Genomic DNA, 57,671 nt, shown 5'->3' on the forward strand with positions numbered 1-57,671 from the left:
ATCGCCGGCTGCGTATACTCCGTGATATTCAGATGGTCCGTCTGCGCCGGATCAAAGCAAAGATCGGTCATTGAAAACCCAAGGATCTCGCTTGCTTTCTCAAACATCCCGCGTCCCGTTTCCGTTTCCTGATAAAAATCCTGTCCCATGCCAGTGGTCTGTGCGCCCTGACCCGGAAAAATAAATGCAATTTTGCTCATAGCGTTACACTCACTCTCTACTTTCTGCCCAAAAGCGCCTCCGCCTGGGCCATCATTTCTTCAATCATTTCCTTACAGGTCTGCTCTTTCTTCACCATACCTGCAATCTGTCCAGCCATCACGGTTCCGTTGTCCACGTCACCTTCCATGACTGCCTTCCGAAGCGTTCCAAGTGTTAAATACTCCAGTTCCTCGAACGGGCGTCCCTCTTTTTCCAGCTTCAGATACTCTCTCGTCATCTTATTTCTAAGACAGCGGATCGGATGTCCGTGACTCATACCGGTTACGGTCGAATCAATGTCTTTCGCCTTGATGACTCTGTCCTTGTAAGCCTGGCTTACGATAGATTCCTTCGATACGACGAAGCGGGTTCCCATCTGGACTGCCTCTGCGCCCAGCATAAATGCCGCCGCAATGCCGCGTCCATCTGCGATACCTCCGGCTGCAATCACCGGAATCGAAACCGCATCGACTACCTGCGGAACGAGTGTCATCGTCGTCGCCTCGCCGATGTGTCCACCGGACTCCATGCCTTCTGCAACGACTGCATCTGCGCCGCTTTTCTCCATCAGACGTGCCTGTGCAACCGAAGCAACAACCGGAATCACCTTAATGCCGGCTTCCTTCCACATGCCCATGTATTTGCCTGGAATACCGGCACCGGTCGTTACGACCTTGATGCCTTCTTCCACAACTACCTTTGCCACGTCATCCGCATACGGGCTCATCAGCATGACATTGACACCAAACGGCTTCTTTGTCAGCTCTCTCGCCTTGCGGATCTCCTCGCGGACAACCTCACCTGGTGCATTGGCGCCGCCAATTAAGCCCAGACCGCCAGCTTCAGAAACGGCTGCTGCCAGATGATGTTCTGCCACCCATGCCATGCCGCCCTGAATAATCGGGTATTCAATCCCCAACATTTCTGTGATCTTTGTTTTCATTATGCCTCTACACCTTTTTCTTTTAAGTAGTTCATAACATCGCCTACAGTTGCCAGGTTCTGCAGATCCTCAGCCGGGATCTCTACGGAGTACTCGTCCTCCAGAGCCATAACCAGCTCAAACAGATCCAGGGAATCAGCGCCCAGATCATCCTTGAAAGAGGAAGCCTCGGTAATGGAATCTGCGTCTACGCTCAGCTGCTCTGCAATAATTTCTTTCATTTTCTCTAACATCGTTTCAATCTCCTTTTTAAATGAATTTTCTTTTTGTGACCGCAAAAATGCAATCACTGTTCTTATATTTTATCAAAAAATGGAATAATGTACATTAGTTTTGCTATATATTTTTTGCTTCTCCAGGCACCTACCAGGTCATCAATGCCGCGCCCCAGGTAAGACCCGCGCCAAAACCTGCCATCACCAGCGTATCGCCGCGTTTTAAGCGTCCGTCCCGGTGCATTTCATCCAGGAGAATCGGAATCGAAGCCGCCGACGTATTGCCGTAGCGCTCGATATTGACCGGAATCTTGTCCATCGGAACCTTCAGACGGCGCGACGCCGCTTCCAGAATCCGGATATTCGCCTGATGCAGCAGATAATGCTGTACCGCCTCGCGGTCCGTTCCGGTCTCCTCCAGAATCGCATTCACAATCTCCGGTACCTTCTTCACCGCAAACTTGAAGACTTCCTGACCGTCCATCTGCATAAAACCAAGCTCGGGTCTGCCGCCCGTCAGGCAGTTTTCAAGACTTCTCGCCTGGCAGTACAGAACGTCGTTCTTCGTTCCGTCGCTGCCGACCAGCGTCTTCACCACACCCGTCTCGTCCGCCCGGACAACCGCCGCGCCCGCTCCATCGCCAAACAGGATGCAGGAACTGCGGTCCGTCCAGTCTAACACCTTGCTCAGTGTCTCCGCACCGATGATCAGCGCCGTCTTATAGATGCCCGCCTGAATAAATCCCTGCACAATATGTAAGGCGTAAATAAATCCGGAACATGCCGCCGTGATGTCAAACGCCACCGCGTGTTTCGCCCCGATGGCTCCCTGTACATCCGCCGCCGCACTCGGGAACGCCCGATCCGGGGAAGACGTCGCCACGATCACGATCTCAATCTCCTCCGGAGAAATGCCCGCGTCCGCGATCGCGCGCTTCGCCGCCTCTGTCGCCAACGCCGAGGTTCCCTCGCTCGTCGAGATATGTCTGGCTCCAATACCCGTCCGTTCCCGGATCCAGGCATCATTTGTATCAAGAAATTTCGTCAAATCCTGATTCGTCACAACCTGCTCCGGCGCATACGCGCCGATTCCAATGATTCTAGCTGTCATTTTCTCGTTTAACTCCGCTTCTTCTATAAAAGATAGTTTTAATTTCAAATGGTTTGATATTCAAATTAATTTAGAGTGTAGCGGAGAATGTGGGGTTTGTCAAGGGTAACTTGTAAATGAACGGCAGGATTCTGGTGAGAAGACGCAACCCGGACAGAGAAGAGCCGCCCCCAATCTTCCGGAAAACGCTCTCGCTCTTGCACTCGCTGCAGCGGACACTAAGCTCGAAAAAACCTCGCTAAGTGCCGGCGCGAGTGATGTTTCCTACAGATTGGGGGCGGCTCTTCTCCTGAAATACGCATCACTTGAAATACATAAAAATTAGGATACCGCGGTCTTCTTTTTCGTTGTATAATTATAAGACATAGGTATCTTTATTGTATCTATACAGAAATTTGTATACTATATTATCTATATATTACCCTATTAAAAGGAGGAGTTGCTATGCAGAGTATTCTTGTATGTGACGATGACAAACAGATCGTGGAAGCGATTGACATATACTTAACCGGTGAGGGATTTGAGGTTATCAAAGCATATGACGGCGCGGAGGCACTGGAGCTTTTAAAAACGCACACCGTGAATTTGATGATTCTGGACGTTATGATGCCGGGGTTAGATGGAATCCGGACGACGCTGAAGGTGCGTGAGACCAGCAGCATCCCGATCATTATTCTTTCCGCGAAGTCTGAGGATGCGGACAAGATTCTGGGCTTAAATATCGGGGCAGATGATTATATCACGAAGCCGTTTAACCCACTGGAACTGGTCGCCCGCGTGAAATCTCAGCTCCGCCGCTACACGCAGCTGGGAAATATGAACAATCAGATGGGCAACCACGTATTCAAATGCGGCGGCCTGCAGATCAACGATGAAAATAAGGAAGTAACCGTGGACGGCGAACTCATCAAGCTGACACCGATCGAGTACAACATCCTGCTTCTGCTCGTTAAAAACGCCGGAAAAGTCTTCTCCATCGACCAGATCTACGAGGCGATCTGGAATGAGGAGGCGATCGGCGCGGACAATACAGTTGCGGTTCATATCCGCCATATCCGCGAAAAGATCGAAATTAACCCGAGGGAGCCGCGCTATCTGAAGGTTGTCTGGGGTGTTGGATATAAAATTGAGAAGCAGTAAAAATGTGAATCATCCATCTAACAGAAGTTAGGAGTTGCAAAATTTATGACAAAACTCTCACATATTCCGATGCAGATCCAGAAATGGATCGCCAGCCTCGCGCATCTGTTTTTCCTGATTCTGGGACTCATCGGTATCAGCCTCATGTATATCAATGGAAATTTCGGGCTGGGGCTGACCGGCATTGGCTCGGTTCCTTATGAGGACACCGCGGAATTTAACACACAATTTAATAACGATCTGAACGATATCTTCCTATATATGGAATATCAGGACGTCTTCGGTGCCGACAGCTCGATCGACCTCTCGCGCCGGATGCTCAAAATGACCTTTGGACCAAGCGAGACCGAAAATTTCTCCCTGTCCTCCCTGATTTCCTATCTGGAATCCATGGGGTACCAGCTCGACGACGACTTTAACTGCCAGAAGGTTTCTGAACCGGCAGACGGCGTCAAGAGCCGCGAAGGCTACGTCGAATGGTCGGTTCAAGAGCCGCAGCGGATCTACAGCTACCGTTCTGCCAGCCAAAAGCGCAGCACATTGGAGGACGCGGCGGTCGAGATCATGGACACACTGCATCGTTATTACACAGTGTATAACCGTTTCGTCGCCAATCCATCCAACCTGCATTTTAAAATCCAGTACACGGAGCCAGATTCGGATCAGAGCGAAACAACCCAGTTTACAAACACCGATTCCCTGACACCGGAAAATGTCAAGGAATACGGGCGCTACGCGTATCTGCCGGGCAATTCCGTTTTCTACGACACCAATATGAAAGCGATCCCGCTCAGCAGCATTTCCGCACTGGCATCCAATAATCCGTACACCGGCAGCGACTATTATCTGCTGATCGGAATCGATACAAATTATCCAGTCACTGACCTTTACGCGCGCGCGCATACCGCATACCTGCACCGGCAGCACCTGTATCTGACCGGATTTGCACTGACAATCTTTGCAACGATTGGACTGCTTTTAAGCTTCCTGTTTCTGTTCCGGGTGTCCGGCTACCAGAGTTACCGCAGCTTCGACGTGACGCTGCACGGCTTCGACAAGAGCGGCACCGAAACCGGCATCGTCTTTTTTGCCGCCATGACCGCCATTGCCCTGGTTGTGAGCGACCTGATTCTCGTCCGCATCCTGCATCTGGTCATTCCATCGCAGTATTGGTACTTCTCTGATCACAGCCTGCTGGCGCTGATCCTGTATCTGGGCGGACTGCTGCTCTTTTTCAGCCTCCTGCGCCGCTACCGCGCCGGTACCCTGTGGACCTCCAGCCTGATCTGCCGGATTCAGAAGAAAATGTTGATCCTCAAAACACGGCAGAACTTCCGCAGCCGCCTCGGCATCGGATTTGTTCTCTATCTTGCAATCAACACAGCGCTTATCAGCCTTGCCTGGTATTTCTGGGACCGCGTGTATGCAAATTTATACGTTGTTTACCTGCTGACAGGTCTGACTGTGCTGGTATTTCTGCTGTTTAACCTGTGGATCTTTTACATACTGTTCCGGCAGGCAAGCGAACAGGAATCCATCCGCGATGCCGTCCGCCAGCTCTCCGCCGGAGAGACCAGCTATCAGCTTGATCTCGATGAATTTGACGGTCCGGAACTTACGCTGGCAGAGGGACTCAACAACATCAGTTCCGGTCTTGAGACCGCCCTTCAGGAGAAAATGAAGAGCGAACGCCTCAAAACCAACCTGATTACCAACGTCTCACACGACATCAAGACGCCATTAACCTCGATTATAAATTATGTAAACCTCATGAAACGGGAACACATCGAGGATGCGCGGATCAATGCCTATCTGGACGTGCTCGATCAAAAATCTCAGCGTCTGAAAACACTGATAGAAGATCTGGTCGAGGCATCGAAAGCCAGCTCCGGCAATGTAAAGCTTGAATTTACCGACATCGACCTCGTTCAGATGGCATTCCAGACAAACGGCGAATTTGAAGAAAAACTGGACGCCAGACATCTGCAGCTTATCATCAATGCCCCGCGGGAACCGCTGATGATCCGGGCCGACGGTCGCCGCCTGTGGCGCGTGCTTGAAAACCTGTACAACAATGTCTGCAAATATGCGATGGAAGGCAGCCGCGTCTACGTTGACCTCACCCGCGTTCCCGGGAATGCAGAAACCGGTACTGCCGATCAGGCTATTTTCACCATCAAAAATATCTCCGCCAACCCGCTCAACATCCGTGCCGACGAGCTGACCGAGCGCTTCGTGCGCGGCGACGTCGCCCGCACCACCGAGGGAAGCGGACTGGGACTATCGATCGCCAAAGATCTGACGGAACTGCAGAAAGGGCAGTTTAGTTTGTATATCGATGGGGATCTGTTTAAGGCGCAGGTGGCGTTTGATTTGGTGGAGATGAAAAAAGAAAATGAAGAGAATCTGAACGAAGCTGGCAAAGAGCCGAGCGATGAAGCGACTGAAACGCTGACAAATGAGCCGGGCGATGAAGCGACCGAAACACCGACAAATGAGTCGGGCGATGAAGCAACTGAAACGCTGACAAATGAGTCGGGCGATGAAGTGACAAATGGGCTGATACACAAATCAACCGATGATTCCATTACCTGATATTTAACCATTTTATAAACGAGGTTTTACCACTTATGAAACGAACCCATCTCATGATCGGCGCCTTTTTCTTCTGTATCCTGGCGCCCAACCTGCTCTTTCCGCTTCTAAAAACAGAGGCGGACGAGGGCACCGGAGAAAACCGGAGCCTGGCTTCCTTTCCGGCCTTTTCGTTGGAGACCATCGATACCTGGCCATCCGATGTCGAAGACTGGATCGATGACCACGCGGCGTTCCGGAACCGATTCTTAAGCCTGAATGCCCGCCTGAATCTCTCCCTGTTCCAGTTCGGAGATTCCCAGGATGTTATCACCGGCAAAGATGGCTGGTATTTTTACACCCTCGGAAGCTCCGTTGAAGACTTCCTCGGCACCAACCGTTTCTCCGCCGAAGAACTTCGCATGCTGGCCGAAAAACTCCAGACCGTTCACGATGCCTGGGAAAAACAGGGAACCGAATTTATCTTCCTGTGTGCGCCCAACAAAGAAGGCATCTACAGCGAATATCTTCCAGACGATTTCAAAGCCCCCGGCGGACCAACAAGACGCAATGAACTGATCGACTACCTGAATGCGCATACAAGCGTTCCCATCATCGATCCATATCCGGAACTCAAAAAACGCCGGGATTACCAGTGGTATTTCAAAACCGATACCCACTGGAACGATGCCGCCGGTTTTCTCGTCTCCGGGCAGCTCATTGACGCCGCAGGCGGTACCTCCACGCCGATCGAGGACGTCACTGTCGCCTATGAGCCACGCGATCCGGGCGATCTGGCAAACCTGTTCCACATGCCAGAATCCATGTGCGACGATACCAAAGCGGATGTATCCGGTTACCGAAACAATGTAACCATCCACTACGACAGTGCCACCGACGATGGCAACATCGCCCACATCTCAGCAGACCAGGCGCCCGACCCGCGACGCATCACGATCTACCGCGACTCCTTCGGCACTGCCCTACTGGCAGGACTGCCGAAATACTTCGCGCATACCGATTTCTATCACTGGCAGGCATTCGAGCCGGAATTTTTGAACGAAAATAAGCCGGATGTGCTGGTGTATGAAGTGGTGGAACGGGATTTGGGGAGAATGATGGAGGATTTGGAGAAATTGATGCCCACGCAAAAATAATATGTGCATTTTTTTATTTAAACAGTGCAAAAAAACTTTCGAATTTAAAAGAAATGTGATACAATCAATCTATGGATGTCACCATAACACGGTAGGCGGCTTGGTCCTCTTTCAGAGGGCTGCGTACCCTCTGATTACATAGATACCTGCAAGGGAATCTACCTGAGAGGAGGGATGCCATATGGAAATCATTGGAATTGTACTAGCGATTTTGAGTTTCGGCGCAACTTGTTTCAAAGCCGGATATTCACTTGGCAAAGATGTAGAAAAAAGCGCAAAAAAATAGCCGCCCATCCTGACACGATTGCGGCTATTTTCTTGTCTTAATCACTAGGGAACCAAACCGTCTATCGGTGGCATCCTTTATATATAATATAACATTATAATCCGTAAGATTCAAGCGAAATTACAATTTTTTAGCAATTTAAAAATTTGCAATTTTCATTTCACCATTTTATCTGAATCAGCAAATAGCTTCCCATCCATTTCATGATTCCGAAACCATCCGCCGATCCAGATAAAAATCAAAAATTCTCCTACAGCTCCTTCTTCACCAGCTCCAACGCCGAAGCAATCACCGCATCCATATCATAATACTTATACTCGCCCAGACGGCCGCCAAAGATTACCTTCTCTTCCTTCTTGGCCAGCTCTTTGTACTTCTCATACAGCGCACCATTCTTCGCATCATTGACCGGATAGTACGGCTCATCGCCTAACTTCCACTCCGAACTGTACTCACGGCTGATGACCGTCTTCGGCAGATCATTGCCATCGGCATCCTTACCAAACTCAAACCATTTATGCTCGATAATACGCGTCCACGGAGTCTCCGCATCTGTATAGTTCACTGCCGCATTGCCCTGGAAATTCGGGATATCCAGCACTTCGGTATCAAAGCGCACGGAACGATACTCCAGAACGCCCAACGAATACTCAAAATACGCATCGATCGCGCCGGTGTAAACTACTTTCTTTGCCATCGCATCCCAATCAACCTTATTCTCAAAATAATCCTCTTCCAGGCGAACCTCGATGCCGTCCAGCATATTGGCAACCATCTTCGTATAGCCGCCAACCGGGATTCCCTGATACAGGGCGTTGAAATAGTTGTTGTCAAAGGTCAGACGAACCGGAAGACGCTTGATGATAAAGGACGGAAGATCCTTGCACTCTCTTCCCCACTGCTTCTGTGTATAGCCCTTGATCAGCTTCTCATAAATATCCGTGCCAACCAGGCTGATCGCCTGCTCTTCCAGGTTCTTCGGCTCCGTGATGCCTGCTGCCTTGCGCTGTTCCTCGATCTTCGCCGCTGCCTCCTGCGGAGTCACGACACCCCACATCTTGTTAAACGTATACATATTGAACGGCAGGGAATACAGCTCGCCGTGGTAATTCGCCACCGGTGAATTCGTAAAGCGGTTGAACTCCGCAAACTGGTTGACATACTCCCACACTTCCTTATTATTCGTGTGGAAAATATGTGCGCCATACTTGTGGACCTGGATGCCCTCCACCGGCTCCGTATATACATTACCTGCGATATTCGGGCGGCGGTCAATCACCAGCACCTTCTTGCCCGCTTTCTTTGCCTCATGGGCGAATACGGCACCGTAGAGGCCGGCGCCTACTATTAAATAATCGTACATGTTGGTTTTCTCCTTTTTCACTCATCTAGCCGTAAGCTTTTCCTCTCAGCCACCTTTTCCCTTTCGATTTTCTCCTCACTTATTGATGAATATCTCAACAGCATGTAAGTAGCTTTCAGCATCAAAACATTCATCTGAATTAATCCCATAGCTGTTTCTTCTCGATCACACTGTATACTGCCCAACACAGAATATGGAATCATAATCTCTGGAACTAATTTTTTCATTGCATGATGCCATAATATATAACGCTCTTTAAGAAATAGCAGCGCCGCATCCCTTAATCTCCACAAATAACGACTCGTGCTGATTTCTAACCCCGTATCCATCAATTCTGCTGCTGTTGCTACAATCCATATCGCGGCCCGTTCCTCCTCATCCTTGGCTTCTATCAGCATCTGCGCAGTCTGAATCGTTCCCTTATTCGTTGATAATGGCGAAACTAAAAATTGCGCAGGGTCTTTCGCAATCAATTCTTTTCTTTGTTCTCCTATCTCTTTCTGAAGCCAGTCATAACCGTATATATATCGACCTGAATGAGCATATTTGACAAAAACTGGTTCAGCCTTCAATGGTTCTGATAAACTTTCCGGAAAATAATAACTCCCGTGCCTCCATAATTCATATACTTTTTCCCAGCTCATTTCTTCGAGCATCCCTACACCCGCTTTCTAATTTATGCTTCTGAATCCACCCAAAACTGCCGTTCATCCCAATGAGAAAAATGATATATATTATCCTCTGCCAAATATCGATTCGAATAGAGAAATGTTATAATATCCTCATCATCCAGCAGGTCAAACACCCAATCCTCCGAGTCCAGATCCTCCTCTTTTTCCGCCTCATCTAATCCTCCGCACATTTCTATCAGCGTTTCTGCCTCTTCATTACAAAGATAAAGTATTAGCTCCTGTAAAACCGTGTGCGCTTTCATATCACTTCCTTCATGCGCCCACTCAATCATCTCATACAGAACACATTTCATCCGGTATAAGAACTCATAATTATAATGCACTAAAAACTGCTCTGGAAGACCCTCTTTCAACCAAGAAACTCCCAGCTGTCCAATATGAGAACCTTTTGGCATAGCCGCCAGTTCTTCCATATCCTGGTTAATATTATCCCATAAAATATCGCTGCCTGCCGCAAAACACATCGCTGCTTTGGAACCAAAATTCTTTTCCAAAAAGCTCGACCACGCCCTATGCTCCCGATACTCATCCGTCTCAATTCGTTCATCCACTTCCTCATCTGGAAATGTATGCCAGTTTAATGCCTTACAAATCCCTTTGCACTTATCCATACGGATCGATTCTCCCGCTTCATACCGGCTCCATGTTTTCGTTCCCACTCCCGCTTTTAACGCAGCTTCCTCGATCGTCAGGCCAAGTTCATTTCTTCTACTCTTTATCTTTGTTGCAAGTGCTTCACTACCCTGAATTGATCTTCCTGCCATAGATTCCTCCTTTTTAGTGACATGTCATTATATTGTCATAATCTCACTTTTATTCACACTTGTCAAGTAAAAAATTTAGCATAGCAAAATCCCCCTGGTAAATGATAAACCACACACCTGCCACTAAAACCAGCCGCCTTTTTGAGGCGGCTCCAATGTTTTATTTTATCTTGCGGCAGGTCATTGGTAGCTTCAGTGACCACGGCCTAAGATCCTCCAGCGAGAACGTGCTGTCCTTTTTCTGAGAAACCCTTTCAAGCAATTCTATTAGAAGATACTCGATCTTTTCCCACTGGCATCATATTCTCCGGTGATGTAGCCCCACATATAGCTGGATGATCCGGCCTTTCGGCCATCCCGGTTCACTTTAAGGGTCGTTTCATTCGCCTGTATAATGGGTTCTCTGTTTTGTACAAAAATCACACTGGGTGTTTCGGCTCGATCTTATGGACAGACGGATCTATGGAGTATCCGCACACGCAGACTTTTGTTATCCGCACATTTCATTGTTTTATAGCGTTACGCATGGTATATCTGAAAAAAGTATGCGGATAAAAATATATGATGTATCCTCATTTTAAAGGAGGTACACATCTTGAATTCTACCCCTTTAGAACCTCTGTCCATTTTTTCTCCGTCCCTATTACCTGACCCACTTCATTAACTCTCAAAATTTTAATTTGATCGGCTTTCAAAGTCTTTAATTTCTGTGCGTATTCCTTTGAAAGTGTCGCATCATCTGTAGGCTGATCAAGAGTTATAATAATAATTGTTTTATTATCAATATCAAGAAGGGTACGAATAATTCCATTAATATGTTCATCATCTGTACCAAAACCAAAGCCTACTACGACAACTGCATCAGACTCTCTCCATGCTTGATACGTCTCAACATACCGGACAGACATATCTATTGATGTCATAGGCTTTGTTCCACTCTGAGTAAACATTAAAGGAACTAATATATGCTTTTCCACATCAGTAAGGGCTTCTTTTGTACCAATCCTGTTTATATACGGATCATACCACAATTCTGTAGAACCATTTAAAAATGCAATATCCTGCTTTAAAATATCTTTAATGAATTCATTATAATTAGTTGTCGCTATCATGGATATTTCAAACATATTTGCATCCAATGCATCCTTTAATACATGATAATATCCTGTTTTCGTGCATGGATTTGCTTTTTCAGCAATTTCTGAAATATAATTTCTAACATTCAATAGGAAAATACATATCTTACAAAACTTAGCCCAGTCAGATTCCGGACTATACAAATAATGCCAATTTGAATCAATCAATGATTTGTAATCCAACACTACCGCATAGAGCGCCTCAATGATATTTTGTGCAAATCGTAAAACCTGCCCGGCTTGTGTCGTTGTATTCGCCTTTTGTTTTTCTAGCAAATACTCCATACCGCTCAATCCTGACGATGCATAATTCAATTGGATAATCTCACCTATATCATCAAAAATATCAATTTCATCGTCTTTCTTTTCGAACACACCATCATTAATTTTTCTTGTAAGGGATTCGCTTAATGCTCCTATATGCAGCTGCATAATTGAAAGTAAGATTTTCCCTAACTCCCTCCGTTCAACTTCAGAAGAAAAATCTTTATTCTTATAAATTAATAGCAATGCAGAAAAATACATACTATCAAATAGTTTATTTCCATCACTGAATTCTTTTATAAAAGATATATCCTGACTCAAATGAACATTGTCAAGTTCTGTTTGAAGACTACTTTCTAATACTGCATTAATATCTATTCCCTCTTTTTTTAATTGTTCCGCTTCATTTTCTGCAATTTTATCAAAATCATTAATCCGTTCTATAATCTGTTTCCTGTTATGCTCTACTGTATCTTTTATGATATTTTGAAAAACTGATTTTCCAAATGAACTTATATTCTTATCTTTAAATCCATTCGGCAACCATTTCGTTGCATATCTGGTTGTTGTTTTTACGTTATCTCTCATTTTTTTAAAGGCTTGTTTACTTTTACTTGTATCATACCGAAAAATATCAAGAGCAAATTTACCTCCCGATGGTAATCCATATCCAACTTCAGCCCCAGCCCCAAATAAAAAACCTAATTTCATACGCCCCTCCGTTCATTTCAATATATCTTTAATCAAATTACCTTTTATATATCAAATATGCCCATTTCTATCGTCTCCGTTCGGTTCTTTCTCAGAAAACCTTCAAGATTGTCCCGGTGTTCTTTCTATCCAATTTCCATCACAAATTCTCCTGTACCATCTATATCCCTCATACGCGTTTTAAATGCCCCGTAGCTTTCCGTCCCAGCTATGGTTCTTCTATTATTTGTTATTATTCCCGGAACATATCCGGAATACTTTTTAAGTAAATACCTTCTAATATCTTTTGTCGGTACTATGTCTATGATATCCTCCAATGACCCCACATGAAGTATTTTCGCTTCATAATTCAATTCTGAAGGCAGCCAGCAGACTCTCCATTCCTTTTGCTTTGCAAATCGATCATATTTATCAAGACAGCCTCTCCAATAAATATCCTCTATTCCATCAAGCATAGAAACATCGAATGTTCCATTCTCCGAAAGCCAATTTTTACTTAATTCTTTATTATCATCGCATCCGGATGATACCAATGAAACACAATGCTTACTTAATGTGGATGGATCCACTCTATCCTCCAACTCATGATAACGAATATCTCCCATGATACAATGATCGCCCAACTGCTTCACAGCAGCTATGATTCTTCTTCGAAACTCCACCTCATTCTTAATCACTATAACCGTATCACCAAAGTCATTCATAGAAACGGATGGAAGCTGCACTGTATGCGTCAGATGCGGTGACAACGCAGCATTTTTAAAGCTCACCCTATCAGCCAGCTCCCGCCCCAGCTCTGCATCAGACGTCAATTCTTCCGGTGTAATCATAATTCCCATGTTTTTCGCAAGATAGCTTACATTCTCCTCATCCAGCAAACCGGTTAAACTATCCTCCGCATCAATCCTAAAAAAACAAAGGATATTGCAATATTTATATGCCGATAATCTGAAACGCACATCATGTATAACATGATCTCTCATATCGCCAAATACTTGAGAAATTTTATCTCTGGGTATCTGTGCCATAACACCTTCCGAAAAATCCTGTCTTCCTTCCGCTGCACCTTTCTCCTTTAATCTTTTTCGTATCTCCGCCTCCGGCAGCTTAACAAGCTCTGGAGCATATGGCAGTCTATCCTTCGTAAGATCCCAAAAACTTGATATGGATGACAGATACAAATCTCCTGTCCTATAAGAATCAGCAAACTTGCTGTCCGTAAAACGAATTAATGTACTCTGCATAGGATACCTCCGATGGTTCTTTCTTCCCGATTTCCCTCATAAGTTCCAATTTTATAGTAATCAGCAAAAATACCTTTTACAAATTCATATATTCTTTCAGCATCTCAACGCAGGCGGATGCCGATGGAACCATTTTTAAATACTCCTCTTTTCCATTTTTTCTGCATCGGATTACATCCGAATATACATCCCAATCCGGAAGTTCACTTACAGAAATCCAGACTAATTTATCTCCGTCTGTTTCCATCTCTTTTTTATCCGCATCTGAGCCGTACTGCCCGGGTGCTTTTTTAATCTGATTATTTCTTTCATAAAATGCTGCTTCTATTTCACCTTGAGACATAGATGTTTTTGCATAGAACATTACTGGGCAGCCGGCTAACAACAAAGACTAAAATACTCTCAATAATAACCGCCGAAAAGGTAGAAAATTCAATCATACTATCCACCTTTTTATTACACAGCCACTCCCAACCTAATATTATAGCTGCCATCACAGCTGCCATCGTAATATATAATCTTTCACCCTTTACGAATATTCAGCCGTTTCATACGGGGAAGCAGGTAATGGCATGAGGAAGTCCTTTTCTTCTTCAATAAATGCAACAGTTAACCGGCTTCCTTTCTTTTTCTGGAAAGGTTTTGTGAAGAAATCCCCCAGCCAAACCGCCAGGGGATCCCATCACAAAACCTCTATTCCACTCTCTTAACCTTCAACCACAATGCAGCCCACTATTGCCTTACCCATGCTCTTAATCTTCTCAATCTCCTGCGTCATATCCACATAAGACGACACACCTGTCTGCTCAACCAGAACCACGCCTTCACACTCCGGCAGTTTCTTAAGCGTCTCTGCGTCCTCAAGCATATTCGCGCCTGCGGTCAGCTCATAGCCTTCCAGCGTCTTCTGAAGTATCTTAACCATATCCTTCAGCCGTTCTTCCGATACCAGGCCTGTTATCAACAGCTTCTTGTGTTCTCCTGCATAGTTTTCCACATTTGCTGCCAGAAGTGCACCATTTTTAGCTGCATCTTTGTCCACCCTGCGTCCTTCCAGACGCGCCAGCCAAGCATCCAGTGCCCCCAGCTTCTTATCCGAAGCTGCTACTGTACCTAAAAGATCCAGGTCATAGCGTCTGCGAATATCTTTCGCCGCATATACTTTATCGCTCATCACAAACACTGCGCTGATGCAGAATGCCACCACAAAAACACCCAGCACACCGCCTAACACCGCATACTTCACACCTGCTTTTACCGCAGCGCTTTTACCTAATGATGGTGCAGACGGTTCTTTCAGTTCCTTCAAAGCAGCTTCCTTATCTGAGAGAGACTGCTGAAGATCGGTAAGCTGATCTCTGGCATCTTTCTGCTGTTTTACCAGATCCATATCAACCGTAGACCCCACTGCCTGATTCACTATGCTGACCGTGTGCGGTCCAATCGTTGCTGCAATCTGTTCCTGTAAACCAGTCACATTCGATAAAATACCATCCAGGATTTCCTGGGCTTTCTCCTTGTCACTATAGCGGACTTTAATGGTAAGCAGATTCGTATACCGTGCATATCCAGCTGTACCATCCGCAGCCGTACCAGATGTAAAGCTGCCGCGTTTCACCGAAATCAGTTCTTTCAGATACTGCGGTTCCAGAGACACCGTCTTGGCCACATTTTCCTGCAGCGCTACACTCGTCACAGCCGACTGATAGGCCTGTAAAATACTGTCTGTATAATCCGCATTCTGATATACCATCCCCGGCATAACCTGATAATCCGTCTTGATAAACAGATCCGCGCTCGCCTCACAGACATCATACGGACTCATCTTCATCAGAACCGATTCATCCATATACGTCTGCTGCGCTTCGATATCATCATTGATATTTTCAATCTCACGCTCACCGCTCTCCTTCGCCGTCGTGTACGAATCAAGCTCCCGCTCATACTCATCCTTCGCCTCTGTCTGTGTCTCGACATCCTGCGAGGCCCGGAGTGCCTGAAGTGCCTTTCCACCGCCCAGTACAACCGCCAGCACGATTGCCACCAGCAACACCGTTCTCCATTTCCGAAGAATCGCAAACATCAGGTCTTTTAAATCAAGCTCCTGACCATATCCATTATTTGATTCCATGTTCTGTCTCCCCGTTGAATATTTATCGTTTTATCTCTTTCTCACGCGGTCAAACTACCACGTCCGTTATCGATCGCAGCCGCTTTATCTCTCCGCAGTCACAATCCTCTTTATTTTATCATAAGTCACCCGCCGAAACAACCAGCATTCAGCCTCTTTCCCGCATTCCAGTCTTATAAAGCTTAAAATTCTATCGCTTTCTTCCATCATCTAAGATAGCTATCATAAAACATTTCTATCTGTGAATCGAAACAAACTTCAGGACAAAATGTAATGCACATATGCCAGCCACCGCTAACATCAAAAGATTCATCCACAAGCCGCATGCCAAATATATCATAACCGAAATAACTGCCAGCGGAAGCAGAAAAAAGCAGTACCTCCATCCCGGATGATAGACTACCTCACGCCGGATCGTCCGCATCCGCATCCAGTCGCTGACCAGATACCCTAAAAGCAGAGACAGATTCGCCGCCTGAATCCCTAGGACGCCGACAAAAACCTGCATACTGACGATATTCCCCACGCAGGCCGCCAGCGTCGATACAAACATCAAATCATTGCGCTTGTACGTGCTGATGATATTTCCCAGAAACGTGTAAAGAATCCCCGCCAGCGTCGCCGCCATGCTTAAAGGCACCAGATTCCGCGCCCCCTCATAACTTGCGTCCACCAGAAATGGAAACACCACCGAGATTGCCGGAATCAGCCCGCAAAAGCCATAAAGAAGCGCCTGAATGCAATTCTCCGTCGCCGCCTCATAAAAACGGCCCGTGTCCTGATCCCGACTGTACTTTCCATACGCCAGCTCCTGCCACGCCATCGAAAAGCAGGACGAGACAATCAGAAGCGTCCCGCCAAACTTTGCCGCGATCGCATAATACCCGTTCGCCGTCTCCCCCAGCCGGTTCGTCAGGATAATCCGGTTATATCCCGTCAAAAGCCAGTAGCAGAGCGAATTCACACAGAGCGGTAAAGAAAAACGAAACAGCTGGCGGATCATCTCCTTCGTCATGCAATGTCCCCGAAACGCCCGCAAAAGCGTTACCCTGCGTTCCAGCATCACACACTGAACCAGAATTCCACCTGCATACGAAATATAAAGCGCCCGGTAATCCATCCGAACCACCACAATCAGGAACACATTCAAAAGCGCATTCACCAGCGTCGCCACGATTCCCGAGGTTGCAAACAAAGCATTATGCCCGTACGCCCTCGCCAGATATCCATACAGACTCTGCAGCACCATAAAAAAACCATACGCAATCACGCCCGGCAGATATTCCATCCCGTTCCAGATTCCAAACAGAATCATCGCCGCCAGATACAGCACCGAAGAACCAAGGAAAATCACCGTTCCACTGCAAACCACGTTCTGTTTCTCCCGGTCTGACTCCTGCTCAAAGAAAAACTTCATGATACCCGTCCAGATGTCCAGAAAAAAGAAGGAGGCAAACAGCGTCGCATAATTGATGTTCAAATCATAACGCCCGTATGCCTCCGGCGCAATATAAGCCGTATAAAGAGGAAGCAGCAAAAATGATACCAGCTTCGTCCCGATCGTCCCGAGAAAATAGATTCCGGTACTCTTAATCAATTTTTTTATCTCATTCATTCAGCCTCTCCTGTCACACCTGCTCATGCCCAGAAATTCTCCGGCTCTTTCGGATCCCCGCATACTTCTTAAGCCCCCTTACCGCATAGCACCACTGATAATAGCAGCAAAGCAAAAACGGCAGCTGAATCTCCCGGTACACACGCCAGTTCATCCCTGCCGCTTTCCATTTATTCCCCGATTTCGAAGCCGCGCTCAGCCGGTAAATCAAAAGCGGCTCATTTACGCCGACCGCTTCCATCTTCCGCTCCTTAAGGATACGCAGCCACACGACAAAATCCTCATGAATCCGGCGCCCCTGCATCGGATACACCGCTATCAGCTCTTTTCGAATCAATACCGAAGAGCAGGAAACTACATTCTGCTTCGCCAGCTCCCCAAAGCCGATCCGCTCTGGGACCGTGAGAATATAATCAAGCCGCTTTCCCATCTCATCCATAAACGCAGAACCGGTAAATAAAAACGAACTCTGCTGCCGCTTAGCCGTCTCCAGCTGCCGATTCAGCTTCTCCGGCTCCCAGGCATCATCGCTATCCAGAAAAGCAATCCATTCGCCCTTCGCCAGTGCAACTCCCCGGTTGCGCGTCGCCGCCACGCCCAGATTCTCCTCATTTTTCACATACCGGATCCGGGCGTCTCGCTGCATCCATTCCGTCGCCATCTGCGCCGTTCCATCCTCAGAAGCATCATCCAGAATCAAAAGCTCCCAGTCCCCATATGTCTGATGTACAACCGATTCCACCGACTCATTCAAATACTTGGCCGCATTATACGCAGGCATCACGATACTAACCATCCTACTTCACACCCTCCGTGCTGTCTGGTGAAAATACAATCTTCGTCGTCAATATAAGCAGCTGAATATCCTGCCACAGCGAATAATGTTCCACATAGTACAAATCCAGCTTCAGCTTGTCATACGGAACTGTATTGTACTTGCCGTAGATCTGTGCATATCCGGTCAATCCCGCTTTCACGTGCATCCGGTAATCAAATTCCGGGAGGTCCTTCTCATACTCACGCACCAGCTCCGGTCTCTCCGGTCTGGGACCTACAAACGACATATCGCCCTTCAGCACATTGAAAAGCTGCGGCAGCTCATCCAGACGCGTCTTCCGGATCCACTTGCCAACCGGAGTGATACGGTCATCCAACTTGCCCGCCAGGCGCGCCACACCATCCTTCTCTGCATCCGTGATCATGCTGCGGAACTTGTAAATCGAAAATTCCTTTCCATACAGGGAACACCGGGTCTGCTTATACAGAACCGGTCCCCGGTCATATAGATAGATTGCAAGCGCCGTCAGAAGCATAAACGGCCATAAAACCAGAAGCAGCAGTACCGCCATCACGATATCCATCGCCCGCTTCACGATCCTCTGATCGATCGAAAGCGCCTCGCCCCGGATCAAAAACAGCGGCGTATCAAAAAAGTGCATCATCTCCGCACCCGATAAAATCAGGTCAGACAAACTCGGCATTGTATAAATGCGGATACGCTTTCCATAACACTTCTTCAAAATCCGGTTTCGTGCGGCATTCGGGATATCCCAGAGCATCACTGCATCATATATATCTACCTGATCCTCCAAAGCGACCGTCTCAATCTCATCCGCCGAAACCGCCTTCACCACCTGAAACTTATCCCGGCGCTCCGCCAGCTTCTCCCGCGCCTCCTGCTCCTTCTCCCGTCCATACACCAGAAGAACCTTGTGTGGCGGGAACAAAAGCCGGTACCAGTGCAGCACAAGTTTCAGCCAGACAAGCTCAAACACAAACGCCAGCACCGTCGCTGCCAGAAGCGGTTTCACCGTCGGAAACTTGTACGCCAGAAGTGCGATCTCCGCATAAAAGAACACATTCGCACAGATCGTCGCAAACAGATGCGATAACATCGCATCCCAGCGTTTAAAATATCCGACGCGGGTCGCGCCGTAGATGTGCATGAAAAGAAGAAGCACAATGGCATAGAGGGACATAATGTAGATGTGCCCCTTTACCCAGAATGCGATTCGAATCATCGAATTGTAGTAGCGCCACCATACATAGCCGACCAATAGTACCTGTACAATCACATTAACAGCTGTGACCAGCAATGTATAAAGACGTCGTTTTGTTTCTGAAGTCATTCCTTTTTCTCCTGTATCTTATCCGGATCGGATGCCAAAACAACTAATATCAAAGACCATATCATAAACTCTGGGGTCCAGAGCAGATCCATATCAGTTACGCTTTCCCAGAAGACCGCCATCACACCGGCTATCGCAGTAATAAACAAATGATTTCTAGGATGTATGCGGTACAATTTTTCCATTTTCCACCAGATATATGCTACAACTAATGCAAAAACGATTACACCATGAATCACAAAAATATCCAGCATCGCATTGTGTACATTAAAATCAACCCAACTCTTAATTGTAAAATTAGTGCCCGTCCCCCATAAAGGATGTTTTATGAAGCGCTCCAAAAATTCCAGCCAAATCGATTCACGCCCCGAAAATAAACGCTTTCCAAAAATTCGAATCACTCTATCTGGGTCTATTACTTTCCATGCAGCAACATATAAAATTGTAAAAATCACTGACCCCACCGTCAAAATTCCAAATGCTAATTTATACAATTTTTCTTTCTCCCACCATGCTGATGGAACAAAATATTTCATCACTGTAAAAAATAGCAATGCCAATGCCATTCCTCTTCCATGGTATAAAAGCAACTGTCCTGCCGACACTATAAGCAATGCGATTTCCAGAACATTCCGCGCCATTTCATTCTGCACCCAACGTTCCAGAAATGTCAGCAGCACAAAAGTCAAAAAGGCAATCACGGTGCCCGCCATGTTTGGATTTCGCTGTTCTGTTGTCAGAAAAGGCCAAAAAAGCCATTGTAGGTACGCCAGTACACAGGCACACATCATAATACACTGTGGACCAAATTCCCATTCCCAGCGATCACTCATATATAACAGCAGCACAAGATTACATATTGTAAAAAATGCCCCTGGCTTCGAATCTGCCAAAAACAGACAAATGATCGTAACCATTAAAATAATACATACATAATTCCATTCCTTATCTCTTAACAATATCATTTTCTTGATATCCGAAAAAAGCAATATCTGAATTACTAAAATAAGAAATACCGACAATGCCGTATTTGAAATAAAAAAATCTGGAAATGAGAGGCATGACCAACATGCCAAAAGCAGCCATGCCCATAAGACTGCACTCCCCCAGTTCCCTAAATGTTTCATTTTATCATTCATTGATTCTCTATACTCCTGATTTTCACAAACGTCCCATACAAAGCAACAGCCCAGCTGCAGGTACCGCTGCCAAGCGCTCTAGACGAGTCCCCGGCACCGCCTCTTTCACAGACTTCTTAAGCTTACAGGCAAAACAAACCGCATGTACCTGATATTTATAACGTAATAACGACTTTTTAGTCTGCGAAATCCGCTGCTGATAGTAAAGCAGCCACCCTTGCGGGTTCTCCCGCCTCAGTTTTTGAATCTGCCTGGTCAATCCATCCTGCTGATATTCACAAATCATAAGAATTTGCGGCACTACCTTATAGCAATACTTCTGATCAATCCGATCATATACAACCGCCTCCGGCACAAATGTTTCACCCTCAAACTCTGGAAACAAAAATTCTCGAAGTACAGCCGTGCGAAATACCAAAACATACTCTCCTTGAAATCCTTTCTGCTCCAGACCAGTCAGAGAATCCGCTTCCACCTCTGGGAACAATTCTCCATTCAACGTATATTCCTCATCCCGACCTTTGTAAGCGATCAGCCCCGCATATTGCCTCTGCACTTCTTCTGGTATTTCCTCCCATTGCTCATATATAGTCTTCACTGCATTCGGAGTCAAACTATCATCCGAATCCAGACACACAAACAATTCCGTATTCGTCTGCATAACCCCTTTATTATGTGCCCGCATTTTTCCACCATTTTCCTGATAGACATAGCAAATTTCAAAATCTGCTTCCAGCTTCCATCGTTCAATCTGCTGCCGCGTTCCGTCTGTCGAACCATCATCCACAATCAGCCAGACAAATTTCTTATTTACCTGGGCACATAAAGAAGCATACGCCCGCTTTAATAAAAATTCTCGATTATAGGTTGGCGTAAACACCGTCAATAAGAGGCTGTCATCTCTCTTCAACGCCATTCTCCTTTTCTGTTCTTTTTTGATGTTCCAATACTAAAATTAAAAAGAAGACCGTGCTGCATGGCGCAACAATATAGTAATTTTCAAATGTTCCCATTATAATCATGCCATAGAGAATACTAATCGCCATCGCTGAACGGGTCCACCATTTCACATCATCGCCTGTTTCAAATAAACCTCTCAAACGTTTTACAAAGAAATAAAGTGCAAATAAAAACATTGAACCACCATGTACAAACAAGAGATCCAACAATGCATGATGTACTTCCTTGTAATGGAGCTGCGGAACTAAACGTTCAAAATCTGAACCAACTCCGATAATTGGATGTTGAATATACAATTCGCCAAAGGCAGACCAGATCACATCACGTCCACTCATTACCTTCTTTCCAGCAAATCTAACAGCCGTCATAACCCCCAGCTTTGATATAAGCAAATATCCCAGCGGAAATAATAACGAACACGCCAATATCAGATATACACTCCAGCGCTTCTTTGGAAAACAAAAATACATTCCAACTGCTGCTATCACCCCAAGCACAGTTCCTCTTGCATCCAAGCGAACCGCCTGCCAAAGGATAACCGCCATTGCCAAAACGAACAGCCCACTCCAGCTACGTTCTCCTATTTTGTCATGATCTCCTAAAAGCCATCGCATTCCATACAACCAGAAAACTGCAGCCGTATAGACAATTCTAGATGCCCCATTGGAATTAAAATCCACGTTTCCATATGATGCACGTTTGTAAAATACCCAATACAACACAACCGCCGCACAAATAACCGTCAGACTTAACACCATATTTCTTGAAAATTTTACCTTGTCTGCCAAGTACAGCATCAAAAGGAAATCTGCAATTGTGAAAATAGCTCCCATATGCGAGTGAGCCAGCACCAGGTTCACCACCGCCAATATACATCCGATTACTACTAAATACAATTCATAATCCCTATTTTGTAGTCTTTCCCACCAGTTAACCTGACTAAAAAACAGCAATGCTAACGAAACAAAAAAGATTAGATTCGCATACCACAAAAAGACATCCTGCATTGACTTATTTATCCAACATGTCAGCATAATCACAATGAATATTAGCACTGCCAGCCAATCCATTGCTTTACTCCACCACTTTTTTTCCATTTTATACCTCCAAGTGTATTTTTTCGCGTTAAATACACTTAATTATAAATCCTTGCCTTACAAAAGGCAACCAAACAACGAAGCAGATTGCAGGATTTTTCTTCCTGTGATACTATAATCAAAACTAATTATTTTCCCCACTGTGAGGTAGCATATATGAATCAAACTTCCATCCCAAAAATTATCCATTTTTGCTGGTTCAGCGCCGATCCAGGTACACCGTATCCTGAACTTGTTCAAGAGTGTATCTCCAGCTGGAAAAAAACACTTCCCGATTACACTATCATGGAGTGGAACGCTTCCAACGCTAATCTGAACGCTTGTGATTATGTCAAAGAAGCCTATGCCGCTCAAAAATATGCCTTTGTCTCTGATTATGTACGACTTGATGTGCTCAACCGTTATGGTGGAATCTATCTTGATACAGACGTCATGGTTATGCGCTCTTTTGATTCACTCTTAAACAATTCCGCATTTGCCGGATTTGAAACCAATGTCTCCGTCGGAACCTGTGTGATCGGTTCTCAACCTAGCAATCCGCTAATTCAGGAAATGTTAGAAAATTACCATCATCGACATTTCATACTCCCTAACGGCTCTTTCGACACAACGCCAAACCCAGTCCTTCTCACAAAACTCTGCCGGGCAAGAGGACTGCAATATATCGATCAAGAGCAATCTCTTCCGGATATCCACATTTACCCGATGACTTGTTTTGGTCCGTTCCATCCCTATCGAAAAGAAGGTGAACTGTTTTCCGATAAAACGTACAGTAATCATTTATTCAATGGAGCATGGATTGACTCCGAGACTAAAGCGGCTATGTTGTATACCCGGAAATTCAAGCGTGTTTTAGGTGAACATTTGGGTGGACATTTAGGCGCATTATTATATCGAATTCGGCATGATGGTTTTTTTAAAACTATGAAAATCTATTGGGCTAAACTCCGCCTTATTTATCTACAAAAAAGAGGGATCCGTTAATCGGAATCCCTCTTTTGGCATAACTTTCTGAAAGCTACGGACTAAAAGACATTTCAACTTTCTCCATCTTTCTCTGACATTTCACGCATAAAATTTTTTCTAACCGCACTATACGCAGCTAGCAAATTACCATAAAATTTTTTCTTCATCTTACCATCCAGTATATTTTTCTTCAACTGAACTATCTCTTCGTCTGTCCTAGCCATAAGTGGAATATATATATAGTTAGTTTTCGATAATTCCATTATAATGGGAACAACAAAATCATCGTTCACATTATGTCGTAATAACGAAACAAAGTTTATATTTCTGATTTTCCCATATGTAGCTATTCTTCTAAAAAATAAATCATCGCATAATAAAGTTGCTTGTTCCTTCTTAGCAAGCAAAAAAGAATCCAAATGAATTAAATTCAAACGGAGTGCAGCAATAAATTGTTCCCCATTGATATCATCTATAGAAAATTCTATACGATCATCATCTGATATATTTACTATCTCACATTCAGCACAAAAATCTATAATCCTCTCCCATATTTCAGCTTGAGATACGTCATCTTGGATTAAGGTTAACTGATCATTTACATTCGTCAGTTTCCCTGATGCCATAAAGCTTGTCTCTTTCGCCTTTCTATATCTCTCAGCAAAAAAATTCATATATGATGCAGGAAGAATCAATTTATTTCTAATCTCCTCAAGCACATTCAGTATATTCATAAAACTTAATAATACCAATGTAGATAATGCTGGAACATATCTTTGATTTCTTTCATCCTCATATGTCCAAAGTCCCGTATAAAACGCCTGATCCTTTGTATAAAGAAGCATTGATAACGCATCTATATATCGATCATAATCACCATTTGTAAAAGAATCTATAGGTAAACCCATTTTATTTTTTTTAAAGTGATATAAGTCAAGCATAGCTTCCGTTTGCTCCGTTTTATCCGTCACCGACTTGATTTTTTTTATTAGCTCCTCTGGTTTTTCCGATGACAACACAAGCACAGCTCCACCAAATTTCTCTGGATGCTCACTAATCTTTCCAAAGATAAAACCTGCCGTATAATCTACTCTAGATTGAATATTAATGAGCCGATAGTTAACATTTTCAATTTTCAACATCTGATTCAGGCTACTACCTTGTAATTTCAGATACAAAGAGCATCCCGACGGAATATGTCGAAGCATTAAACTTCTATTACTTGAATCAGAAAATTCACTCTCCGAGTCGAGGCAAAGTGTAATAACTTTCGCTTTCTCTCCGTTTCTAGGATTACCCTCTTCTAGTGTAACCACACAATTATTTTTTACTCTTGTCAATTCGTTTCTATCGTGATATCGATTAAGGTTCTGATTGTAGTAACCAAAATAATTTTTGTATATTTCATAATTATCAATACCATTTAAATAATATAAAGCTTTATATGCATAGAAATCAGCCTCTTCCATTTTACCCAAGCGCAACATAGCAAACGCAACCGCCATACAATATTCCGGCTCAACGGAATTACATAGTACAGCAAGATATGAGGTATATGCGTTAAAATCCGTCTCATTTCTTTCCAAAAGCATAGCAATAATATCTCTTGCCAAAATTTCTTCATTTGTGATTTCAAAAAGTTCTTTCGCATATTTCAGCATACTAAATCTTTTCCCTTTGGCTTCTGCACAAATATATTTTATCTGCAAAAACTCTTTTCGTGATACATTGGCTTCCAAAAAAATATCCGCAATCAATTCAGCAGATTTCAATTTTTCAGATTTATTTAAAGACTTTTCATACCCAATAAGCTCCCTATTAGTAGCAGCAAACACAGCTTCATATATTTCTCTGACAATATAATACTTTACCTCTACTATATCATGGATACTTTTTAATAAAGTTACTATAAGAGCCAATTCGCCAGCATGCGACAGAATCGAAATCAATTCTTCTTTCTGCCGAAACACAAGTTTATCCATTTCAGTATTTACATGCCTCTTTATAAGAGGAATAACATCATCTTCTAAATATTGTTTTTCATGTACACCTAAAGCAATATCAATAATCCCCTCAAGATTATCTTTCTCCTCAGACAAAGCTTCTTTTAGTTTTTTCTTATAAGCATCTTTATCTTCATAATACAAAGCTCTCAAATATAGACCATTAAGTTTCGTATGCATTGCAGATGGAGTGACTTCTTTATATGCTCTTACCACTCCCGCATAGTCATTACATAACAATTTACATATCAAATATCTGCAAGCAATATTTACATTATTTTTCCAGTCCAATCCTGCATATATGCCCTCAGCAGTTTCAATATTACCATTCATCTCTAAACAGAGTGCATATAAATATTTCACTACTTTCTCGTTCTTAACATCGTTTGGAAATTCCTGATATTTCTCAATAGCAGCTTCAAGATACTCTTTTTCATTCATTCCAAGGTTATATGCACTTTCAAGATATATCATTGCAACAAGACTTTTATTACCCCTGTATTGTGTATTGTCTTTTAACAAATCAAGCTGTTTAATTAGTTCTATCAATCTCTCTCTCTGCTCATAATGACCTTCTCTCCACGCATCGTTAATGCTCTTTATCTCTGCAAGAATCGAATACAAATGATGGCTTTCTTTGCGACTTTTCTGATAGAGCCCTTTCAAAATTTCTGAAGCCTGATTGTATTTTTGTAAATTAAACAAAGCTAAACCATAATACTGTTTAACTGTATCTAATATTTCCGAAGATGCATCATCCACGATTTCTTTACATAATACAATTACCGCATTCCATAACTGTGATGAAAACATTTTATCCAGAACAAGCGTCTGACTCTCTATGCGATGACTAGCAAATGTATATGTACCAACCGGTACCGGATTTTTATAATACTCTTTCATCCATGACAACTCACCCTTATCTTGCTCCGTAAGACCATCAACTAAGAATTCACTCTCCTTATTATCATGTAATTCCATAATTAGCTTATAGAACAAGAGTGTTTCATAACCCACAACTCCTGTAAGTTTATATGCAAAAATTTTATCTAATTCTTCCCTAAGTTTATCAAAACGCATGTCCAAAACTAATGACTTGCATATTTCGATTTTCTCCTGAACAAGAGCTTGAATCAACGTAATATCAATAACTTGTTCATTTGGCTTAATTAAACTGGAATTATACTCCCTATCATTTTCATTATGAATAACAATACCTGCATATATCTGCTCCATCTGAGCATCGCCAGGTCTTCTACGAGGTAAGAAAAAATAATTAGCTATCTCTTTATACTTCATAACCAAATCCAATACTTCCGTATTAGAAATAGGATGTAGCTCAATTTCCGAAGTTTTTAATTTTTCTTTAATATCTATATATCCTTTTGCCGTAGTTGTAAGTGTTTTGTTGCAAAAAAGATATATCAAATCAAGTTCATTTCCATAACATTTTATAGCTTGATCCATTGAATTTTTAATTTGAGAATAACTTACTTTATCTTCAAAGTATTTCGCTTGAAAACTAATTTTTCTTCGTTTCGAACCATCTAAATGCTGTGTTTCTAAGATTGGAAGTACTTCAACACCAGGAGTATTGTGATTCGAATGTGGGAGGTCTCCCTTTTCTAAAAATTCCAAACGGAACAGACACCTTGACATATCCTCAAAAGATTTGGTTGGATCGTCATTGCACACAGCGAATTGGGGCCATGTTAAATTAGGGTAATTCTTATCCCGTTCTACCATACACAACTTCCCCCTTTCTTACCTTCTCGCTGCTTACTTTTCAGCATTTTGTTTTTCCAGTCGGTATAATCGTCTTCCCTCAAACATTGCAGAAAATGCCTCTATAAAACTCAGACTGTCCTTATATAATTTATGTTTTCTCAATGCAAACTGCCAAATAAGTGCCCATGACCACCGTGGCGTCATCGCATCAAAGCTGGCCCCTCTTCCCAACATATATTCTCGATCAAATCCCGTATTCCATGTCGACGGCTCATAACGTAATTTAGCAATCTTTATAGGCACATAATGAATGTTAAGTCCACGCCTTAGACACTCGTATAAAAAAGCATTCTCTTCTCCCATTTTAAATCGAGTACCCGCACCGATATGTTCGTCAAACCAAATACCATTTACTCTTTCTCTACGGAAAGAGATTTCATACGATATAGCCTTTCCACTGGAAAGATATCCTATCCTACGCCTTTTAGGAAAACACGGTACTGGATTAATTGGTGATTCTACATGAAATATAATTCCATCATATTCTGGATGTTTTTCGTATTCATTCAAAATCAACCGTTCATAATCAGGAACATACTCTACATCATTGTCACAAAGAATCCAAACATCTCCCGTTGCATGACGGATTGCCATATTACGGCTTTTACTTAATCCGCGCTCCGTACTTTCAATATAGCAAATATAACGATTATTATCGACTACATTTTGATAAGTATTCTTTTCACATTGATTGACAACTACACAATCACTGACTATATTTAATGAATTAATATAATCATATCCATTTAAATACATTGCAGATAATAATATTTCTAATTTCATATGTCCTTTTCCATTCTTCTATCATAAAAGGATATTTATAAATTATATATATTTCTCATTCATTAACAAATTGTTTAAATGTACCATATATTTTTTACTTCCTCTTTTATTAAGATGACAGTGATCATAGAAATTCCAGAATCCATAATGTAAATCAAAATCATCGATCACTTTTATTTCATCGTTCTTTCTTAACTTTGTGTAAAATATTCTTTTATTGGCTTGTATTTGCATTTTATGTGTGATAGTAAACAATGAATTAAATGGCATTACAAGAACAACTATTTTTGCATTAGGACATATTTTTTTAGCCACTTTCAAAAAATCATTCCAATATGTTACATTTTCTTCAACCGTTTTTTCAAAATACTGTGACCAAACTTTATCTTGATTTAAAACACTAGAGCGCACACTTACATATTGATGATATACCCATTTTATCGGTCTCATAAACCAGCTATTTCCTCTCGGTTTTTGTTCGTCTACACAGGGAGAGAGAAAATATTTATAATACAATTTAAACATCGATATTATTTCTTTTTGCTTATCGTCTTTTCCAAAATTATGATAATTATTTATTATTTCAAAATAATTCAGTTTTGTATGAACAAATCCATCAAAACAAGATAAATCATAATTAAATATATAATACGGCAATTCGATGATGATTTTTTTGATGTTTTTTAATTCTCCACCATTATTTCTTCCTAATAGTTTTAAATAACTCAAATGTAGAAATAAATCCATACTAGGAGCAGCAACTTTATAATACACTCCATCTTTTAACTCGTTTACATTAATAGCTGACTGTGAATGTGACATACCAAAAATCAACGAATCGACAGAATTATCATATTGTGCAATTGGATTATAAAATGTCACTCCACTAAACAGCTCATATCTAAGCACACATTTTTCAGGAATACCAAAAGACTGAAGCACCTCATACTCTTTTTCATTAGCAATGAATAATATTTCATCTCTTGAATTTTCTATTTGCCTATGGAAATCACTAATTTTTTCCATATAATCTATTGACTCAATATCAATCGCACAAGAATCGATTAGCGTTTTATCTCTTACATGACTTGCTATCTTACTAATTCGCTCTTTATTTCCACATAGAATAATTCTCATAATACTCCCGCACAATCCCCCCCCTTTAGATCATATCCCAAGTAAGAATTGTATCTTCATCTAAATTCTTTACAACCTTACGGCCAACTACAATTTCAACATATTCAGGAGAAATACCTGTGCCCGGGCGTTTTGGCATTAAGTCTTCTTCCCTAATCACTTCTCCGGCCTTCATATTTCTTGTAAGAACCAATGATCTACGAGCTTCTCTTCTTGGAATAAGTTCACAATCAAGGACTGTTTTGACACCAGATCCAAGCACAGTGTCAATCCACTTAAAATTTGCAATTGCTTTCTTGAAATCTTCCACATCGCCTGCATGATAATGGTCATTGCCTGGAAGTGTTTTATCTAATGTAAAATGCTTCTCTATCACTTCTGCTCCAAGCATATACGCTACTGCTAAAGTCATCATCGTATCATCCGGTGCAACATGATCGCTAAAGCCTACTCTTACATCCGGAAAATCCCTTTTAAGAGTTTCTATGATTCTAAGATTTGCATTCATAGGAGCTGTAGGATATGAAAGCACACAATGTAAAATAACAATATCTTTACAACCCACTTCTTTCAGTGCCCTTATCGCCACATCAACTTCTGACAAATATGCAGCACCTACAGATATATATACAGGCTTCCCTTTAGAACCAATATGACGAATAAATGGAAGATTTGAAAGATCCGAAGAAGAAATCTTATAGAAATCAACCATATCTTCAAGATAATCAGCAGATGCATAGTCAAATGGTGTCGATGTAAAATCCATACCTTTTGCATGTGTATAATTACACAATTCTCTGTACTCCGTTTCTCCAAAACTATCATGCTTTAAAAACAACTCATACTGGGTTTTTGTAGGTTCTTTTGTTGTATCCCAGTAAGCAGGTGAATTTTTAGATACAATTGTGTTTGCCTTATAGGACTGAAATTTTGCACAATCAACACCTGCCTCTGCGGCTTTATCAATATATAATTTTGCCGCATCAAGCAACGAAATTCCTAATACTTTAGCTGTATCATAAAAATTCACACCCATTTCTGCAATTACATACGGTTTATTCATTTCATTACACTCCAATCTTTATTATTATATATCTTCTTTCATTTGACAGGGCTTCTTTACAATCCATTAATTAACCCCATTACTCTCCTACGTCCGCCTCTCAGATCATGACTTAAAAGCATATTATGGAAACGTAATCTACTTTCTTTTGACATGGAAAGATACATTTTTATATTACTTTCAATTATCTCATCTGCCGGATTTAAGCCAATATACGTAAATCCATTCTCATTACAAACAAATCCATGTTTTTCCTCTCTGTGATTCTGAGCCATTGAGATTGACGGAATTCCTAACATAGCAAGTTCATATCCTGTTCGTCCTCTTGAAGTAATCCCCACATCACAACTACTCATTAATTCAGGCATATTTGAAACATCATAAAAAACTTCGATATTATCGTATTTATTATACTCCATTAATGACTTAACATTATACTTAGCTCTTCCTAAAACAACCACAAAATGATAGTCTTTATACTCCGGTTTAACCACCATATTCAAAATTCTATCAGAATAATTCTGTGGATCTGCCCCACCAAATGATACAAATACTCGTTTTACATTATCTTTAATTTCAATAGGTTCATAGAACATAAATGTCTTTCCAGATATATAATATTTTTCTCCGGCATAAACCTGCGGAAATTCCGTCTCGTTAAAAAGTGCATTAAACACAAGATCTGCTTTAATAATGCCCTCTCCATCATCCTCAAAATTCACAATCTTTGCATTTGGAAGAGCCGTTCTAAGACCAATCATATAATCAATTGTTGTAGTAAGTATATCATTAATAAAAATAGTATAATTATTTTCTTTGCATCTTTCAAACAATTCTCCAATCCCATTCACCGGGACAAGATTATGAGTTGTTTTTCCAAACACTCTAGGATTGGTCTGATTAATGTCATAGTAAATATCTGGTTTTACATAAAATTCGTCAGCAATCTCAAGTGCTCTATAAATATGTCCAATACCACGTTTATTATTACCATTCACGTAAATCGCGACCTTCTGATGTTCCAACGTCGCTGCTACACTTCTAAGATCCTCAAATGTATCAACATCCTGTGCTTCATCTTCTGGGACTTCATATACATCAACTTTTTCGCCAATTCTTGTTTTGGGTGTAACTACCGATGCTTTTGAAATCATAAATGCTCCTGTCTCCATATAGCACGGTGGTAAATATTGACGGTTAAGTCTCTCTACATAATTAGGAATCTTTTTTCCATTTTTCTCTCCCCAAGATAAATGTGGTGCATTAATTGCTGAAATAACTGTATCTAATTCATTTTCTATCGCATATTTTATCGCTCGATCTAATGTAGATACACGGAGAGTCGGTGACGTCGGTTGCATTGTAACCACATAAGAAAATTCTTCATCTTTTGGAATAGCATCCGCTATAACCGCATCCAATGTAACAGCATCCTCGCAAAGGGAAGAATCTCTCCACTTTACTTTTGCTCCCATCTGTTCAGCAATAATTCTAACCTCTGGTGAATCAGTAGATACAATTACATCCGTAATCATCTGCGAATTTAATGCATTTTTGATTGAATAATAAATCATTGGATGTCCACCAATAATTCTTATATTTTTATTAGGTATACCTTTTGAGCCAGCTCTTGCCGGAATAACTGATAAAATTTTCATTTCCATGCCTCCCTATTACCATATAGTTTTACGTTTAATAACTGAACAAAGCATTATTAGACCATCGATAACTGCTAGTCCCCATCGAATAATTGGAAAATCATATACAATCACATAAGCAAATATTGCGACTATGACTATCACAATTATATTCGGCAAAAAGAGACTCAGCGAATACGGATAAGCTTCTTTATCCAACCTTATTGCTCCAACGTAATGGAATATCCAAAGCAATATATAAGAAATAACAGTAGCAACTGCTGCTCCTAATATTCCATATTGTGGGATTAATAACGCATTCAATACAATATTACATAATCCAGCACCTACAGTTCCTACCGCTATACTTTTTGTTTTTCCCTTATAGTACTTGTAATTAATAGGAAAACTATATAAAAAAGTAAAAAAAACACCTACCGCCAAAAAAGGCAGTGCTTTAGCTTTAATTGTATACTCATCTCCAGCATACCAACTTAAAACCTCAGGTGCAAGTAACAAAAAGCCGACTGTTAAAAACGAAAACAAATTCACATAATTTTTTGTTTTAGCTCTAATATTTTCCAACTTTCTTGTTTTTAAATCTTCGTAAAAGAAAGGCACCCAAGCAGTATTAAATGCATCCATTAATATACTCAAAACATTTGTTAATGTAAAAATAACGCTATATATTCCAACCTCTCTCAGTGAACCTATTTTTTGAAGCATAATTCTATCACTTTGATTTAAAATCAAATTTGATAAGGCATGAAAAACTATAGGTATTGAGAACCCCAGTGTATACTTCCAGTATTCTTTATTAAACAGGGTTCTCCCTTTAGCCAATATAAAAATAATACTTCCTGAACCCATAACGATTGTTGGCAATGCGCTACCTACTATTCGACCAATATATTTATTATCATACTCTTGAATAGAATTAATAAACCATATTGACAAAATTATATTCGTTAGTGATAATATTAATGACACAAAAAAATTCTTTTCAGCTTCTTTGTCAAAACTCCATACACCGGTAACAATATTTACGCCATAATTAGTCAATGCATGAATCAGCATAAATCCTACAATTACTGGAGGTAGACCCATAAACGATGATATTCTATTCTTAAACATCAAAAATATCAGCCAAAGCTCAGCAAACATTACAAAGCTCAAAAAAATATTACTTGAAAGGAATCTACATCTTTCTTGTTTATCATATTTCATGCTCACATTTCCAATTATTGACTGTGTTTGTAAACCAACAAAAATCAAAACAATCGATTCCCAAGTTAAGTATAATGAAAACAAGCCAAAATTTTCAGTTCCCAGCATCCTTGTAAAAATAGATACCACAAAAAAATTAATTCCATTTAATAAAAATTTTCCAGCAAGATTAAATGCCACAATTCTATTGCTACTTTTTTCTTTCGACATCCTTATTACCTAAATTCATGATTTTATTTTTATCCACATTTTTGTTAATTGACAAATATATTTTGCAGGTAAATATTTAATTAATATAGCACGAATATCATTTTTCTTTATCAATGGATTATTAGTAATGTACTGCTTACGTATATCCATCATAGTATAAAAATCCTGGCGATCTTTCCGCTTCAACATTGGCGGATATTTAAAATAAAACTCCCAAAACCTTCGTATAAGGACTTTATTAAGGCAAACATTAAACGGTTCGCTCAAATTTACTTTTATTTTCTCGTACCATCTATCATAAATTTCGAGCGTAAGCTCTATTTTTTTGGGATTTATAGTATTCATCAAAGAACCTTGTCGCCCCATTCGATATAAATAATCACGATTCTCATTGCTTGATACTTTCTTTGCAAATTCAAAGCATCTGGGAGTCCACTCCTGATCTTCAGAATATTTAAAATATTCATTAAACTCAAGATGATTCTCCGTCAAAAAATCTTTTCTATATAACCCACGAACCCCCATCATCATCATTTCAATATGATTATGAATTTCTATAAATGCTTCTTTCCCTGTTTTATTTTCAACCCATTCTCTTTTCACAATATCACCAAATGGAACTGTACTCTGGGAATTATTATCATAGAAATATGCCATTTGTCCTAAAATTATATCACAGTTGTCAACTGCTCTCTCAGCAAAATGTTTTATAGCATCAACCGTTAATTTATCATCACCATCTAAAAAATAAATATATTTACCCTTTGCATGATTCATTCCTGCATTTCTTGCTGCCGCAAGACCACCATTAATTTTATGAACCACAAATATATTTTCATAGTTTTCAGCGTAATAATCACATTTTTTTCCCGAATCATCCGTAGATCCATCATCAACTAATATACATTCCCACTCTTTATAAGATTGTCTAATAACACTAGAAACGCACTCATCTATATATTTAGTAATATTAAATACAGGTACAACAATTGAAATCAATATATTTCCTCCGCTCTATTCATATGTCGATATATAATAATCCAAATATGCTGGCACCATTTCCTTATTAAATATCGTGTGAAATGCAAAATAATGATTATCCCATGAATACAATACATAAAATCCCGAAAACAAAAGCAATGCAATTTTAATGTATAAAACATATTTTCTACTAAGCGAAATTTTAGATATAAAATTAGGAATCAAAAAAATTACAAATTGATAAAAATATAATGATACACGTATCAGTAACCAAAAATTAAAAGCCAATACATTTATTACCAAACCAGCAGATAATAACACTAAATAAGAATATATTCTATAATCATTATTAGGCAATGTATATTTGATTTTATAAGTACAAATAAAAATTATCAAATATGCAACAAACGAACCAATCGCATACAATTTCCCCACACTTGCGCCTGAATATGTAGCAAAATTCTCAAAATATTTTGTATATCCCAGAAAACTTGCTTTTGTTAAAAAATGCATTATAAATGGCAATGCAACCGTAATTGCTAAACAAATTCCAGAAAAAGCGCATACTGTTCTTTTGTCCATTTTAATTTTCAACACCACAGGATACAACAACGTCGGAAATATCGCTGTCGTATGAAAAAAGCACGCCAATAAACATAGCATGAAATACTTAAAATATTTTTTCCCCCACAGCGCATCGTACGCAAACAGTAAAAGCATCATAGCAATTTGTTGTTTTAGAATATTATTTGCTATCATAAAATATCCCATCAAAAAATATACAGCCACGCTCCACTGATAATTATCAGAATGTTTTCTGATTTGAACAATTATTGTCCATGTACTGATTATACTACATATTATAAAAATCAAATTATGTTCTACTGGCGTACCCCATCCTATAATACTAGTAAATGATTTTACCAGATAGGAAATAACATATAACCCAGAGCCAAAAAAGCCACGCTGTATAAGGATATCCTTTACTCCAGTGTAATCCGTCAAAGCTCGATTATATATTAATGAATATGACCAGTAATCAGAACCAAAATTCATTTTTATAGCAGCGATCAATACCATAACAAATGCAAAAAAAACATCTTTTGTTCTATTGTCAATTTTTTCAAGAGAATACCCTCCAAAAGTCATTCTCCTTCGTGATCCTAATAATACAATCATAGTCACACTAAACACAATGTATAATATCGTAAATGATATATAATATTTTATCCTAACCATTAACCATACCCTTTCTCAAATTCCGTTTAACATTTTCTCAAATTCATCAAAGGATTTGGGAATTAAGACATTTGCATTCTGATATATCGAAACAAACTTTTTTATAAAATAATCAATCCGCCTATATTCATCTTCAGATAATGCATCTCTGTATAACTTAAACAATAAAATCATTTTAGGACATTTGCCAAACATAATAGTTGGTTGAAAAATCGAAGTCGAATGAATTGCAATCAATATATTATTGTCATCTATCTGATTTTTACATTCCAATTCCCATTGATTCCTAATTATATCATAGCAATTACCTATATTACTCTTATTCATTCTTGGATGTAGTCTAACAATAACTCTCCCAAGCAATTTTTTTGTTTCTAACACATGATTAAATTTTCTATCTAATTCATATCTTTTATCATCTAGTTCTCTAAATGAACACGGTTGCTCAAGTATTATTATTTTCCCACTATAAATGTGATTGCTTTTATAGTGAAATACATACTCCATATCTTCAGAAAATTGAAACGATATTTTCTTCTTTTTCTCTGATGCTGTACTTTCACATAACTCTGGGCTGTACACATACAAGCTTTCCGCAAAAAAGATTTTTTTTCTTGGATGTGATAACTTTAATATCATACGTCGTTTAAAACTCATATAGTCATTACCCAAAATATTTGAATAGTAGCTACCAATCCCATCATCAATAAGTATAAACTTGCTATAATTAATAACCGAATACAAATTTAGCGCTATTACGGTATCTAAAGATGCCGCATAAAAACAATCATAATGGTGAAACTTAACGCCCAATTTTTTTAAATGTGATCTAGCAAAAACCATATCTTTAACTTCTACTATTACACTTTGACGTTCGGCAGCCACTTCATATATATTCGAAAAAAGTCCACGTTCCCTAACTCGTCTAATTAAGTCAAACGAACCATAGAAATTATGATAAATAACCAAATCCGCTTCTTGATATTTAAACTCTGACATAATGTTTATTATCGTCATCAATTGATACGAAGTATCGCAATAAAAAAGATTTCTCATACCATATCATCCTTATATTGAGTCAAATCAATCCATGAAGCAATCTTTTGATCGTAATCACGATCATAAATATTTACAATCCCACCACTGCTAAAAAAAGTCAATTCACCAAAATAAATTTTACCATCCACATTATATAAATCCACCCTAACATGTGGAAATGGTTTACAAAGCCTATCTACAATTTTAAACATATCATCTATATTATCGGGCAAATTAGATCTAGCTTCCTCCTCGCTCAATGTGCTCATTTTCTTAAAATGATAGTCAATAGAGTGTAAGGCTCTATCAAATTTATGATTTCTCACTTGATGCTCAAACTCTCCACAAGAAACCATAAAATACTTCATCTTACCTCCAAAACAGTAAAACTTATAATCAATAGGTAAATTTCCATTTTTATCTCGAAGTACCTCTTCACAAATCACCATAGGTCTTATCCGATCATATACCCACTCTCTACAATCAAAATAATAGTTCAATTTAAGTACTTCCGCGTAAAATTTACGTAAATATTTATAATTTGGATTATCAACCTTTTTCACTATTTTGTTATTTCCCGAAACGTGATTTGTTTTAATAAAAAACTCATCTGGCAATTTCCGAAAATCTATATCGTTGGCGTTTCTATATACTCCGTATATCTTTTTTAATATATTCCCATATCCACAAGCTTTAACATATTCTTGTACATAATATTTATCTGCACAAAGATTTTCTAAAGGATTTCTATAATGCAGCATAAGAAATAAAAGTTTTTCAGAAAAATCTCTGGGACTATCTAAATCAGCTTCTTTTCCCTTTTCTTTTTTATATTTTCGTTTTAAGTATTTTTCGTCTGAGCACAATACATGATTTATTGTTCTCACATATCTAGCCATTTTTTTTAACCATATATTCTTTTGTGCCATCAAAAAATCCCCCTATCATAGTTCAAGAGAAAAGTCAAGACTCCATTATTTTGATTACTTTCAGTTATATATTTTGCTCTATCTTTCACTTTTTTTGTTGCGTTTAACATAGCCACAGATAACGGAAATGTTTCAAATACATCTATATCATTCTCGTCATCCCCAAAAACTACTATGTTATTTTTATTAAAATGCAATATGTTCAATAAATATAAAATAGCATTTGACTTATTCATTGTTTTCATTCGAATATCAACTTGTTTTTGTTCTATTAACGTAGCATGTATATTGTTCATGTTTTTTAAACAGCTGTCAACCGATTCGACATCTCTTGTATGTACAATAATTTTTTCAATTTCTAAATTAATTTTTTCAACACCATCAATGCTTATATTTTTATAATTCTCAATCCCTTTTACTAAATAATATAAATTTCTTAATACCCCGCCCATTCCCATTTTATTAATCACAATAAAATCTTTTGTTTCTGTTACTATTGTACATTTTTTATTTAATTTATCTCCTAATAATAAATGACAAATTTTTTTAACAATAGCCCTATTAAAATTTTCCGAAGACCATATTTTTTCTCCATTTGAGTTATAAATATATTGTCCTCCTGATGAAACTACAAATATATTTTTCTGAGCCATAGCAGAAAACTGCTTAATATAAGGGCGTATTTGCATATATTTTCTTCCCGAAGCAAAAATTACATATTTTTTTTCTTCAAGAAAGTTATTAAGATAATTTATAGTATCACTATCTATCGATTTACTATCATTTAATAAAGTTCCATCCAAATCAAGGCCTATTACCTTAACATTATTACGAAATTCTTCTATATTCATTTTTCACTCAATCTCCAGTGCCTCAATCCATTTTTCAATAATTTTATCTGTATAAAATTGTTCACACTTCTTCCTATTGCAGTATCCCATTTCAAGCATTTTTTCATAATCATTTAACATTGTTCTAATTGCACTAGACATTGCCATTTCATCGTTAACCGGCACTACTATACCATTATCATCTCCTATCAATTCTCTGGCCACGCCTGTTTGAAAATCAGTAGATATCACTGGTATTCCAATAGCCATTGCTTCTAAAAGAGCATTAGGAAATCCCTCGTAATTGGACGACATAATAAATAATTCCGCATCTGAAATTAATTTCATGACATTCTTCTTTGCTCCGTGGAGGAATACACGCTCATTTAAATTTAATTCATTAATCATTTTTAAAAGCGAGTCATAAAGTATTCCATCACCATATATATTTAATGTATAACCAGGAAACTCATTGCAAACTAAGCTAAAACTTTTTATTAAAAGTGGATAATTTTTTTGTTCAAATAATCTTGCTACCGATACTATTTTTTTCGAATGCTTAGCAATCCTATCTGGTATCTTTTCTTTATCTATTGGATTAGAAATAATATATTTTTTCCCCATTTCAACAAAATCAAAATAGTCCGAAACAGCTTTACTTTGGCAAACCAGTTTGTCACATTTTTTATATATATGACATCTAATTTTCTTAAACATTTTCGACCTTTGCCATGGATCATTTCTTTCCGAATGCACTTCCATAAAATTGCATCCTAATATTTTACACAAATAAACGATTACATCCGTTTCTATAAAAAAGGAAATAACTATATCGTATTTCTCACTCTTAATTTTATGGAGCACAGAAAACATCGATTTTATGAATCCAAAGCTTTCACAAAATAACAATGTTATTTTGTTTCTTCGATTAACTGAGACCCCATCTGAAGATTGTTTTATTTCTGGTCGTAAATAATAAAAACTGTCATCTGTAATCAAAGTATGTATATGCACTTCACAATTTTTATCAACTAACTTATTGGCTAGTATTGCAGTAACTCTTTCTGCGCCACCTCCAGTCATATGTGGTAAAACAAATAATACTTTCTTCTTCATAAACTCTCCCATATATACTATAATTTCAAAAACAGATGCTCAAATTGAATTTTTATAATTTTAAGTTGAATTTCTTACTTCCACATCTCGAACACTTCAATTCGTTACCACATAAACCATTCCTTCTATAACTTGCTATTAAACTAAATTTTTTTCAATTTTAATCAGGTTGTCTTCTACCGCTATAATATAATCATTTTTTCAAAACGCTCAACTATATTCGGTACTACTATTACCTTTTAGCTTTTTCTCCAATATTTTTATAGTTTCAATCGTTTCCAACATTCCATCAACAAGATTATATTTTCCATTCCACCCTAATGCCTTTAACTTTTTATTCTCTAAAATACAATCCTGAGGGGTTGAAAATCCCTTACTTTCTATTTGAGTTGGATTTTCAAATACTACGTGTGTATGGGCTATACTCGCACATACCTCTGCCACTTCCGCAATTGACGCAATCGAATTCTCATTTGCAATATTATATGCTTCTCCAATTTTTCCACAAAATAAAACTGTAAACATTGCGCTTACCGCATCAATCAGATAACAATACGTTCTTCTCTGAAGTCCTTTACTTTTTAAAACAATATCTTTACCCGCTACTGCTTTTCTAATAAACTGCGCATGTGCTTTACTATCATTTTTTAACATTGTAGGACCATAAACACTCGCCAATCTAACTATTTTAGCATCTATGCCATATTTCTCGACATACCCTAACAACATTAATTCTGCACATCTCTTACTTTCAGGATATGCATTTCGTAACCTATGAAAATCAATTACTCCCGACACATCTTCAGTATACGTGCTTTTTCCCTCAATTCTCCCATAGACTTCGAATGTTGACATAAACAGCAATTTAGTATTCCGATGAATTTCACAATAATCTAATACATTTTTTATTCCTACTACATTCGTAAATATCGTTTCCGCCGGCCGCGTTGCATATATCTCCGGATCTGCATTACTTGCCGCATGAAAAATATAATCATAAGAAATTTCCATTTCTAACGGCTGACATATATCCTGTATCACCGGGAATACTTTATTTGCAAAACGTTTTTTTATTTTCTCCATCGAACGACTCATTGCATAAATATGAAAGTTACTATGTAAACTTTCATTCGCATATGTTAAGATATCAATTATACAAGAACCTATAAGACCGGTTGCACCGGTAATTAAGATATTTCCATCCTTAATCGGTAATTCCTTAGCTATATTCTTTATACTATCCCAATATGTCATCAATGCATCCACTCGTCTTTCTTTGCATTTAATATTGCTTTAAATATTTCAATATCTTCTGTTGTCGTCAATTTAATATTTTTTTCTGATCCGACTGACATATATAATTTTTTCCCCATTTCAATATACAAAGTGCATGAAGCCACCGAATTTGTAATTCCTCTTTTCAACGCTTCTTTATGAACCTCTATAATATCATTTATAAAAAAGGCTTGTGGTGTTTGTGTAATCTTAAGATTATCCCTCGGGACTTGCTCTGTAGTTGACAGCGAATCATAAGTTTTCAACATAGCTGCCGTACAAGGTACAACCGTAATTGCATTTCCGTATTGACGACATACTCGAATATTATCTGTTATTACATCTGCACTTACCATGGGACGAATCGCATCATGAATTAATACAACATCATCCTGTCCATTATGTCTTGTAGCAATATCATATAATCCATTGCGAATCGAATCTTGTCCATTTTTTCCACCAGAAACAATATTTTCCAACTTAGAAATTCCAAATTGTTTTGCATATGCCCGAAGCACATCATGCCAACCGTCTAAACAAACTATTTCTATTGCATCAACACTCGGGTGTTTTTGAAATGCTTCCATCGTATAAACAATAACCGGTTTATCATAAACATTAATAAATTGCTTTGGAATATCTTGGTTCATGCGGTGTCCTGCTCCTCCCGCAATAATAAGTGCAATATTCATCTTGTCCTCTCCTTCATATAGCTTTTATGTAAATTCAGTTCAATAAAATCATGATGTGAAACCTGTTTTTCTTTTGGTGGTAACTTTCTCCAATCTCCATAAACACAAGTAAGATACGAATCATAATTCTCTGGTCCGTAAAGCATTATATCTTCAAATTGATATTCAGTTGGATTACCAAAAACTTCTAATGGTACAATCTCTTTTTCTCCCCAATTCCCCAATAAATTTCCTCCCCATTTTGATTCCTCAATTGAATATTTTTGGCACATCTTATCAAGGTTTATACGAACTTTGACATTATTAATAATAATATCGGGGATCAACTGTGAAACAACAATCGCACAGTTTTTATATAAATTTCTGCCTTCTCTCCTTGCTGCAACTCTAGTCAAATAGAAACTATATTGGCGGCAAATCTTTTTATGCCATTTCAATCCTTCCTGTTTGTTTTTTCCCACTCCATCTAATGGAAATATATCCAAAAATATCCCCCTAATCAATGGTTTTTTATAATTTTCAATCAAGGTTGTATTAATATCATAAAGTTTACAATATGGATAACAATAATCCTCTGCCAAAGATTCCGGTGTTTCGAGTGTATAGTGAGAAAAAATTTTATCTTTCATTATACTTTTTAACTTATTATAATCTTTTCTTGGCATTGCGATATCAACGTCATCATCCCAAGGAATAAATCCTTTATGTCTTACAGAGCCAAGCAGAGTACCCCCTATAGAAAAATACTTAAGTTTATTTTCTCTACAAAAATTGTCAAACCATCTAAGCATTTCTACTAGTTCTTTTTGTAGTGGTGTTAATTCATGAGCATTCATAATAACTATTTCCTCGCAAACTTTCTAAATATAACTCCTCGAAGCCAATTCGGCATTAAAAGTTGCAAAACCATTCTTTCTCCAACATTCACAAAATATCTAAAATATCCAATAACATAATTATCCAACATTAATTTTTGAATTTTCCATTCACTCACAAAATACTTTACTCCGCCTCTTCTTTGATAAACTTCATTTCCTGTACGTACTTTTACCAATGTATCTGGCAAATTTGCAAATTTTTTTCCAAACAAAAGCAAACGAATCCAAAGATAATAATCTTCATTCCAAAACCAATCTTGATAATTTCCAACATCCAAAATATCTGACTTTCTAAACATCACAGTCATATGATTAAATGGGCAACGTTTTCGAATGTATCTTTTTAATTCTTCATCTGTTAGTGGCACCTCTCGTCTTCCAACCACATTAGAAACATCACCAATAAATTCTTCGATTTGACCACCAACAATCGAAACATCTTTATGTTCATTTAAAAATTTTAATTGTTTCTCACATCGTTCAATGTTAGCAATATCATCCGTATCCATTCTAGCAATTATCTCATTGCGTGCCATCTCAGTTCCCCGCTGAAGAGAAATTCCCAATCCCATATTTTGCTTATTAATAACCGATGTAATCAATCCTGGATGTGCCTTTTTTATTTCATTCACTGCATCATAAAGTTCTTTCGTTAATGCTCCATCCTCTACTAAAACAATTTCATCTGGTGGCAATGTTTGATCTATCATACTATTAATTGAAGTTTTAAAATTTCCAGCATCTTCTTTTTTATAAAGCGACATTAGGACAGAATACTTTTCTTCAAATTTATGTTCTTTACTATCTCTGCCATTCAGAATCTTTTGCGCTTGTTCCTGTTTCTTTTGATATTCTTCTTTATTTATCTTTTCTGTTCTTAACAAATAATCCCCAAAATCCTCTGCTGTTGCCATATCATCCTGCGTAATTCCTTCTTGCTTTATGAATGCCTTTTTTACAGTCTCCGCTATAATTTTTATATCTCCAGAGAAACTAACTTTCTCAATATATTTTAAATCCCAGCTAAGTTTTTCTTCCCAACTAATCGCATTTCGACCATTCACCTGCGCCAGGCCACTTAATCCTGGTTTTGCCGTATGACGCCTTCTCTGTTCTTCCGTCATAAATGTCATGTCTCTTACAAGCTGAGGTCTTGGTCCCACAATAGACATTGTTCCATTAAGGATATTGAAGACTTCTGGAAGTTCATCTAAGCTAGTATTTCTAAGCCATGCACCAAATTTGGTAAGTCTTACATCATCTGGAAGCAGTTCTCCATTCTCATCTTTCTCATCCGTCATGGTTCGAAACTTATACATTTTAAAAATCGTTTCTTTCCCGTCGGGACCAATAAGTCCCGGACGTTCCTGAACGAATAAAACCGGTGAACCCAGTTTCATTTTTACAAGAGCTGCAACTCCAAGATAAAGGGGACTAAATACTACGATTGCACCTGTTGCGCAAATAACATCCATCGCTCGTTTCACGTATTTCTCGTAAATTCCCATTTTCCTGGGTTCAATCCCCTCTATAGGAACCGCTTCATATGTAGTTTTCTTTGCTTTCTTTTTCATCATATAAGCAGCTAGCGCTGTTGATACAGTTGCCCCCGCAAGCAAACTCCCCATCAATTTTTTCTTAGACACAGCATTCTCCTCTATATTTTAATACCTTTCATTCCTATTTTTACTACTCAAAGCACGCCCGGATGACCGCAATGATCCGCTCCTGTTCTTCTGCCGTCATCTTGTTATCACTCGGCAAGCAGACACCTCTGGCAAAAATATCAGCACCCACATCCGATACCCCACCCGCGATATATGCATTGGTTCTGGCTCTCATGCTGCCATTTCGCCCAATACACTCATTCATCCGATACATCGGCTGCAGATGCATTGGCTTCCAGATTGGCCGTCCTTCTGCGTTAATACCTGTAATTGCCTCCAAAATCTCGGTTGGACAACTCTTCCCCGCTTCCGCAATATAAAGTGCATCACACTCTCCACGCACCTGTTTACACATCGCATCTTCATCAATGATCATCGCGCTCAGCCAATAATTTGGCTCTGTGCCATCTGTAATCGGATTCATCTTAACCGGAAGTCCCTTTAATCCTTCTGCATATCTCTCATAGACCATCTTTTTCGCACCGATATGCTCTTCCAGATAACCATACTGTCCTCTGACTACACCGGCAATCACATTACTCATACGATAGTTATAGCCAACCTCTTCATGCTGATACCACGCGGCATTTTCACGTGCCTGCGTGGACCATTTCCGAACCTTATTGGCATCTTCCAAACTATTGGTCAACAGACAGCCTCCACTGCTTCCTGTGATGATTTTATTACCATTATAACTTACCGCAGAGTAGTCTCCAAAAGAACCACACTGTCTGCCATCGATGGTTGCACCCATGGCTTCTGCGGCATCTTCAATCAGGAGGGCGCCGTGTTTTTCACAGATTTTCTTAATCTCATCCATTCTTCCTGGGAAACCGTAGAGTTCCGCACTGACTACCAATTTGACTTCCGGATACATCTCAAATGCTTTTTCAAGCGCTACCGGATCCATATTCCAGGACTCATGTTCCGTATCAATAAAAACCGGGATGCCGCCCTCATAAACAACCGGATTGAGAGTCGCTGCAAATGTGACATCTGAACAGAAAACTCTGCGTCCCTGCACAGCTCCGCAGCCAACCGGAGGTTTTCCATACAGTCTTTCTCCCGCCAACTTTACACACAGATGAAGTGCTGCCGTACAGGAAGAAAGACCTACCGCATAAGATACACCTGCTTTTTTAGCCGCTATCTTTTCTACCTCATTGATATTTTCGCCCACCGTTGACATCCAGTTAGTTGTATATGCTTCATTCATATACTCCCACTCTTCTTTGTGCATCGTAGGGCTTGCAAGCCATACTTTCTTCGGGAACTTTTCAAATCTTCCATCGTTTTTAAATGCCATATTTACTATCTCCCCGTTGATTATTTATTGTTTAATCTCTTCCATAAAGATCTCTGGTATAAACTTTCTCCCGGACATCATCCAGGCACTTATCATACCGGTTTGCAATGATCGACTGGCTCATCGCCTTAAATTTATCCAGATCATTCACTACTTTACTGCCAAAGAAGGTATCACCGTCTTCCAGCGTCGGCTCATAGATAATAACCGTTGCGCCTTTTGCTTTCACACGCTTCATAACGCCCTGAATACTGCTCTGGCGGAAATTATCGGAATTGCTCTTCATTGTCAGACGGTAAACGCCTACAACTACCTCTTTTTCTTTTCCTTTATTCCACGCATCATTTGCCTCATATCCGCCTGCAAGTTCCAGTACGCGATCCGCGATAAAATCCTTTCTAGTCCGGTTGCTCTCTACGATCGCAGACATCATATTCTGCGGAACATCGGCATAATTGGCCAGCAGCTGCTTCGTGTCCTTCGGCAGACAATATCCGCCGTATCCAAAGGACGGGTTATTATAATGGTTTCCAATTCTCGGATCCAGACACACACCATTGATAATATCCTGTGTGTTTAACCCTTTCATCTCCGCATAAGTATCGAGTTCATTAAAATAAGAAACCCGGAGTGCCAGGTATGTATTGGCAAAAAGTTTGACTGCCTCTGCCTCTGTAAATCCCATAAAAAGCGTATCGATATTCTCTTTGATCGCGCCTTCCTGTAACAAATGTGCAAAGATCTCTGCCTTTTCACGAGTGTCTTCGTCGCAGCTTACGATGATCCGGCTTGGATACAGATTATCATACAGCGCCTTAGATTCCCGCAAAAATTCCGGGCTGAAGATAATCTTATCCGTGTTATATTTCTTTCTGACTGACTCGGTATATCCGACCGGAATCGTACTCTTGATTACCATGATCGCTTTCGGATTTACTTTCATCACTAATTCAATTACCGATTCTACCGCAGAGGTATCAAAGAAATTTTTCTTACTGTCATAATTGGTCGGTGCTGCTATGATGACAAATTCGACATCTTTATACGCTAATGCACCATCTGTTGTGGCTATTAGATTTAAGTCTTTTTCTGCCAGATATTTTTCGATATATTCATCCTGGATCGGACTTTTTTTACGATTGATGAGTTCTACTTTTTCCGGGATAATATCCACCGCTGTCACCTGATTCTTCTGAGCCAGCAATACAGCCAGAGATAATCCGACATAGCCCGTTCCCGCTACTGCTATTTTTCTGTTCATATCGTATTTCCATCCTTATACTGCGTAAAATTCTTTATACCACTCAGCAAATTTCCGAAGTCCCTCTCGAAGCGGTGTACTCGGTTTGAATCCATAATCGCGCTCCAGCGGTTCCGTATCCGCATACGTAACCGGCACATCGCCCGGCTGCATCGGCACTAATTTCTTATGCTTTTCAAAGTCATAATCTTCCGGGAGTACCCCCGCACGAATCAGTTCCTGCTGCAAAATATCCACAAAATCCAGCAGATTTTCTGGATTCTGATTTCCGATATTGTATACGGCATACGGCGGAACCGGTAGACCATCTTCTCCATTTTTCCGCTCCGGTGCCCCCTGCATCACACGTTTTACCCCCTCGACGATATCATCTACATAGGTAAAATCGCGTTTACAGTTGCCGTAATTGAAGATCTGGATGGTCTCGTCTTTTAGCAGCTTATTGGTAAATCCAAAATATGCCATATCTGGTCTTCCAGCCGGACCATATACCGTAAAGAAGCGGAGTCCCGTCGCTGGGATATTGTACAGCTTGCAGTATGCGTGCGCCATCAGCTCATTGCTCTTCTTGGTGGCTGCATACAGGCTGACTGGATTATCTACCTTGTCATCCGTGCTGTACGGAACTTTTTTATTAGTTCCGTAAACGGATGAACTGGACGCATATACCAGGTGTTCCACGCCGCTTTTCCCGTTGTCATAGGAATGGCGGCACGCCTCCAGGATATTGTAAAATCCAATCAAGTTGGACTGGATGTATGCATCTGGATTCGTGATACTGTAGCGCACGCCCGCCTGCGCTGCCAGATTTACCACAACCGCCGGTTTATATTCCGCAAAAATGGCATCAACCGCAGCCTTGTCAGAGATATCGACTTTGATGAATGTCCACTGTCCATTCATCTTTTCAATTTTCCTTAATCTCCACTCTTTGATTGACACATCATAATAATCATTCAAATTGTCAATGCCGACAATCTTGATATTTTCAATCGTTTTAAACAATTCCCGCACCAGGTTCGAACCGATAAATCCAGCAGCACCTGTCACAAGAACGGTTTTTCCTTTTAAATCTATCTTCTGCATATTATTTTCTCCCAAAGACCTTGTCTTCTTGGATCTATAAATTTACGCCCCGTTCTAGTTCTCATTAACCTCTTCTGGTCTCACATACGTCGGAACAATCATTCTCACAACTTCTTTGATATTATCCGAATCCCTATTTGCAATCTCATACAGTTCATCCAGCTGATGCGCAAAATAATCCATATCAAAGTCAATCGGTTTTCCAATATGAATCAGCTTATTCGGTGTATCCTGAAGTCCTTCCTCATTCATCAGAAGTTCTTCATATAATTTCTCACCCGGGCGAAGTCCTGTGAACTCAATCTTGATATCCTCGTCCACTTTATAACCAGACAGACGAATCAGGTTCTTTGCCAAATCGAGAATCTTAACTGGTTCTCCCATATCCAATACGAAGATCTCGCCGCCTTTTGCATACGCCCCCGCCTGAAGCACCAGCGATACTGCTTCTGGAATCGTCATAAAGTAACGAATGATATCCGGATGTGTAACTGTTACTGGACCGCCTTCTGCGATCTGTCTCTTGAAAAGTGGAATGACAGAACCATTACTGCCAAGTACATTTCCAAAACGTACTGCCACGAAATCGGTCTTGGATTTCGCGTTCATCATCTGAATGACCATTTCACACATACGCTTGGAAGCGCCCATGATGTTGGTCGGGTTGACCGCTTTATCGGTGGAAATCAGGACAAAACGTTTTGTACCGTATTTGTCCGCTGCTTTCGCTGTCTTATATGTACCAAATACATTGTTCTTGATCGCCTCATTCGGGCTGTCTTCCATCAATGGTACGTGCTTATGCGCCGCTGCATGGTATACGATTTCCGGTCTGTATTTTTCAAAAATAGTATCGATACGGTGTGTATTTCGCACAGATGCAATCAATACCTCCAGATTCAGATCCGGATATTTCTCCCGCAGTTCCATCTGGATATCGTAGGCATTGTTCTCATAGATATCCACGATAATCAGCTGTTTGGGATTATGTCCGGCAATCTGACGGCAGAGCTCGCTTCCGATGGAGCCACCACCTCCGGTAACCAGTACCACCTTGCCGCTCACGTATCCCATGATCTCATCCAGATTGACGCGGATCGGATCGCGGCCAAGCAGATCTTCGATCTCTACTTCACGAAGCTTGGAGACGCCTACTTCTCCATTTAACAGCTGATAGATGCCCGGAAGTGTCTTAATCTTGCAGTCTGTCTTACGGCAGATCTCAATGATCTCCTTGCGGTCTTTCGCCGAAGCAGACGGCATCGCAATATAAATTTCATCGATATGGTATTTTTCCACCATCTCCGGGATGTCATTTCGATCTCCCACGATCGGCACACCATTTAAAAATTTACCTTTTTTATTCGGGTTATCATCGACAAAGCAGACCACCTTATCTTTCAGGTACTGGCTGCTGGTCATTTCCTTTAAAATCACCGCACCGGAGCTTCCGGCACCTGCGATCATGATTCTACGCTCAATGGAGCTGTCGCCAATATTTTGTGGCACCACCGTCGTCAAAATACGATAGGACAGGCGGATGCCCAATTCCATACAAGTCAGGGCTACAAAACAAATGATATAAAAGCTTCGCGGAACACGGTGCTCCAGAAGCACCATTCCCGCCATCTGCACCAGCGTTGTCAAAGCACATGCTCCTACGATCCGCAGTGCCTCCCGGATACCCGCCACACTCCACATGATCGCGTACAGGCGGAACAGGAAGAAGATAATCAATGTCGCTGCTATATATAAAGGAAGATACGCCGCAACCGGTCCTATATACTCCGCCGGGATTCTTCCTACGTTCATGTCAAACCGCACAAACAGTCCCAAAAAGGACGCCACACACACCGCCAGCGCATCCACCACCATCAAAATCAGCATCCGCGCCCGCTTACTATGCGGCAGGTATTTCTCTAGTATTACATTCACATTCATTGTAATTGCCCATCCCTAGTCTTTCGTTTTGCCTTTGTCCTTCGATTGGACATGCATATTCTAGTTTATTATACGCTACTTTGGGTAGGGATTCAATAGAAGTTTATGGGAAGGAAAGGTTAGGAAATTCTTAAGAAGCAAGGGGACACAATTGCTTTTGAGGTAAGTATATGGTTGCTTTTGTAATTGTTCGAATATTGGTAAGAATTTTTCGCTACGATTGGCGGCGTCATACAGTATATTTTTCTCATCATTGGGCAAATATACGCGAGCATATGATGAGGAGATCTCCCGGGGAAAGGCTCTTCTTTATATCTTATTTGATATATTTTAAATTCAAAGGCATAACTCATAATGAACGTCATTCTCCTCTCTAAGATGTGTAAAAATATTTAACTTGATTTTATGATGAGAAATCACATAAAATAGAAACGGCTATAAACGATTTATGGCTCCCAATAAGATAATACAATGTTCAATATGAGGGTATGACAAATCACATGAAAAAAACTTCTATTTGTGCCAATGGTACTGCCATTAAACTATATGAATACGTTGAAGATTTTTACCTGGTATCAAAGCCAGCAAACACGGCATTAAAGCAGCTCCGCAAAGGATTACCCACCTGGGTCTCAAGCAACACTTATCATAAAATGAATATTTCTTTATGGATATATGACGATACCGCGGTCAATGCGTTTTCTTGTCACTATAATCAAAAGCATTATATAGCGCTATCTATCGGCTTATTATCAGCATTTTGGGAAGAGGCTAATAATTTTATCAATCAAGAAAATTTATCTTTAATATTTCACCTAAGTGAGAACAAAAAATCTCATTATATAAATTTCCTATATTTTTATATGCTTAATTTTACTGTAGCACATGAATTCGGCCATATTGTCCATGGTCATCTTACGGGGAAAAAGAACGGGCACTATATTGAAGAATTATTAAGAATCACTACTGACACTAATAGTGAAGAAAGAAAATGTCAAAACTGGCTTACACAGCTGAAAGAATATGATGCAGACTCTTTTGCTGCATCAATACAAACAATCTTATTTTTACAATCTTGGAGTGATGATACCAAAATAAATCTTGCCTCCTTTGACTTAATGTTTATAACTAATTATCTCTGCTTCCGCATATTTGCCGAAAAAACTGGTCGAAACTTCGATGAATATTTGACCAAGGATATTGATGAATACGATCATCCACATCCTGGAATCAGAATGTATTACTCATTTATTCATTATTTTTATTGGATTGGAAAATTTCACGAATTTAACCAAGATACTATAGACATCCTTATCAGCGGAAGTGATATTGTCACTAGATACGAACACATTGTATTACAAAAGAAGGCACTTCAAAAATGCTATTACTCTATTGCATTTACAGAAAAAGGAGCTCAACATTTAATGAATTTACATAACGGCTGGGAAAATCTTGTTGAATATTATAGGCACCATTCCTATATTCCCATTGAAAAGATGGAACAAATAAATGAAATGCCAATTCTAAATTTTTATAAAGCACATATAAAGGAGAGTACAGAGAATGAAAGATGATTTTTTAAAAGAACAATTAATAATTCCCATTTATCTAAACGAAAAAACAGTATTAGACATGCTCGCAATTATTGAAGATGGGTTCTCCATGATAAGCGAAGTCAATTCATCCAGTCAAAGCTCCAACACTTCTAATACAATGCTAAGCGGCGGTATTTCAACAAGAGCAATTTTAGACAAATTACTTAAAATTCAAATCAATGGGCGATTTGAAAAAGGAAAGAATTCCTCTGAAGAAACGCAAACAAAGCTTGAAAAAGTGCATACAAATGTATCACTGTTCTCAAAATTTCGTTCGGAACTGATAAAAAATCAACTTTTATCGTGTACTTCTAGCGAAAAACTTGATATATCCAAAATAGAAAGCGGAGACTTCATAGAAATTGAAGGCGAACTTCAAAAAAATCCTTTAATAGATCTTTTAGAAAAGTTTATCAATGTAATCAACTTAAGTGATATTTTCTCAGAAGAACAAAAAACACTACCAAAAGAAGAGAATGCTAATAATGCGTTAGTACAACAAATGAATTTATTTTTGCAGGAATTGACTCATTCTGGAACAATCGATTTTATAATAAAAAACACCGAAGGCACCTTGGTTTTATCTGCACAAAAACAATATTTGTCAAATGACAATATTTCAGAGATAATCGGAGGTAAATTCAAAATTTTAGGAAAGGTCATAAAGGTTTGCAAAACGCCCAAGGAAAATATAAACCTGTTAAGAAAAACTTCCTTATATCTTTTCGATAAAAATAGCCTAGATGCTTTTGCATCTATTTTTAATAGCGATGAATTTAAACAATTCAATTTACCAGATGTACAATTTGAAATTCCCGGACCATCTGCAATTATTATTCCAATCGCTATATATGCTTAAAACAAGAATCGGAGGTAAGAAATGGAAGTATATAGTTGTTTTATTAATAACGAAAAATATTATTTTACATATAACGATCCAAAATATAACAGCAAAGGCAGAACATATAGTGGGGTAGCTCAATTTTGGAAAGAAGGCCATGATGACCAAAAAGAGCTTGTTTCATTTTATACAAAAGAAGATGAAATTGATCTAACACATCAAAAAATTGAAGAACAAATAGAGCAGAAAGTAAAAATCAAGAGTGCAAGTAAAAACAACTAATGTTTTGCAAAACAGACTGTATAAAAAAAGGGGTCTATACTGAGGCTGAGCTTCTGGCAGGTTAAAATGGGGAGAAATTTCTCATTTTAACTTGTACTAAATCTTGACATAGGACCATTTCATACTCTCAAGCTTACAAAACGAGTTTTTAGCCACTGCATTATAGTAGTTCTATTTAAGATACTGCCACCTGCATTTTTATTTATTCTTCTAATATAAATGAAGGTGGCGTAACAATTGGACGTTCACCATATGAAGATGTCAATTGCGATATAAGAAGAGAGATTCGGCTCATTACTATTGATGTAATTAAATTATCTTCAGTAAGCAATTCGTTTTTAAGCATATCTTCATCTGGGGTATTGTCTCCTTTGTACTTTTCATTTAATTCTAAACCAACTCCAAATGAAACCGTAATATCAACAAGTGCTCTGGGTATAAATGATAGTTTTCGCGATATAATAAGTTCTACAGCACTTGAATTTATGGTATTTTTTTGATTTTAAAATCATCTTTAATTTCTAAAGTAACATTTCCCTCAAATTCATTTATCTTTTCATACTTAACATTTTCTAGCGAAATAGAACAATTTCCAGTAAAGTATTTCATTAAACATTGTCATTTCTATCCCTTCTTTATGCTAGTAGAATTTTTAAAGTCTATAATCTTGTTTGGGTATTTTTGTGCATTATTAATATTGCTTTCTTTTATCTCATTTTCACAAGTTCTTTTATATCTTTATTTATATCATTTGCTCTGCCATCCGATAAATAAACAGCAATTGCGTTTTCTACCGCTTTATTTAAAGAATCGCCATCTTCTAACGCTTTAAAAGCCAGTTTTTTATGTAATTCTGGCTTAATCCTGACATTAAAAGTGCCTTTATATTCCCTTTCCGGTTCCTTTCCAACTTCACTGCAAAATATAAGGTAATCGTCAACTGCACAATGAAATTCTTTTTCTACATCCGCAATATTACTTGTTTGAAAATCCACATAATCATTGATTCCTTCAATAACTCCATCAAATCTCCGCTTTTCCCATTCCCCTTTCCCTCCCCCCTATGCTACAATACCCTTATCACACCACCCAAAGGAGGCCCCACCCATGATCCCACAAACTCCCGTTAACTGGACCGCATTTAACTACAAATACTCCACCAATCCCCAACACGCCTTCGAATCTCTCACATACTACCTCTTCTGCCATGAGTTCCAGCAGCCCTACGGTATTTTCCGCTACTTCAACCAGCCCCATATTGAGACAAATCCCATTCATGTGGGCGATCGCTATATTGGTTTCCAGTCGAAATACTATGCGGACAGTGTTACCATGTCTTCCAAAGAACAGGAACTGATCGGTGCTGTCAAGGGAGCCGTACAGAGATATCCAGGTATTACAACGCTTTATTTTTATATCAGCCGTGAGTTTTCTCCCAGTTCTAAAAAGGACGATATCATGCCCTCCTATCAGAAAAAAGTGGAAGCAGTCGCTGAAGAGCTTGGCATTGAGCTTGTCTGGCGGGTTCCCAGCAACCTGGAAGCGCAGCTGATGCAGGATAAGCAGCTTACCATTTGCCGCAATGTGTTTTTTCAGGTGGACTCTGCCGTACAGACCTGCTGTGAAAATCTTGAAAAACACAAAAAAGAAATATTTGATCATATTCACACCAGTGTAAGATACAAAGAAAACGATATTACGCTGGAACATACACAGCTGAACCTTAGATCGTTTCTAAATTCAGCTATGTCCGTTTTGCTCATTGACGGAGCTGCCGGTTCCGGAAAATCGGCTCTGGTAAAACAGCTTACAAATGAACTTACAGGTGACTGCGCGTTCCTTGCCTTTAAAAGCACCGATCTGGATGTGAATGATATTCTAAATTTTTTGACGCGTTATGGCGAATTAAATTTGGATGAAGTGATCGCTGTATACAAAATGGCTGACACACGTGTGCTCTATATCGATGCAGCCGAAAAGTTTTTTGTTTGTGAATATCAGGAAACGTTTGAGGATATCCTGAACCGCTTTATGACCGCTGGATGGAAAATCATTCTGACACTCCGAACCGCGTACCGGGATTCTTTTCAAAACTCCCTATTACACGGCAGCAAGGTTCAGACCTATCATGTCGAACCGGTTGACTCTGATAAGCTGTCCACTTTATCCCATACCTATGGTTTTCAGCTGCCACAGGACAAGCGGCTGCTGGATCTGCTCTGTGCGCCTTTCTATCTGGGCTTATATCTGGCTCTGGAAAACCTCGAGGATGAATCGATGCGTTCTTTGAACCGTGAGGCATTTGAGGAAAAGATCTGGAATGATATCATCCGTAACAACCGGAAGCGAAAGGACAATCTGCCAACCAGAAGAGAAACGGCCCTTATTTCTTTGACCACGAAAATGCTTCGAAATGAGATTTATTATCATGAGATTCTCGCAGCGGATGATTCCGAGGCACTTTCTGAACTGGAGAAAAGCGGCGTGCTGTTCCAAAGCGACGATGCCAGAAGATATTTGCACAGCCATGATGTATTTGAAGAGTTGGTTGTCGGTCATATTTTTACTGAACGCTACCGGCATGGTACCCTGAATGAGCAGTTTTTTGCCGATTTCCACCCTTCTCTCCGCATCCGAAAGCTATTTCGCGGATGGCTGGCTGATTTTGCCGCTGTTCCAACGCATCAAGAGCTTATTTTCCACCTTCTCGACTGCGAACAGGTAGATCAGATATGGAAAAATGAGATTCTCTTAACGGTTATCAGCACGGAATCTTTAAAAGTAGTTTATCAAAAGCTGACACAAAAGATGGCTGCAAACAACTATGAGCTGTTACGAAAACTTGCTATTTTAATCAACACCTGCTGCCGCGCCGCAGAGAACTGGGAGCAATACTGGAGTACTGGAAATCTGATTCCGTTTCGCCTTTCCAAACCGTCCGGCTATGCCTGGCAGGCTTTGTTTGCTTTTTTGTTAGAGCAGAAAGAGACAATTCTCTGGGATGAACGCCTGATTTCCACCATCATTGAGGTACTGGATTCCTGGACCAAACACCTCGCTCATGCCAAATCAGAAAACACCCGTATGGCGGGAGAAATCGGAGTATTTTTGTTTCAAAAAATAGCCAATGACAAGGATCTGCGGTATACCTTTGAAAAAGGGCAGGCAGAAAAGCTGCAGGATGTATTGGTAAATTCTGCATGGATGATTCAGGAACCCTTAAAATCCCTTTTTCAAATGGTAATAGATGAAAAAAAGGGCGCTGAAAATCATCCTCCTCTTCCCCGTATGTATATGGACCTGGCAAAATGTGCTGTATCGGATATTTATCATTATGGAATGGTTCCAGCTGCAATGCCTGAAATCGCGCTTCATCTGATGGCAAAATTGTGGGTTCGCTCCAATATGACTCTTCGTACCCATTACGCACATCCTGACATTGAAGAAGATTTCGGTTTAAATCCTCATCTGGACTTTTGGTACCAAACCGCAAGTGCTTATGCAACACCAATTATTCCGTTGCTGCAAGCCGAGCAAAACCTCGTAACCGACTGGTTAATTAATTTTTGCAATCAAGCTGGTAATTCCTACGCACATTCATCTTTAAATGAGGATTATGGGGAATGTACAAACATTACTATTTATGTAAACGATATACCTGTAGAACAAATTGCATCTGACCGACTCTGGAAGATGTACCGCGGAACTTCGGTTGGTCCAAATCTTCTGATTAGTCTCTTGATGGGGTTTGAAAAATGGCTTCTTATGGTTATCGAGCATTCAGAAACTCTTATTATTGTTAATTATTGCCGCTATATCCTGCAAAAGTCCCGCAATGTTATGTTGACTTCCGTGATCGTCAGCGCCGCAGAAGCTTATCCAGATAAACTATTTGAGATTGTCTGCGAGCTTCTTCGCACAAAAGAGCTGTTTCATCTGGATTCACATCGATTCACCGCCGAATCCTCCGCTTCCTTTTTGTTGTCGGGAAAAGATCTTCTTGAAAAAGAACGGCTGGAGAGTAACCGGCTTCCTTTCAGGAAAAAACGTCTGGAAGAAGTTATTTTATCGTATCAAACAAATTCCAGCGGTCTTTCAACAGAAGCCTTCAATTTCCGAAAACAAACACTTTATCAAGCGATTGACCGAGCGACTGCCGATATCGATACCTGGTCATCCAATGACAAATTTGCCTATTACCGGATGGATTTACGGCGTTATCAGGAAATTGTTGATGTTCGGGAAAATGAGCACGGGCAGACACTCTGTACGGTTCTCCCTGATTTTACAGAAGACATGAAAGCATTAAGCCAGAAGAGCGCTGCCGCCTATGAACCTCATCTGAAATATATGGATTTACAGTTATGGAGCGATTATAAATTCCACCATGATGTTAAATTCCGGGAATATAAAAAGTATGAGAATGTCCGCACCATTTGCTCAGAGCTGAACGAAATCTGGGCATATATGGACGCTGAAGTTCGCAATGAGGAACTCTCTTCCGACGATATATCTGGGATCGTGCACCGCTTTACCGCGATCGCATCTTACACCAGTGCTGTTTTACTTCGGGATTTTAAGGAAACATTGTCACATGAAGATCGGACATTATGCGAATGTATCATTTTCTCTATTGCTGATTTATTTGCACACGCTTCCCACTTTGAAATCGTTCAGGCTGGAAATGGAATTGATGCGATTGCCGTTGGACTGGTTCTTTTAAGCAATGAAGATAATATAAACGCCATAAATGACGAAAATCCTCTGTGCCTGCTTCTTAAATTGGCACTGAATGACTGGAGTTACAACAGCCGTATCGTAAACGGAATCGCGTCAACCATCTGGGCGCACAGCCAGAATGCTGCGTGGCATTTCCTGTATCTGTTTTCACTCCTCGCCGATTCATATGAAGACGCGCTTTTGAAAAATGAGTCATTTTCCAGCGATGACTTTTTCAAACAGAATGAGGATGTAATTGCCTGTGCGCTTGCGAAAGACTCTGTTGATATAACCGACTTTGATTTTTCC

General features: G+C 39.9%; 47 protein-coding genes (2 of these 47 cut by a window edge). 8 read left to right on the forward strand and 39 right to left on the reverse strand.

Annotated elements, in window-relative coordinates; genetic code table 11:
• The 4 genes from fabD to PG862_RS01955 form a co-directional block, all read right to left on the reverse strand.
• Nucleotides 1-200: the 5' end (the start) of an ACP S-malonyltransferase gene (gene fabD / locus PG862_RS01940; protein ID WP_270706279.1), read on the reverse strand. Its footprint begins 733 nt before the window's first position; only the first 200 of its 933 coding nucleotides appear in the window; the start codon lies at nucleotides 198-200; its stop codon lies off the left edge, out of view.
• A gap of 17 nt (nucleotides 201-217) precedes the next feature.
• The gene (gene fabK, locus PG862_RS01945) at nucleotides 218-1,144 is read right to left on the reverse strand and encodes an enoyl-[acyl-carrier-protein] reductase FabK (protein WP_022360534.1); all 927 of its coding nucleotides are present in this window, start codon (nucleotides 1,142-1,144) and stop codon (nucleotides 218-220) included.
• On the reverse strand, nucleotides 1,144-1,377 hold the full coding sequence (gene acpP, locus PG862_RS01950; RefSeq protein WP_022360533.1) for an acyl carrier protein: 234 nt from the start codon (nucleotides 1,375-1,377) through the stop codon (nucleotides 1,144-1,146). The genes fabK and acpP overlap by 1 nt, the downstream gene beginning before the upstream one ends.
• A gap of 130 nt (nucleotides 1,378-1,507) precedes the next feature.
• Nucleotides 1,508-2,470: a beta-ketoacyl-ACP synthase III gene (locus PG862_RS01955; RefSeq protein ID WP_118523435.1), complete on the reverse strand. Its 963-nt coding sequence runs from the start codon at nucleotides 2,468-2,470 to the stop codon at nucleotides 1,508-1,510.
• 444 nt (nucleotides 2,471-2,914) lie between these two features.
• Here PG862_RS01955 and PG862_RS01960 point away from each other — a divergent pair, with 444 nt between their 5' ends.
• From PG862_RS01960 to PG862_RS01970, 3 genes are read left to right on the forward strand one after another with little or no spacing between them, the layout of a single operon-like run.
• Nucleotides 2,915-3,610 (forward strand): response regulator transcription factor, encoded by a 696-nt coding sequence (locus PG862_RS01960; RefSeq protein WP_022360531.1) that lies wholly within the window; start codon nucleotides 2,915-2,917, stop codon nucleotides 3,608-3,610.
• Nucleotides 3,611-3,655: 45 nt separating this feature from the next.
• Nucleotides 3,656-6,205, forward strand: coding sequence for a sensor histidine kinase (locus PG862_RS01965; RefSeq protein WP_270706282.1), 2,550 nt, complete (start codon nucleotides 3,656-3,658; stop codon nucleotides 6,203-6,205).
• A gap of 35 nt (nucleotides 6,206-6,240) precedes the next feature.
• Nucleotides 6,241-7,341: an alginate O-acetyltransferase AlgX-related protein gene (locus PG862_RS01970; protein WP_270706284.1), complete on the forward strand. Its 1,101-nt coding sequence runs from the start codon at nucleotides 6,241-6,243 to the stop codon at nucleotides 7,339-7,341.
• A 536-nt stretch (nucleotides 7,342-7,877) separates the two neighbouring features.
• Here PG862_RS01970 and glf read toward each other — a convergent pair.
• From glf to PG862_RS02040, 14 genes are all read right to left on the reverse strand, one after another.
• Nucleotides 7,878-8,990 (reverse strand): UDP-galactopyranose mutase, encoded by a 1,113-nt coding sequence (gene glf, locus PG862_RS01975; RefSeq protein ID WP_270706285.1) that lies wholly within the window; start codon nucleotides 8,988-8,990, stop codon nucleotides 7,878-7,880.
• A 17-nt stretch (nucleotides 8,991-9,007) separates the two neighbouring features.
• Nucleotides 9,008-9,634: a hypothetical protein gene (locus PG862_RS01980; RefSeq protein WP_270706286.1), complete on the reverse strand. Its 627-nt coding sequence runs from the start codon at nucleotides 9,632-9,634 to the stop codon at nucleotides 9,008-9,010.
• 32 nt (nucleotides 9,635-9,666) lie between these two features.
• Nucleotides 9,667-10,446 carry a helix-turn-helix domain-containing protein gene (locus tag PG862_RS01985; RefSeq protein WP_270706287.1) on the reverse strand — a complete coding sequence of 260 codons (780 nt, stop codon included), beginning with the start codon at nucleotides 10,444-10,446 and terminating at the stop codon, nucleotides 9,667-9,669.
• A 267-nt stretch (nucleotides 10,447-10,713) separates the two neighbouring features.
• On the reverse strand, nucleotides 10,714-10,869 hold the full coding sequence (locus tag PG862_RS01990) for an IS66 family transposase (RefSeq protein ID WP_118637710.1): 156 nt from the start codon (nucleotides 10,867-10,869) through the stop codon (nucleotides 10,714-10,716).
• A 179-nt stretch (nucleotides 10,870-11,048) separates the two neighbouring features.
• The gene (locus tag PG862_RS01995; RefSeq protein WP_270706288.1) at nucleotides 11,049-12,557 is read right to left on the reverse strand and encodes a hypothetical protein; all 1,509 of its coding nucleotides are present in this window, start codon (nucleotides 12,555-12,557) and stop codon (nucleotides 11,049-11,051) included.
• A 125-nt stretch (nucleotides 12,558-12,682) separates the two neighbouring features.
• On the reverse strand, nucleotides 12,683-13,801 hold the full coding sequence (locus PG862_RS02000) for a hypothetical protein (protein ID WP_270706290.1): 1,119 nt from the start codon (nucleotides 13,799-13,801) through the stop codon (nucleotides 12,683-12,685).
• 76 nt (nucleotides 13,802-13,877) lie between these two features.
• Nucleotides 13,878-14,165 (reverse strand): hypothetical protein, encoded by a 288-nt coding sequence (locus PG862_RS02005; RefSeq protein ID WP_118637702.1) that lies wholly within the window; start codon nucleotides 14,163-14,165, stop codon nucleotides 13,878-13,880.
• 342 nt (nucleotides 14,166-14,507) lie between these two features.
• Nucleotides 14,508-15,932, reverse strand: a complete 1,425-nt coding sequence (locus tag PG862_RS02010; RefSeq protein WP_270706291.1) for a hypothetical protein — start codon at nucleotides 15,930-15,932, stop codon at nucleotides 14,508-14,510.
• 235 nt (nucleotides 15,933-16,167) lie between these two features.
• Nucleotides 16,168-17,547 (reverse strand): lipopolysaccharide biosynthesis protein, encoded by a 1,380-nt coding sequence (locus tag PG862_RS02015; RefSeq protein ID WP_270706292.1) that lies wholly within the window; start codon nucleotides 17,545-17,547, stop codon nucleotides 16,168-16,170.
• Nucleotides 17,548-17,560: 13 nt separating this feature from the next.
• Nucleotides 17,561-18,328 carry a glycosyltransferase family 2 protein gene (locus PG862_RS02020; protein ID WP_408639987.1) on the reverse strand — a complete coding sequence of 256 codons (768 nt, stop codon included), beginning with the start codon at nucleotides 18,326-18,328 and terminating at the stop codon, nucleotides 17,561-17,563.
• 16 nt (nucleotides 18,329-18,344) lie between these two features.
• The gene (locus PG862_RS02025) at nucleotides 18,345-19,676 is read right to left on the reverse strand and encodes a sugar transferase (protein ID WP_270706294.1); all 1,332 of its coding nucleotides are present in this window, start codon (nucleotides 19,674-19,676) and stop codon (nucleotides 18,345-18,347) included.
• Nucleotides 19,673-20,815 carry an O-antigen ligase family protein gene (locus PG862_RS02030; protein ID WP_270706295.1) on the reverse strand — a complete coding sequence of 381 codons (1,143 nt, stop codon included), beginning with the start codon at nucleotides 20,813-20,815 and terminating at the stop codon, nucleotides 19,673-19,675. The genes PG862_RS02025 and PG862_RS02030 overlap by 4 nt, the downstream gene beginning before the upstream one ends.
• A 22-nt stretch (nucleotides 20,816-20,837) precedes the next feature.
• Nucleotides 20,838-21,725: a glycosyltransferase family A protein gene (locus tag PG862_RS02035; protein WP_270706296.1), complete on the reverse strand. Its 888-nt coding sequence runs from the start codon at nucleotides 21,723-21,725 to the stop codon at nucleotides 20,838-20,840.
• Nucleotides 21,712-22,872 (reverse strand): hypothetical protein, encoded by a 1,161-nt coding sequence (locus tag PG862_RS02040; RefSeq protein WP_270706297.1) that lies wholly within the window; start codon nucleotides 22,870-22,872, stop codon nucleotides 21,712-21,714. The genes PG862_RS02035 and PG862_RS02040 overlap by 14 nt, the downstream gene beginning before the upstream one ends.
• Nucleotides 22,873-23,028: 156 nt before the next feature.
• Here PG862_RS02040 and PG862_RS02045 point away from each other — a divergent pair, with 156 nt between their 5' ends.
• The gene (locus PG862_RS02045) at nucleotides 23,029-23,856 is read left to right on the forward strand and encodes a glycosyltransferase family 32 protein (RefSeq protein ID WP_270706298.1); all 828 of its coding nucleotides are present in this window, start codon (nucleotides 23,029-23,031) and stop codon (nucleotides 23,854-23,856) included.
• A gap of 53 nt (nucleotides 23,857-23,909) precedes the next feature.
• Here the strand turns inward: PG862_RS02045 and PG862_RS02050 are convergent, their stop codons facing one another.
• From PG862_RS02050 to PG862_RS02145, 20 genes are all read right to left on the reverse strand, one after another.
• Nucleotides 23,910-27,587, reverse strand: a complete 3,678-nt coding sequence (locus PG862_RS02050; protein WP_270706299.1) for a PIN domain-containing protein — start codon at nucleotides 27,585-27,587, stop codon at nucleotides 23,910-23,912.
• Between the two features lie 33 nt (nucleotides 27,588-27,620).
• Complete coding sequence (locus PG862_RS02055) at nucleotides 27,621-28,412, reverse strand: glycosyltransferase family A protein (protein WP_270706300.1); 792 nt, start codon at nucleotides 28,410-28,412, stop codon at nucleotides 27,621-27,623.
• A 42-nt stretch (nucleotides 28,413-28,454) separates the two neighbouring features.
• Nucleotides 28,455-29,549 (reverse strand): hypothetical protein, encoded by a 1,095-nt coding sequence (locus PG862_RS02060; protein ID WP_270706301.1) that lies wholly within the window; start codon nucleotides 29,547-29,549, stop codon nucleotides 28,455-28,457.
• A 25-nt stretch (nucleotides 29,550-29,574) separates the two neighbouring features.
• Nucleotides 29,575-30,612, reverse strand: a complete 1,038-nt coding sequence (locus PG862_RS02065; protein WP_270706302.1) for an N-acetylneuraminate synthase family protein — start codon at nucleotides 30,610-30,612, stop codon at nucleotides 29,575-29,577.
• Between the two features lie 56 nt (nucleotides 30,613-30,668).
• Entirely contained in the window at nucleotides 30,669-32,270 is a 1,602-nt protein-coding gene (locus tag PG862_RS02070; protein ID WP_270706303.1) for a cytidylyltransferase domain-containing protein, read from the reverse strand.
• Nucleotides 32,271-32,285: 15 nt separating this feature from the next.
• Nucleotides 32,286-33,686: an oligosaccharide flippase family protein gene (locus tag PG862_RS02075; RefSeq protein ID WP_270706305.1), complete on the reverse strand. Its 1,401-nt coding sequence runs from the start codon at nucleotides 33,684-33,686 to the stop codon at nucleotides 32,286-32,288.
• A gap of 15 nt (nucleotides 33,687-33,701) precedes the next feature.
• A complete protein-coding gene (locus PG862_RS02080) occupies nucleotides 33,702-34,685 on the reverse strand; it encodes a glycosyltransferase family 2 protein (protein WP_270706307.1) in 984 nt (327 codons plus the stop codon).
• A gap of 15 nt (nucleotides 34,686-34,700) precedes the next feature.
• A complete protein-coding gene (locus PG862_RS02085; RefSeq protein ID WP_270706308.1) occupies nucleotides 34,701-35,816 on the reverse strand; it encodes an EpsG family protein in 1,116 nt (371 codons plus the stop codon).
• 105 nt (nucleotides 35,817-35,921) lie between these two features.
• A complete protein-coding gene (locus PG862_RS02090; protein WP_270706309.1) occupies nucleotides 35,922-36,962 on the reverse strand; it encodes a polysialyltransferase family glycosyltransferase in 1,041 nt (346 codons plus the stop codon).
• On the reverse strand, nucleotides 36,959-37,873 hold the full coding sequence (locus tag PG862_RS02095) for an ATP-grasp fold amidoligase family protein (RefSeq protein ID WP_270706310.1): 915 nt from the start codon (nucleotides 37,871-37,873) through the stop codon (nucleotides 36,959-36,961). The genes PG862_RS02090 and PG862_RS02095 overlap by 4 nt, the downstream gene beginning before the upstream one ends.
• Complete coding sequence (locus PG862_RS02100) at nucleotides 37,873-38,724, reverse strand: HAD-IIB family hydrolase (RefSeq protein ID WP_270706311.1); 852 nt, start codon at nucleotides 38,722-38,724, stop codon at nucleotides 37,873-37,875. The genes PG862_RS02095 and PG862_RS02100 overlap by 1 nt, the downstream gene beginning before the upstream one ends.
• A gap of 3 nt (nucleotides 38,725-38,727) precedes the next feature.
• On the reverse strand, nucleotides 38,728-39,819 hold the full coding sequence (locus tag PG862_RS02105; RefSeq protein ID WP_270706313.1) for a glycosyltransferase: 1,092 nt from the start codon (nucleotides 39,817-39,819) through the stop codon (nucleotides 38,728-38,730).
• 210 nt (nucleotides 39,820-40,029) lie between these two features.
• Nucleotides 40,030-41,073, reverse strand: a complete 1,044-nt coding sequence (locus PG862_RS02110; protein WP_270706315.1) for an NAD-dependent epimerase/dehydratase family protein — start codon at nucleotides 41,071-41,073, stop codon at nucleotides 40,030-40,032.
• Entirely contained in the window at nucleotides 41,073-41,786 is a 714-nt protein-coding gene (locus PG862_RS02115) for an IspD/TarI family cytidylyltransferase (RefSeq protein WP_270706317.1), read from the reverse strand. Before PG862_RS02115 ends, PG862_RS02110 begins: the two co-directional genes overlap by 1 nt.
• The gene (locus PG862_RS02120; protein ID WP_270706319.1) at nucleotides 41,783-42,622 is read right to left on the reverse strand and encodes a LicD family protein; all 840 of its coding nucleotides are present in this window, start codon (nucleotides 42,620-42,622) and stop codon (nucleotides 41,783-41,785) included. The genes PG862_RS02115 and PG862_RS02120 overlap by 4 nt, the downstream gene beginning before the upstream one ends.
• Before the next feature lie 5 nt (nucleotides 42,623-42,627).
• Nucleotides 42,628-44,310, reverse strand: coding sequence for a sugar transferase (locus PG862_RS02125; RefSeq protein ID WP_270706321.1), 1,683 nt, complete (start codon nucleotides 44,308-44,310; stop codon nucleotides 42,628-42,630).
• A gap of 43 nt (nucleotides 44,311-44,353) precedes the next feature.
• Entirely contained in the window at nucleotides 44,354-45,637 is a 1,284-nt protein-coding gene (locus PG862_RS02130; protein ID WP_270706322.1) for a DegT/DnrJ/EryC1/StrS family aminotransferase, read from the reverse strand.
• 31 nt (nucleotides 45,638-45,668) lie between these two features.
• Nucleotides 45,669-46,898 (reverse strand): nucleotide sugar dehydrogenase, encoded by a 1,230-nt coding sequence (locus PG862_RS02135; RefSeq protein WP_270706324.1) that lies wholly within the window; start codon nucleotides 46,896-46,898, stop codon nucleotides 45,669-45,671.
• Nucleotides 46,899-46,913: 15 nt separating this feature from the next.
• Complete coding sequence (locus PG862_RS02140; protein WP_270706326.1) at nucleotides 46,914-47,984, reverse strand: NAD-dependent epimerase/dehydratase family protein; 1,071 nt, start codon at nucleotides 47,982-47,984, stop codon at nucleotides 46,914-46,916.
• A gap of 54 nt (nucleotides 47,985-48,038) precedes the next feature.
• Complete coding sequence (locus PG862_RS02145; RefSeq protein WP_270706328.1) at nucleotides 48,039-49,925, reverse strand: polysaccharide biosynthesis protein; 1,887 nt, start codon at nucleotides 49,923-49,925, stop codon at nucleotides 48,039-48,041.
• A gap of 500 nt (nucleotides 49,926-50,425) precedes the next feature.
• On the opposite strand from PG862_RS02145, the gene PG862_RS02150 reads away from it, so the two are divergent.
• From PG862_RS02150 to PG862_RS02160, 3 genes are read left to right on the forward strand one after another with little or no spacing between them, the layout of a single operon-like run.
• On the forward strand, nucleotides 50,426-51,499 hold the full coding sequence (locus PG862_RS02150; protein WP_270706330.1) for a hypothetical protein: 1,074 nt from the start codon (nucleotides 50,426-50,428) through the stop codon (nucleotides 51,497-51,499).
• The gene (locus PG862_RS02155; protein WP_270706331.1) at nucleotides 51,489-52,379 is read left to right on the forward strand and encodes a DUF6414 family protein; all 891 of its coding nucleotides are present in this window, start codon (nucleotides 51,489-51,491) and stop codon (nucleotides 52,377-52,379) included. The genes PG862_RS02150 and PG862_RS02155 overlap by 11 nt, the downstream gene beginning before the upstream one ends.
• A 21-nt stretch (nucleotides 52,380-52,400) precedes the next feature.
• A complete protein-coding gene (locus PG862_RS02160; RefSeq protein WP_270706333.1) occupies nucleotides 52,401-52,643 on the forward strand; it encodes a hypothetical protein in 243 nt (80 codons plus the stop codon).
• A gap of 707 nt (nucleotides 52,644-53,350) precedes the next feature.
• On the opposite strand, the gene PG862_RS02165 is transcribed toward PG862_RS02160, so the two are convergent.
• Entirely contained in the window at nucleotides 53,351-53,638 is a 288-nt protein-coding gene (locus tag PG862_RS02165; protein WP_270706335.1) for a type II toxin-antitoxin system HicB family antitoxin, read from the reverse strand.
• A 7-nt stretch (nucleotides 53,639-53,645) separates the two neighbouring features.
• On the opposite strand from PG862_RS02165, the gene PG862_RS02170 reads away from it, so the two are divergent.
• Nucleotides 53,646-57,671: the 5' portion of an NACHT domain-containing protein gene (locus tag PG862_RS02170; protein ID WP_270706337.1), read on the forward strand. It continues 843 nt past the right edge of the window; 4,026 of the gene's 4,869 nt are visible here — the first part of the coding sequence; its start codon is at nucleotides 53,646-53,648; its stop codon lies beyond the right edge, outside the window.

Origin of the sequence: Clostridium fessum (assembly GCF_027698965.1) — a bacterium.
Lineage (GTDB): Bacteria > Bacillota > Clostridia > Lachnospirales > Lachnospiraceae > Otoolea > Otoolea fessa.

Excerpts from the sequence above, each read along its gene's own strand:
- fabK (WP_022360534.1), bottom strand. The coding sequence starts at position 1,144 with ATGAAAACAAAGATCACAGAAATGTTGGGGATTGAATACCCGATTATT.
- acpP (WP_022360533.1), bottom strand. The coding sequence starts at position 1,377 with ATGTTAGAGAAAATGAAAGAAATTATTGCAGAGCAGCTGAGCGTAGAC.
- PG862_RS01955 (WP_118523435.1), bottom strand. The coding sequence starts at position 2,470 with ATGACAGCTAGAATCATTGGAATCGGCGCGTATGCGCCGGAGCAGGTT.
- PG862_RS01960 (WP_022360531.1), top strand. The coding sequence starts at position 2,915 with ATGCAGAGTATTCTTGTATGTGACGATGACAAACAGATCGTGGAAGCG.
- PG862_RS01965 (WP_270706282.1), top strand. The coding sequence starts at position 3,656 with ATGACAAAACTCTCACATATTCCGATGCAGATCCAGAAATGGATCGCC.
- PG862_RS01970 (WP_270706284.1), top strand. The coding sequence starts at position 6,241 with ATGAAACGAACCCATCTCATGATCGGCGCCTTTTTCTTCTGTATCCTG.
- glf (WP_270706285.1), bottom strand. The coding sequence starts at position 8,990 with ATGTACGATTATTTAATAGTAGGCGCCGGCCTCTACGGTGCCGTATTC.
- PG862_RS01980 (WP_270706286.1), bottom strand. The coding sequence starts at position 9,634 with ATGAGCTGGGAAAAAGTATATGAATTATGGAGGCACGGGAGTTATTAT.
- PG862_RS01985 (WP_270706287.1), bottom strand. The coding sequence starts at position 10,446 with ATGGCAGGAAGATCAATTCAGGGTAGTGAAGCACTTGCAACAAAGATA.
- PG862_RS01995 (WP_270706288.1), bottom strand. The coding sequence starts at position 12,557 with ATGAAATTAGGTTTTTTATTTGGGGCTGGGGCTGAAGTTGGATATGGA.
- PG862_RS02000 (WP_270706290.1), bottom strand. The coding sequence starts at position 13,801 with ATGCAGAGTACATTAATTCGTTTTACGGACAGCAAGTTTGCTGATTCT.
- PG862_RS02005 (WP_118637702.1), bottom strand. The coding sequence starts at position 14,165 with ATGTTCTATGCAAAAACATCTATGTCTCAAGGTGAAATAGAAGCAGCA.
- PG862_RS02010 (WP_270706291.1), bottom strand. The coding sequence starts at position 15,932 with ATGGAATCAAATAATGGATATGGTCAGGAGCTTGATTTAAAAGACCTG.
- PG862_RS02015 (WP_270706292.1), bottom strand. The coding sequence starts at position 17,547 with ATGAATGAGATAAAAAAATTGATTAAGAGTACCGGAATCTATTTTCTC.
- PG862_RS02020 (WP_408639987.1), bottom strand. The coding sequence starts at position 18,328 with ATGCCTGCGTATAATGCGGCCAAGTATTTGAATGAGTCGGTGGAATCG.
- PG862_RS02025 (WP_270706294.1), bottom strand. The coding sequence starts at position 19,676 with ATGACTTCAGAAACAAAACGACGTCTTTATACATTGCTGGTCACAGCT.
- PG862_RS02030 (WP_270706295.1), bottom strand. The coding sequence starts at position 20,815 with ATGAATGATAAAATGAAACATTTAGGGAACTGGGGGAGTGCAGTCTTA.
- PG862_RS02040 (WP_270706297.1), bottom strand. The coding sequence starts at position 22,872 with ATGGAAAAAAAGTGGTGGAGTAAAGCAATGGATTGGCTGGCAGTGCTA.
- PG862_RS02045 (WP_270706298.1), top strand. The coding sequence starts at position 23,029 with ATGAATCAAACTTCCATCCCAAAAATTATCCATTTTTGCTGGTTCAGC.
- PG862_RS02050 (WP_270706299.1), bottom strand. The coding sequence starts at position 27,587 with ATGGTAGAACGGGATAAGAATTACCCTAATTTAACATGGCCCCAATTC.
- PG862_RS02055 (WP_270706300.1), bottom strand. The coding sequence starts at position 28,412 with ATGAAATTAGAAATATTATTATCTGCAATGTATTTAAATGGATATGAT.
- PG862_RS02060 (WP_270706301.1), bottom strand. The coding sequence starts at position 29,549 with ATGAGAATTATTCTATGTGGAAATAAAGAGCGAATTAGTAAGATAGCA.
- PG862_RS02065 (WP_270706302.1), bottom strand. The coding sequence starts at position 30,612 with ATGAATAAACCGTATGTAATTGCAGAAATGGGTGTGAATTTTTATGAT.
- PG862_RS02070 (WP_270706303.1), bottom strand. The coding sequence starts at position 32,270 with ATGAAAATTTTATCAGTTATTCCGGCAAGAGCTGGCTCAAAAGGTATA.
- PG862_RS02075 (WP_270706305.1), bottom strand. The coding sequence starts at position 33,686 with ATGTCGAAAGAAAAAAGTAGCAATAGAATTGTGGCATTTAATCTTGCT.
- PG862_RS02085 (WP_270706308.1), bottom strand. The coding sequence starts at position 35,816 with ATGACTTTTGGAGGGTATTCTCTTGAAAAAATTGACAATAGAACAAAA.
- PG862_RS02090 (WP_270706309.1), bottom strand. The coding sequence starts at position 36,962 with ATGAGAAATCTTTTTTATTGCGATACTTCGTATCAATTGATGACGATA.
- PG862_RS02095 (WP_270706310.1), bottom strand. The coding sequence starts at position 37,873 with ATGGCACAAAAGAATATATGGTTAAAAAAAATGGCTAGATATGTGAGA.
- PG862_RS02100 (WP_270706311.1), bottom strand. The coding sequence starts at position 38,724 with ATGAATATAGAAGAATTTCGTAATAATGTTAAGGTAATAGGCCTTGAT.
- PG862_RS02105 (WP_270706313.1), bottom strand. The coding sequence starts at position 39,819 with ATGAAGAAGAAAGTATTATTTGTTTTACCACATATGACTGGAGGTGGC.
- PG862_RS02110 (WP_270706315.1), bottom strand. The coding sequence starts at position 41,073 with ATGACATATTGGGATAGTATAAAGAATATAGCTAAGGAATTACCGATT.
- PG862_RS02115 (WP_270706317.1), bottom strand. The coding sequence starts at position 41,786 with ATGAATATTGCACTTATTATTGCGGGAGGAGCAGGACACCGCATGAAC.
- PG862_RS02120 (WP_270706319.1), bottom strand. The coding sequence starts at position 42,622 with ATGAATGCTCATGAATTAACACCACTACAAAAAGAACTAGTAGAAATG.
- PG862_RS02130 (WP_270706322.1), bottom strand. The coding sequence starts at position 45,637 with ATGGCATTTAAAAACGATGGAAGATTTGAAAAGTTCCCGAAGAAAGTA.
- PG862_RS02135 (WP_270706324.1), bottom strand. The coding sequence starts at position 46,898 with ATGAACAGAAAAATAGCAGTAGCGGGAACGGGCTATGTCGGATTATCT.
- PG862_RS02140 (WP_270706326.1), bottom strand. The coding sequence starts at position 47,984 with ATGCAGAAGATAGATTTAAAAGGAAAAACCGTTCTTGTGACAGGTGCT.
- PG862_RS02145 (WP_270706328.1), bottom strand. The coding sequence starts at position 49,925 with ATGAATGTGAATGTAATACTAGAGAAATACCTGCCGCATAGTAAGCGG.
- PG862_RS02150 (WP_270706330.1), top strand. The coding sequence starts at position 50,426 with ATGAAAAAAACTTCTATTTGTGCCAATGGTACTGCCATTAAACTATAT.
- PG862_RS02155 (WP_270706331.1), top strand. The coding sequence starts at position 51,489 with ATGAAAGATGATTTTTTAAAAGAACAATTAATAATTCCCATTTATCTA.
- PG862_RS02160 (WP_270706333.1), top strand. The coding sequence starts at position 52,401 with ATGGAAGTATATAGTTGTTTTATTAATAACGAAAAATATTATTTTACA.